Here is a 56,430-nt window from a genome sequence, read left to right as displayed (position 1 = left end):
CGAGGTCCTGCCCACCGGCGCCGACCACGTCTTCGAGTGCGTCGGGCACACGGGCCTCGTCCGTACCGCCGTCGACCTGCTCGACCGCCACGGCCAGGCCGTCCTCCTCGGCATGACCGCGCCCAGGGCGGAGGCGACGTTCCTGCCCGCCGCCATGTTCCTGGACAAGTCGATCCTGGGCTGCCGCTACGGCTCCTCCCGCCCCCAGAAGGACATCGCCCTCTACGCGGAGCTGTACCGGACGGGCGCCCTCCTCCTCGACGAGCTCGTGACCGCCACCTACCCCGTGGAGGACTTCGCGCGGGCGGTGGAGGACGCGGAGCGGGGCAAGGTGGCCCGGGGCGTGCTCACGTTCTGAGCCGCACGGAGCAGGGGACGGACGGGACGGCGGGCAGGGAAGGACGGGACGGCGGGCAGGAGGACGGACGGGACGGAGGGCGGGCCGCGGGGGCGGGCGAGCGCGCCGTATTTCCCTGGGGGGCAGGACCGTCGGCGGGTTACGGTCACGGCCATGTCCTACCGCGAACTCGCCACCCGACCCGTCCTGGCCTGGTCCGCCGTCACGGTGACCAGCCGGCTGCCCATCGCCATGGCGCCGATCGCGGTCGTGTTCCTGGTGAGGGAGCGACCCGGCGGGTACTCGCTCGGGGCCGTGCTCGCGGCGGTGTACGTGCTCGGCGAGATCGTCGGCGCGCCCGTCCTCGGGATGCGGATGAAAGCCGAGCGGGCCAGGCCGCAGCTGGCCGCGGGGCTCGCCGTCGGCGCCGCCGGGTTCGTCGGCCTCGCACTGGTGCCGGGCGCCCACCCGGTGGTGCTCGCCACCCTCGCGGTACTCGCCGGTTTCGGGCCCGCCTTCGTGCCCGGGGGGCTGCGGGTGCTGCTCACGAGCCTCGTACCGGAGCGGGCCGTCACGCAGGCGATGAGCATGGAGACGGTGCTGACCTTCGCCGTCTGGGCGGCCGCGCCCGCGTTGGCGACCGGGCTCGCGCTCGGCGTCGACCCGGCCGTGCCGCTGCTCCTCATGGGGGCGCTGCTGGCCGTGTCGGTGGCGGGGCTGTGGATGCTGCCGGCCGGGTGGGCGGCCGAGCCGCAGGAGGAGGGCGCGTCGATGCGGCGCACGCTGCTGCGGGCCTGGCCGGTGTACGTGCTGGGGGCCGCCGGCCTCACGCTGCTCGCGCTGGCCGAACTGGTGCTGCCCGCCCTGCTCGAACAGAGGGGGATCGGCATCGGGTGGGCGGGGCCGCTGCTCGCCGGGTTCTCCATCGGCTCGGCGGCGGGCGGGATCGTGTACGGCCTGCGGGGCCACTGGCCGGGGTCGCTGTCCGCCCAGGCGACGGTGCTCGTGTTCGCGGTGGCCTCGGGCGTCGCGCTGGTCGCCGTACTGCCGTGGGCGGCCGCCATCGCGGTGGCGCTGGTCGTCGCCGGGTTCCTCCAGGCGCCGTCGGGCCTGGCCCGGAACCTCGCCCTGCGGGAGATCCTGCCTCCGTCCGCGCTCGCCGCCGGGTACTCGGTGATGTACGCGGCGCTGGGAGCCGGTTACGCGGTCAGCGGCACCCTCGCGGGCGTGCTGCTCAAGGTGGTGGCGCCGTCGACGGCGATCCTGTGCGGAGTGGTCCTGACGGTGCTGCTCGCCGGGGTCGGCGCCGTGGGAGAGCAACGGCTGATCCGCCGCACCCCGGTGGCGGGCGGCGTTCAGACGGCGTCCGCGCCCGCGCGGAAGGTGCGGCGGTAGGCCGTCGGGGTCACGCCGATCGCGGTCATCAGGTGGACGCGCAGGGACTGCGCGGTGCCGAAGCCGGCGTCCCGGGCGACCCGGTCGACGGGGAGGCCGGTGGACTCCAGGAGGTGCCGGGCGCGTTCGACCCGCTGCTGGGTGAGCCACTGGCCGGGGCTGATGCCGACCTCGTCGCGGAAGCGCCGGGTGAACGTCCGCACGCTCATCGACTCCTTCCCGGCCAGGTCCCGCAACTGGATCGGCTCGTCCAGGTGGGCCAGCGCCCACGCCCGCGCGGTGGTCGTGGTGTGGGTGCCCGCCTCGGGCATCGGACGCTCGATGTACTGGGCCTGGCCGCCGTCGCGGTGCGGCGGTACGACGGTCCTGCGGGCGACGTCGTTGGCGACGGCCGTGCCGTGGTCGCGGCGCACGATGTGCAGGCACAGGTCGATCCCGGCGGCGACGCCCGCCGAGGTCAGGACGTCGCCGTCGTCGACGAAGAGGACGTCCGCGTCGACCCGTACGGAAGGGAAGAGCCGCTGGAAGTGCTCGGCCGAGGACCAGTGGGTGGTGGCCGGGCGCCCGTCGAGGAACCCGGCGGCGGCCAGCACGTACCCGCCGGTGCAGATGGAGACGAGCCGGGTGCCGGGCCGGATGTGCGCCAGCGCGGCGGCCAGCTCCTCGGTGAGCCTGCCCTCCTCGTGGACGGGCCCCAGCTCGTACGAGGCGGGGACGACGACCGTGTCGGCGGTGGCGAGGACCTCCGGCCCGTGCTCCACGTACACGGAGAAGTCGGCGTCGGTGGGCACGGCGCCCGCGGTCGGCGCGCAGGTGACGATCTCGTACAGGTGCCGTCCCGCGGCGTCCTTGGCGCGCCCGAAGATCCGGTGCGGGATGCCGAGCTCGAAGGGGAGGAGACCGGGCAGCGCGAGGACGGCGACGCGGTGGGGGGTGGGGCCGGACTGCGACGGCACGGGCGTGCTCCCTTCGGCGGGCGGCGGAGAAAAGGACTGGTGGTCCAGACCACTTTCCGGTAGTTCTGCTTGTCCGTGACGGACAACACCTACAAGTCTGAGGCCGCCGAGCGGATTCCCGCCCCGGTCGAGCCGCCCGCACTCTGGAACCGCAACTTCCGGCTCTTCTTCGTCGCCCGCGCGGTCGCCGTCTTCGGCGAGGGCATGGTCCCGGTCGCCTTCGCCGCCGGACTCCTCGGCGCCGGCCACCCCGGCTCCACCGTCGGCTACGCGCTCGGCGGCTGGACGGCCTCCTTCGCGCTCTTCGTGCTCTTCGGCGGCGTCCTCGCGGACCGGTTCACCGCCCGCCGCATGATGATCCTCGCGGACCTCCTGCGGCTGCCCGGCGCCGCCGTCCTCGCGGTCACCTTCGCCCTCGGCGGCCCGCCGCTCTGGGCGGTGTACGCCCTCTCCGCCGCCGCCGGCACGGGCGCCGCCCTCTTCCAGCCCGGCGTCGCCTCCACCATCCCCCGCATCGCCCCCGACGTGCAGCGCGCCAACGCCGTCCTGCGGGTCGTCGAGGCCCTCATGACCATGGCGGGACCGGCCGCCGCCGGCCTGCTCGTCGCCGTCTGGAACGCGGGCGCGGCCTTCGCCGTCAACGGCGTGACGTTCGCGGTCAGCGCCCTCTGCCTCGCCCTCCTGCGGATCGCCCCGCTCCCGTCCGACTCCGCACGCCGCGACTCCCTCGGCGCCGAACTCGCCGGCGGCTGGCGCGAGTTCCGGTCCCGGAGCTGGCTGTGGGGCGTCATATCCATCTGGACGGTGTACGGGCTGACCGTCGCCGGGCCCATGGTGCCGCTCACCGCGAGCCTGGTCACCGAGGACCACGGCTCGGCCGCGTACGGCGTGCTCATGGCCGTCAACGGCGCCGGCAGCGCCGTCGGCGGCCTGCTCGCCCTCCGGCTCCGCCCCCGCCTCCCCCTCGCCTCCGGCGCCGTCGCCCTCCTCGGCCTCCCCGTGAACCTCGCCCTCCTCGGCCTCGGCGCGCCCGTCGCCCTCCTCGGCGCCGGCCAGTTCGTCGCCGGCGCGGCCTTCGCCTTCTGGCTCGTCATGTGGTCCACCTCGGTCCAGACCCACGTCCCCCAGGAGGCCCTCAACCGCATGCACGCCTACGACGTGGCCGGCTCCCTCCTCATGATGGGCGTCGGCCGCACCCTGTCGGGCCCCGTCGCCGCCGCCGTCGGCACCCAGCATGTGCTGCTCACGGGCGCGGGCATCGCCGTCCTCGTGGTGGCCGCGCTGCTCGCCGTACGGCCGATCAGGACACTGCCGCGGGTGTAGGAGCGCGCGGGGGCGGAGGGGGCGTCCTGGACGCGGGCCCGGGACCGGGGCGTGTCGCTGTCCGGGGTCCGGGACGCCGGGCCGTGTCGCCGTCCGGGGTCCGGGGCGCGGAGGCGTGTCCCGATCTTTTGGAAAGCTGTCATTCGGGCCAATGGTCGGGGCGCGGCGCGGGCGGGATGCTCGGTGGCATGGCCCAGACAACCGAGCGCCCCGCCGGTCACGCACCCGACCGTCCCCCCGTCCGCACGCCCCTCCGCGCGCCCCGCGTCCACCGCGCCTGGTTCGTCGCGGCCGTCACCTTCGTCACGATCATCGGCGCCGCGGCGTTCGCCTCCCTGCCGGGCCTGCTGATCGAGCCGCTGCACGGCGAGTTCGACTGGTCACGCGGGACGATCGGCTTCGCCGTCTCGGTCAACCTCGCGCTCTACGGGCTCACCGCCCCCTTCGCCGCCGCGCTCATGGACCGGTTCGGCATCCGCCGGGTCGTCGCCGTCGCCCTGACGGTCATCGCCGCCGGGTCGCTCCTCACCGTGTGGATGACCGCCGCCTGGCAACTCGTCCTCTACTGGGGCGTCCTCGTCGGCCTCGGCAGCGGCTCCATGGCCCTCGCCTTCGCCGCGACCGTCACCAACCGCTGGTTCGTCGGCCGCCGCGGCCTGGTCACCGGCATCCTCACCGCCGCCGGCGCCTCCGGCCAGCTCGTCTTCCTGCCGCTGCTGTCCTGGCTGGTCGAACACCACGGCTGGCGCCCCGCCGCCGTGACCGTCGCCCTCGCCGCGCTCGCCGTCGTCCCCTTCGTGTGGCTGCTGCTCCGCGACCACCCCGCGGACGTCGGCCTGGCCCCGTACGGCGGCGAGTACGCCGAGAAGCCCGCGCCCGTCACCGGCGCCGCCCGCCGCGCCGTCACCGTCCTCCTCAAGGCGGCCCGCACCGGCCCCTTCTGGCTCCTCGCCGGCACCTTCGCGATCTGCGGCGCCTCCACGAACGGCCTGGTCAAGACACACTTCGTGCCCGCCGCCCACGACCACGGCATGCCCGTCACCGCCGCCGCCGGACTCCTCGCCGTCATCGGCGTCTTCGACGTCGTCGGCACCATCGCCTCCGGCTGGTTCACCGACCGCTTCGCGGCCCGCCGCCTCCTCGCCGTCTACTACGCGCTCCGCGGGATCTCCCTCCTCTTCCTGCCGATGCTCCTCGCCCCCGCCGTCCACCCGCCGATGCTGTTCTTCATCGTCTTCTACGGCCTCGACTGGGTCGCCACCGTCCCGCCGACGATCGCCCTCTGCCGCGAGCACTACGGCGAGGACTCCGCGATCGTCTTCGGCTGGGTCCTCGCCTCCCACCAGGTCGGCGCCGCCGCCGTCGCCTTCGCCGGCGGCGTCGCCCGCGACCTCTTCGGCAGCTACGACGTCGTCTGGTACGCCTCCGGCGCCCTGTGCGCCGCCGCCGCCCTCATGTCCCTCGTCATCCGCCGCCCCCAAACCCCCTGACCGCCTGAGCCCCTGAGCCCTCCGCCCCCGACGGCCCGCCACGTGGGCTGCGCCCGCACCCCCGCCACGTGGGCTGCGCCCCTGCCTCGTGCGGGCGGCACCCATGCGCCGACCCCGGCCCACCTCCGTGGGCCGCGCACCCGCCTCCCTGTCGGCCCGTACCCGACGCCCCCGCGCGCCGTACGCGACCGCCCCTCGCCCCACCGCCGTGTGGGTCCGCGCCCGCGCGCAGGCCACCGGCCCGCCGCCGTGTGGGTCCGCACGCCGGCCGCCGGGCCCACCCCCGTGTGGGCCGTGCCCGCCCCCTGGCCCACCCTCCGTGTGGGCAATCGTCCCGCTGGGGCGGGACGGGTGGGCACACGGGACGGCGCCCTCGGCGGCGCCTCCGCCCCCTGGGCCTGGACCCGCACCGATACGGCGCCGTACAGCGGGTGCGGGTGCGGGCGCGCAACCAGGCCCCGCCGAAGGGCGGGCCGATGGCCCCGGGGCGCGGCCCCGCCCGAGGGGCCGGGGGAGCGGCGCGGTCGACCGCCAGGCCCCGCCAAAGGAAGGGTCCGTGACCCGGGGCCCGCGGCGAGGGGGTGTCAGGGGGTGTTGAACCGCCCGAACCGCCCCCGGTGGAACAGCAGCGGATCCCCGTCCTCCGCCGCGCCCAGGGCGTCGACCCGCCCCACCACGATCAGATGGTCGCCGCCGGTGTGCACGGCGCTGATCGTGCAGTCCATCCACGCCGGCGCGCCGGGCAGCCGCGGTGAGCCGGTCACCGGTGCCGGCTCCCACTCCACCCCCGCGAACTTGTCGGCGCCGCTCACGGCGAACGACCTGCACAGGCCGCCCTGGTCGGCCCCCAGCACGTTGACGCAGAACGAGCCCGCGCCCGCGATCCGCGGCCACGTCGTCGACGTGCGGGCGACCATGAACGCGACCAGCGGCGGATCCAGCGACAGCGACGCGAACGACTGGCAGGCGAACCCTGCCGGTCCCTCCGCGTCCACGGCCGTCACGATCGTCACCCCGCTCGCGAAGTGCCCCAGCACCCGGCGGAACTCCGCCGGATCCACGGGGGGCCGCTCGTCCTCCCGTACCGCGCGCAGCACGGGCCTGGGCAGTGGTTCCACGGCCGTCGGCGAACCGGCCGCTCTCAGGTGTCGGACGGCGGTGGCCGCCATCCCCGCATGTCCCATCACACCGTCCATTGAAACTGACGATCCGTCAGATAGGAAGCCCTCGGGGCGACGGCCGAACCGTCGCCCCGAGGGCTTCCTCCACGCACGCGAGTCCGCGCACGCGAGTCCGCGCACGCGAGTCCGCGCACGCGAGTCCGCGCACGCGAGTCCGCGCGCACGCCGTGCCGTTCCCCGATCAGCCCGCGACGGCCACCGTCGCCCGGGTCCACGCGATCCCCGCCGTGTGACCCGTCCGGTACGCCGTCACCCGCACGGTGATCCGCGTCCCCCGCTGCGCCTTCGTCAGGGTGAACCACGACTTCGTCGCCCCGCTGATCGCCCGCCCGTTCGCGTACCACTGGTACGCGTACGAGCTCGGCGCCGGCGACCACGTGCCGACCACGGCCGTCACCCTGACGCCGCCCCGCGTGGCACCCGACATGGCCGGCACCTTGACCGGCTTGGGCGCGACGCCCTTCGCCGCCACCCCGGCACTCGTCGCCGTCACGACGGGATGCCCGGTCTTCCGCGCCGTCACCGCCACCGACAGCTGCTTGCCGAACAGCTCCGGCGGCAGCGTGTACGCGGCGGCCGTGGCACCGGGGATCGCGACGCCGTGGGCCCGCCACTCGTACGCGAGCGAGTCCGTCGGCAGCGGCCACGTTCCCGGGTTCGCCGTCACCTGCCCGCCGACGACCGCCGTGCCGGAGACGCCCGGCGCGGTGGTGCTGCGGAGGGGGGCGACGACCGTGAACGTGCCCCTGCGGTACTCCCGTCCCGAGTGCGTGAAGACGCTCAGGTCGCGTACGCCGACGCCCACGCCCGTCAGGTCGAGGGCCGCCGTCAGGCTGTGCCGGTCGGGGGCGACCGACACGGTCGTCGACCGGCGCCACAGGCCGTCCGTCCCGAGGACCGCCACCTGGTCGTTCTCGTGCAGCGCGGTTCCGGTGAGCGTGACGGTGATCCTCCCCGCGCCGCCGGTGGTGGGGCTCACGGTGCCGACGCCCGGCGCCTCGACGCCGCAGTACGTGTCGGCGCACCTGGCCGTGAGCTGTACGGCCGTGGGTTCCGGCGCGTGTTTCGCCGGGAGCCCGATGACGAGCGTCGACGGCCGGGACACCGGAGGCTCGGAGTACCCCGGCACGGAGCAGTAGTAGGTCTTGTCGGCCCGCGAGTACGGGCCGCTGCAGGTGCTCTGGGAGCTCGACGGGGAGTAGAGCAACGCGGTCGGAGGCGGCGCGACGGAGCCCGGCGGCGTGAACGCCAGGTCGAAGTCGTCGCCCGCGGCGGTCGGCAGCACCGCGCAGAGGGCGGTGTGCTCCTCGTTCAGGGTGTCGACGAGCGGCCCGAAACCGTAGCTGACGTTCGGGACCTCGACGCACTCGGGCGCCGGGCCCGCCGCCGTACCGATGCGCAGCGCGTCGAACCGGTAGGTGGGCGCGTACGACCAGTCCTTGTCGACGAGCACCTGGTAGGCGGTGGAGCCGGTGGCGGCGCAGCCCTTGGCGGTGGAGCCGCAGACGGTCGTGCCGTTGGTGTCGTACGCGCTGAACCGCGCCCGGCCCGCCTCGTCGCGGATGCCGAGGTGCAGGGTGTCCCTCGCGTCGGCCGTGGTCACCCGCAGGCACTGGGCGAAGCCCTCCGCGCCGATGGTGACCTGCGCCCGGGGCCCGTCGGCCGTGAAGTCGCCCGCCGGGAGCACCGGGCAGGCGCTCTCGCCGTCGGTCCGGTGGAAGGCGACGTGGTACGTGCCCGTCGTGACCGGGGAACCGCTCAGGGTGCCGTACATCGTGACCGGAGCACGGTACGGACCGGAGCCGGTCAGGACGCACTGGCCCGTCGTCACGCTGTGGTCCGAGCAGATCTCCTCGCCCGTCCCGTCGACGACCGCCAGTACGGGGGACGGCGTGGCGGAGTACCCGTACGACACGAGTCCGGCCACGTGCGCGCCCTCGGGCAGCGGCAGCGTCAGGCAGTCGACCTCACCGGGCACCGTGAACGTCCCGTTCGTGTTCCCGCCGACGTCGGCGGTGGTGCAGCCCGCGCCGGAGGAGCGGTCGTGGACCAGGACCGGGTTCTCCGTGATCACGGCGTAGCGGACCCCGGCGCGCAGCGGGCACGTGCGGCTCCACGCCTCGCAGGCCGTGCGGCCGTCGGGCTCGTACACGGCGAGCCGCCGGGCCGTGGAGGACGGGACCTCGTAGACGTCGTGCGGGGCGGTCGCGGTGGCGGTGAACGCCACGCACGACGTTCCCGGCGACGTGGTCGGGACCGACCCGAAGTCGTGGACCGTCAGGGCCGCGCACCCCGCCGGCTCGGAGAGCCGCCGGATCCTCTGGGTGTACGAGAGGGGGTAGGCCGAGGCGTCCGAACGGATCTCGCTCAGCACCCGGTAGGGGCCCTGACCGGGCAGCACGCACCCCTTGGTGCCGTCCTGGTCGATGCGGGGGCAGAGCCGTTCCCCGGTTCCGTCGGTGATCCAGGAGAACGGCGTCCAGCCGCCCTCGGGCGTGTTGTCGACGGTGATGCGCTCCCCCGGCAGGCCGGTGAAGTTCTGGCAGAGGAGGGTCACTCCGTTCGGCGCCGTTCCCGTGACGGGCTCCGCGTCGTAGCGGGTGCTCGCCTCCGTGCCGCAGGGGGCGGTGGCGGCGAGCGGTGTGACGGCGACCGCGGCCGTCGTCCGGATCGAACTGGTGTTGGTGGCCCGAAGGGTGAACGCACCCGCGTGACTCGGCCTGCACCAGCCGCTCGTGGAGGTCTCGGGGTCGAAGCAGTCGAGCTCCTTCCCGCCGTCGTAGAGCCTGGCCTGCAAGGCCGCGTCGCTGCGCAGCCGGTGCAGCCCCGGCTTCTCCACGGTGACCGTGGAGCAGGCGGTGCCGGCCGGGTCCAGCGTGACGTGCCCGATCGCGTCGCCCCGGTCGCCGAAAGCGGCGAGAGGCAGGGCGGGGCAGGGGACGGTGGGCGGCTCCGTCGGACCCGGGGTCGGCTCGACCGTCGGGGTCGGCGCGGGAGTCGGGTCCGACGTGGGATCCGGCGTGGGATCCGGCGTCGGGTCCGGAGGGGCGGCGTCCGCTAGCGCCCCTCGTATCGGGCCTCGCGCCGCTCGACGAAGCTGGCCACGCCCTCTTGGGCGTCCCTCGTCGTCATGTTGAGTTCCTGGGCGGTGGCCTCGGCGGCGAAGGCGGTGGTGCGGTCGGAGTCGAGGGAGGTGTTGACGAGGTGTTTGGTGAGGGCGAGGGCGCGGGTGGGGCCTTGGGCGAGGCGTTCGGCCCACTCCCGGGCCGTCTTCTCCAGCGCCTCGGGAGGGACCACCCGGTTCACGAGGCCCATGGCAAGGGCGTCCGCCGCCGGCACCGCGTCGCCGAAGAAGAGGAGTTCCTTGGCGCGCTGGGGGCCGATGAGGCGGGGGAGGAGGTAGGCGCCGCCGCCGTCGGGGACGAGGCCGCGGCGGGCGAAGACCTCGATGAAGCGGGCGGAGGAAGAGGCGAGGACGAGGTCGCAGGCGAAGGCGAGGTGGGCGCCGATGCCGGCGGCGGTGCCGTTGACGGCGGCGACGACGGGCTTCTCGCAGTCGAGTACGGCTCCGATGAAGCGTTGGGCGCCGAGGCGGATCATGCGGGCCACGTCCCCCGCGACCCGTTCGCCGGTGGCCGGGGCGCCGCGGAGGTCCGCGCCGGCGCAGAAGCCGCGGCCGGTGGCGGTCACCACGACCGCCCGGACGTCCGGGTCGGCGGACGCGTCGGCGAGGAGGGCGATGATCCGCTCGCGCTGGTCCCAGGTGACGGCGTTCATCGCCTCGGGGCGGTTGAGGGTGATCCACGAGACGCCGTTCTCGACGGTGTGGAGGACGTCGGACAACGGGGCGTCGGGCAACGGGGCGTCGGACAAAGGGGCGTCGGACAATGGGGCCTCGGGCAACGGGGCGTCGGGCAGAGGGGCCTCGGGCAGCGGGACCTCGGGCAACGGGGGCTCCTATCGGCAGACCGCGAGGGCGTCGAGGGCGACCGCGCCCTGGCCGCGCGGCAGCACCATCAGCGGGTTGATGTCCAGTTCGGCGAGGTCGCCGTCGAGTTCGAGGGCCATGCGCTGGACGCGGAGGACGACCTCGACGAGGGCGTCGACGTCGGCGGGCGGGGCGCCGCGCACGCCGTCGAGGAGGGCGCGGCCGCGCAGCTCGGCGAGCATGGAGCGGGCCTCGTGCTCGTCGAACGGCGGGACGCGCACGGCGGTGTCGTTCAGGACCTCGACGAGGACGCCGCCGAGGCCGACGGTGACGGTCGGGCCGAACAGGTCGTCGCGGGTCACGCCCACGACCATCTCGACGCCGCGTCCGACCATCTGGCAGACGAGGATGCCGTCGAGGTCGATCGACTCGAAGCGGGCGATGTCGGTGAGCTCGCGGTAGGCGTCCCGCACCTGGCTGGCGGAGGTGAGGCCGACCTTCACGAGGCCCAGTTCGGTCTTGTGGGCGAGCTGGGCGCCCGACGCCTTCATGACCACCGGGTAGCCGACGAGCCCGGCGGCCCGGACGGCCGCCGCGGCGCTGGTGACGAGCTGCTCGCGCGGCACCCGTATCCCGTACGCCCGGAGCAGTTGCTTCGCCGCGTGCTCGCTGAGCCGCCGGCCGGGCCGCATGAGTGCCTGGGCCTTGCGGAAGGACGGGGAGGGGGTGCGGGGGGCCTCGTCGAAGGGGGAGCGGTAGCCGGTGGTGAAGCGGTGGTGGTCGAGGTAGGCCTTGACGGCCCCGATGCAGTTCCCGAAGGTGCGGAAGGTGGCGACGCGGGAGGAGCCGAGGAGGGTCGTGCGGTACGCGTCCTCCGTGCCGACGGGCGATCCCCACACCACGCACACCAGCTTGTCCGTCGCCTCGGCCGCGTCGACGAGGTCCTGCGCGAGCTTGTCGCTCATGGGCGGGAAGGGTCCGGTGATGGGGCAGATCAGCACGCCGACCGACGGGTCCGCGAGGATCGCGTCGATGATCTTCCGGCCGCGCCAGTCGCCGACCGGGTGCCCGCCGTTGTCGACGGGGTTGGAGACGCTCAGGTACTCCGGTATCCACTGGTGCAGTTCGTCCTGCTTGGCCTGGGGGAGGGTGGGGAGTCCGAGTCCCGCGGCCGTGGCCAGGTCGGCGAAGTGGGCGCCGGTGCCGCCGGAGATCGAGTAGACGACGACGCCGTCCGCGACCGGCCGCCGCGCGCGGGCGAGGAGCGTCGCGGTGTCCTGGAGCTGGTCGAGTCCGTCGACCCGGATCACGCCGAACTGGCGCATGGCCGCGTCCACGACCCGGTCGGCGCCGGTCAGCTTCCCGGTGTGGGAGGCGGCCGTACGGGCCCCGGTCTCGGTCCGGCCCACCTTCACGGCGACCACGGGCACGCCCTGGCGCGCGGCCCGGTCGGCGGCGAGCAGGAAGGACCGGCCGTCCTTCAGCCCTTCCACGTAACAGGCGATGGCCCCGACCTCGGGCCGCCCCGCGAAGTAGGAGATGAAGTCCGCGGTCTCCAGGTCGGCCTCGTTGCCGGTCGGCGCCCAGTGCGAGAGCCGGACCCCGAGTTCCTGGAGGGTGAAGACGGGCCGCCCCTGGTGACCGGACTGGGTGATGAGCGCGACGGCGGGTCCGTCGAGGTCCTCGCGGAACCGCTCGAAGGCGTTGAGGTTGGTGTTGGGGCCGAGGAGGCGCAGCCCCGAGCGGCGCACGGCCGCGGCGAGGCGTTCCTGGGCCTCGGCGCCGGCCTCCCCGGTCTCGGCGAAGCCGGACGCGAACGCGACGGCGAACCGCACCTTCGCCTCGGCCAGCTCCTCGATCACGGGCAGCGGGTCGGCGACGAGCAGGACGGCGAGGTCGACGGGTTCGGCGAGCGCGCCGACGGAGGGCACGCAGTCGATCCCGAAGACGCTGGTACGGGTGGGGTGGACGGGCACGAGCCGGGCGCCGACCCGTTCGGACCAGGCGAGCAGCTGCCGGGTGATGCCGGTGTTGGGCCGGCCCTCGGTGTCGGAGGCGCCGATGACGGCGACGGACTCGGGCCGGAAGAACCGGTCGAGGTCGGGGACGAGGGCGTGCAGCGGGCGTCCGCTGACGTCGTGGTCGCCGGGGGCGGCGGCGACGCCGTGCACGGCGGTCCTGGGCGATTCGCCGCAGGCGACCACGCGGGCGCGGAGATCGGTGGTGAAGGTGCCGTGAGTCGATCCAAGCATGTGTTCCGCCCGCCCCTTCGCCCATCCGTATACAGCTGACGCTTAGTCAGATTACAGAACTGACGGCCAGTCAGGAATGGGTGTGCGGCGGTCGCGGCAGAACGGATTCTGCGACGGCGTACAACCCTTCGGCGGGGAGGGGGGTCTCACCACGTGGACGGCACGCCTGAAACAGGCGGTATGTCCGCCGACGTGCGAGGCGTCCGGGGCGTCCGAGGCGTCCAGCCGCCCGAACTGTCCGCCCCGCCCGAACTGTCCGAACCGTCCGACCACAACCGCAATGGGGACCACGTGACCCGCTCCACCCGCGTCCGCGGCCGCCGCCGCGCCCTCGGCGCCGCCCTGGCCGTCCTCGCCTCCTCCGCCGCACTCACCGCGGCCACGGAGGGCCGGGCCCAGGCCGCCACGGGCGTGCCGAAGCCCCGGGTCGTCTTCACCGAGTACACGTACGTCGACGGCGTCCGCACCGGCGACACCCTCGTCACGGTCAACGCCGACGGCACCGACCGCCGCGTGCTGGTGCCCACCGGCGGGGGCCTGACGGCCACGACCGCGATCTCGGGCGTCGCCTTCTCGCCCGACGGCCTGCGCATGGCCTTCCTCACCGGCGGCAACGCCCTCTGGGTCGCGGACGCCGACGGCAGGAACGCCCGCGTGGTCCGCAAGAACCTCATGGAACCCGATGTCCTGGCCGACAGCCTCGACTGGACCGCCGACGGCCGGCAGGTCGTCGTGAGCTACGCGCCCAGGGCCGGGGCCGACGACAGCGTCCACGAGCTTCTCTCCGTCTATCGCGTCGACATCGGGAGCGGCGACATCCACAGCGGCCTCCCCCTCTCCTTCGGCGGGGTCAGCCAGGCCGACGTGGCCTGGAACGGGAAGATCACCTTCGTGAAGGGGTGGAGGAGCGACTCCGAGGTCTACCTCTGGGACCCGCGCGTCGGAGGCGAGCCGAAGCTCATCGCCGAGGGCATGAACCCGAGGTTCTCGCCGGACGGCGAGCAGATCTCCTTCGCGGACAGCGCCCACAGGTGGGAAGCGCGCGCCCACGTCCTCGACACCGGCGGCGAGTACGAACTGACCCCGGGCGAAGGCGGGGGGTTCGGCGCCGAATGGTCCCCGGACGGCAGCGCGATCGCGTACCAGTCCGGCGGGCAGGCCGTCGTCAGGAGCGCTGCCGCGCCCGACGGCCCCCGCACGGTCCTCTCGGCGCCCGGCACCCTCACCGACGAGGTCTCCTGGGTCGCGCCGCGCGGCTGGAACCCCCACGGCAGCTTCCGTCGCGACTACAGCGGCGACGGCCGCGCCGACCTCCTCGCCCTGGACGCCACGGGCGTCCTCTGGCGCTACGACGGCACCGGCACCGGCGGCTTCCGGCCCCGGCAGAAGATCGGCTGGGGCTGGAAGGGCTACCGCTTCACCGCCGTCGGCGACCTCAACGCCGACGGCCGCCCCGACGCGCTCGCCCAGGACGCCACCGGCGGCCTCTGGCGGCTCGACGGGACCGCGGGCGGCGCCTTCGGCGCCAAGGTGAAGATCGGCACCGGCTGGAAGGACTTCAAGCTCACCGGCGTCGGCGACCTGACCGAGGACGGCTTCGCCGACGTCCTGGCCGTCGACGCCGTGGGCGCTGTCTGGCAGTACCCGGGCGACGGCCGCGGCGGCCTCCAGGCCCGCCAGAGGGTCGGCACCGGGTACACCGGCCAGCGCATGACGGGCGTCGGCGCGTTCACGAGCAGCGGCTACCAGAACCACCTCGGCCTCTTCCCCGCCGGCGACCTCTACCGCTACGAGCGGGGCGGCGCCGACAAGATCGGCTGGGGCTGGAAGGGCCTGACCCTCACCGGCGCGGGCGACCTCTCCGGCGACGGCGTCACCGACGTCCTCGCCCTCGACACCGCCGGTGTGCTGTGGCGGTACGACGGCGACGGCAAGGGCGGCATGAAGCCCAGGAGCAAGGCGGGCTGGGGCTGGAACGGCCTGAACCTGTTCTGATCCCTCCGTCGGGAGCAGCCCGGTGCCCCGCCCCTTCGAGGGGCGGGGCACCGGGCTACTTCGACTTCGCGATCCGCCGCGCGATCCGCTCCGCGTCGATCGCCAGCTCCCGGAACATGCCGCTGATCGGGTTCGTGAAGCCGGTGAAGTAGAGGCCGGGGGCCTCGCGCGGGCAGCGGGCCCCGTGGACCACCGGCCGTCCCCGCTCGTCGAGGACGTCCAGGTGGCCGAGGAGCGGTTCGAGGGCGCGGCGGTAGCCGGTCGCGGCGACGACCGCGTCCGGGGCGATCCGGGTGCCGTCGGCGAGGACGACCTCGCCGCCTTCGAAGGCCTCGACGGCGGCGACGACCTCGACCTTGCCCGCCCGCACGGCGTCGATGAGGCCGACGTCCTGGACGGGGACGGCGCCCTCGCGCTGGCGGGTGGCGAGGCCGGTCGTGGGGCGGGGCAGCCCGTACGCGGAGAGGTCGGGGACGGCGACCTTGGCCATCAGGCCGCCCATGCGGTCGACGAGCGGGGCGGGGAGCCGGCGGACCAGGATGCCGGTGCGCTGGGCGGGCCAGCCGGCGGTGGTGCGGCGGACGATGTGCGGGACGGTGCGGATCGCGAGGCGCACGCGGGCGGCGCCGCCCTCGGCGAGGTCGGCGGCGATCTCGGCACCGGTGTTGCCGGCGCCGACGACGAGGACGTCCTTGCCCTCGTACGGACCGGGGTTGCGGTAGTGGCGCGCGTGGTTCAGTTCGCCCTCGTACGCGTCGCGGCCGGGCCAGTCGGGGACGTACGGGGTGTGGTTGTAGCCGGTCGCCACGACCACCGCGCGGCCGGTGAGCCGCCGCCCGCCCGTGGCGTGCAGGATCCAGTCGGCGCCGGACCGCTCGACGCGGTGGACCTCGACCCCGGTCACGACCTCCAGCTCGTGCTGCTCCGCGTACTTCTCCAGGTAGCGCACGACGTCGGCGCGGGCCACCCAGCGGCCGAACGAGCGGGGCATCTTCAGGCCGGGGAGCGCGGAGAGCCGCCGGGTGGTGTGCAGTCGCAGCCGGTCGTAGTGGGCGCGCCAGGAGGCTCCGACGGCGTCGGACTTCTCCAGGACGACGGCCCGGACTCCCCGGGCGCCCAGGGCGGCGGCGACGGCGAGTCCGCCGGGTCCGCCGCCGATGACGTACACGGGGTGCGCGGGGGGTCTAGGAGGGGTGGTGATGGCCATGAATGCTGAGCGTAATGACGTGTACACGTAGTGGGTCTCGGTCAAGAGGGATTTCGGTTGCGAATCGGTCACGTCCGCGCGGTCCGTGCCCCTCCGTGCCCCGCCTCTTGCGCTCCGCGCCCACCCTGCGCTGAACTGACGTACCGTCAGATCAGGCTCTCCGAGGGGGCGCTCATGCAGACCGTCTGGCTCACCGGCGCCGAATGGCTCGCCGTCCTCCGCATCGGCCTCGGCCTGTGGTGGCTGGAGAGCTGGCGCCACAAGGACAAGAAGGGCTGGTTCGAGCGCGGCACCGGCATCGCCTGGGCCGCGGACGTCGCCGGCAAGCACCGCTGGCCGCAGGTCAAGAAGGGCTTCGAGACCGTCGTCGCCCCCCGCCCCAAGCTCATGGCGTACGTCGTCGTCTACGCCGAACTCGCCCTGGGCCTCGGCCTGGTCGTCGGCTTCCTCACCCCGGTCGCCCTCGTCGGCGGCCTCCTCCTCAACCTCCTCTACCTCGTCCTGATGATCCACGACTGGGCCGAGCAGGGGCAGAACGCGATGATGGCGCTCATCTCCCTCGTCGCCCTCTTCGCCGTGTCCTGGCAGACATGGTCCCTCGACCACGCGATCGGACTCTTCTGATGACGGCGAAACCCGCGACGCCCGCGAACTCCGCGACGGCCGCCACCCCCGACATCGACGCCTTCACCCGCCCCTACTGGGACGCCGCGGCCGAGGGCCGACTCCTGCTGCGGCACTGCGCCGCCTGCGACCGCGCCCACCACTACCCGCGCGAGTTCTGCCCCCACTGCTGGAGCGAGGACGTCCGCTGGGAGCAGGCGAGCGGCCGGGCCACCCTCTACACGTGGTCGGTCGTCCACCGGAACGACCTCCCGCCGTTCGGCGAGCGCGTCCCGTACGTCGCCGCCGTGGTGGACCTCGCCGAGGGCCCGCGCATGATGACCGAGGTCGTTGGCGTCCCTCACGGCGACCTCCGGATCGGGATGGACCTGGAGGTCGCCTTCCACCCGGAGGGCGACGTCGCGGTGGCGGTCTTCCGCCGCCCGTCGTCAGAGGGCTGAGATGTTCCGCCAGAGCTGGGTGGCGCCGGAGCCGCAGGTGTAGGTCATCGCGAACGGGCCGGCCGTCAGGCACCGCCCGTCGCTCATGTTCCTGAAGGTGCGGCCGGCGGAGGTGGAGGTGAGGACCTTCCAGGACTGGAGGCTCGCTCCGTTGCAGGTGGCCGTGGTGACGGTGGTGTTGCCGGCGGGCTGGAGGCAGCGGCCGGACTTCCGGCTGATCAGCAGGAAGGTGCCGTTCGCTCCGGGGGAGTAGGTCCAGGAGTACCAGTAGGTGGTGCCGCTGTTGCCGGGGGCGCCGCACTCGGCCGAGGTGACGACGACGCCGAAGGTCGCTTCGTACTCGGCCAGGCAGTTGCCGCTCGACCCGTTCTCCAGCGAGTACGTTCCCGAGGGCGCGGACCCGCCGGTCGGCGAGGGCGGCGGGGGCGCGGGCCTCGTGGTCGCCGGAGCGGGTGGCCGGGTGGTCGTCGAACCACCGGAGCCGGACCCTGAACCGGACCCCGACCCGGACCCCGACCCGGACCCCGACCCGGACCCCGACCCGGAGCCGCCGGGGACCGTGGTGCTTCCGCCGCCGCCGGGCAGCGTCCCGCCGCCCGCGCCGCCGCCCGCACCGCCGTCGGCGGGCGGGGGCGGAACGGGGGCGCCGGGGGAGGCGCCGGGCGGGGTGGAGGCCGGCGGCTTCGAGGACGGGGCCTTGGAGGAGGGCGAGCCGGGGGCGCTGGACGGCGGCACGGCGGCCGGCTGCGAGACGGTCGCGGAGGCGGAGGGCGAGGTGCTGGGGCCCGCGCCGAGGCGGCCGATCTCGTACGGGCCGAGGGCGACCGTGAGGGTGGTACCGGTGGCCACGACGACGGGGACGGCGAACATGACGAAGCGGTTGCGGCGCTTGCGCTGCCCGCCCGGGGCGCCCGGGCCGGCGGCGGCCAGCGGGTCGGGCGAGGCGGTCGCGGGCTCCTTCCCGAGCCGCGGGGTGAGCGAGGCGGTCGCGACGTCCTGGGAGGGCTCGGCCTCCTCCAGCTCCGTGAGGTGCTCGGCGGTCGGCGTCTCGGCGGCGAAGGCCGCGCGCTCACCGATCCGCTCGGCGACGGCCGCGGGCCAGGCGGCGCCCGCGGCCCGCTCCTCGGCGAGCCCGACGAGCTCCTCGGCCGTCGGCCGCTCCTCGGGGTCCTTCGCGAGGCATTTCCGTACGAGCTCCGCCAGTTCGGGCTCGTCGCCGGCGAGCCGGCCGAAGTCGGGCTCGCCGTGGACGACGCGGTAGAGGAGGTCGGGGCCGGAGCCGTCGCCGAACGGGGGCCGGCCGTTCGCCGCGTACAGGAGGAGGCTGCCGAGGGCGAAGACGTCGGCCGCGCCGGTGAGGCGGCGGTCGGCGACGGCCTGCTCGGGGGCCATGTAGGCGGGCGTGCCGATGACCATGCCGGTCTTGGTCAGCCGGCTCTGGTCGGCGGCCCGGGCCACGCCGAAGTCGATGAGGGAGAGGCCGTCGTCGGTGAGCATGATGTTGGACGGCTTGAGGTCGCGGTGCACCATGTCGGCGCCGTGGACGACCCGGAGTCCGGCCGCCGCGTCCCGGAGGAGCCGCCAGAGGGCGGCGCCGGTGAGCGGGCCGCCGTTGAGCCGGACGGCCTCGTTGAGGGTGATGCCGGGTATGAACTCGGTGGCGAACCACGGCGGTTTGGCCGTGCGGTCGCTGGCGAGGAGCTTGGTGTTCGCCCCGGCGGGCAGTCGGGCGAGGTTGTCCAGCTCGTGCCCGAAGTGGCTCAGGAAGTCGGGGTCCTCGGCGAGTACGGGAAGGACCCGCTTCACCGCCGCGAACTTGCCCGGCACGGCGCCGAGGTACACCCGGCCCATCCCCCCGGACCCGAGCACCCCGAGCAGCCTGAACGCCCCGATCCGTCGGGGATCCCCCGGTTCCAGCGGCATGGCCCCGCTGCCGGTCAGACCGTCAAAACTAGAGTCTTGTTCCAGTTCCCCCTGCATGGGGCACACAGTAGCCGAGCCCCCTTCCGATCTGAACATCAATCAGATGAAGGGGGCTCGACATCAACTACACCTCAAAAGAAGCGAGTTGGCGGGGTTGTCCGGAACTTCCTAGAACCAGTCCCGGTCGGTCATCGAGTTCTGGAAGTAGTTCTCCGCGCGCGGCTTGAACGGCGCCTGCCAGTCGCCCGTCCCCCCGTACCAGTACATGCGCGCCGTCGGGTCGGACTTGTCGAACGCCACGAGGTCGTTGCGGCCGTCGCGGTCGATGTCCCCGGTGCCGACGATCCGGGCGTACGTGTTCCAGCCGGTGCCGATCTTCGTGCGGGGCGCGAAGGTGCCGTCGCCCTTGCCGAGGTACTGCCAGAGGGCGCCGTCCTTGTCGCGGGCGACGAGGTCGCCGGCGGGGGCTCCGGCGATGTTCCCGGTGGCGGTGATCTGGTTGTAGACGCCCCAGCCGGTGCCGATCTGCTTGCGCGCGCCGAGGGGCGCGTTGTAGTTGCCGGTGGCGGGGTACAGCCACAGCCCGCCGGCCGTGTCCGTGGCGAGCACGTCGGGTCGGCCGTCGCCGGTCAGGTCGCTGCCGCCGACGATCTTGTCGTAGATCTGCCAGCCGGTCCCGATCTTCACCGGGGGAGCGAACGCGAGGCTCCCCGTACCCGGGTGCATCCACAGGCCGCCGCTCTTGTCACGGGTGATCAGCTCGGGTGCCCTGCTCATCCCGCCGAAGTCACCGGGCGTCACGAACCGGTCGTAGGCGCCTCCCCAGCCGGAGAGCGTGGCGCCCTTGAACCAGTTGAAGCCCTGCTGGAGCGGCAGGTAGGAGCCTTCGAAGACCGACACGTCCCCGGTGGTGGAGTCGACCGCGAACAGGTCCGGCGAACCGTTGTCGGAGAAGTCGTGCGACTTCGGTGCCCGGACGACCTTCATCGTGCCGTTCAGCCCCACGCCCTTGCCGACCCCGTCGAGGGGGAGGACGCTGATCTGCCAGACGTAGTCGCCGTTGGGGACGTCGCCCCACGGGGTGATTCCACCCTCCCAGACCGAGCGGTTCCCCTGCCACGTGAGGGTCATCTCCCCGGGGCCGGTCGGGCCCTCCGTGGGGCGGAGCTCGCTCGTCCACTCCGTGACCAGGGGCGTCGCCGCCTTCGAGATCATGACGGTCACCCGCACGTTGCGACGGCTCACGCCGATCGTGAACGGGACGACGCCCTGGTTCTTGTCGAGGTCGAGGACCGCCGGGATGTCAGGGCCGCTCGTCACGGAGACACCGGTCTTCTCCCCGGTCCCCGCGACCAGCTCCCGCGTGACCGAGGCGCCGCCCCGCACCCGGTACAGCCCCTCGCCCTCACCGTCGACCGCCGACCCGCCGCGCACGAGCAGCGAACCGTCCGGGGCGGCGGTCACACTGGTCACGTGGTCGATCCACGGCGTCCACCCGGACGTCCCGTTCAGCGGGACCGCCCTCGGACGCTGCCGCGCCTCGAACGGATCGGTCACGTCCTCCCCGTAGACCACCCACCCGTCGACGAGGCCCACCTTCATCGCGCCGCCGGTGTTCAGCGTCCGCGACGCACCGGACTGCCGCTCCACGACGATCAGCTGGTCGTCGAAGTAGCCGTCCGAACGCGGCTTGTGGTGCACCCACGCCACGTGCGTGGCGGACAGTGCGGCCGACTGCCCGTAGCCGACCGGACCCTGGTTGGCGTACGTCTCCGTCACCGCCCGCGTCGCCAGGTCCACCACTGCGAAGTGGCTCTTCCCCGCGGACTTGTAGCCGACGAGCGCGGTCCCGGGGATCCCGGCCGCGAAGGTCAGCGCACTCGCGTCCGCCGGCAGCCCCGTCACGGCGTGGTTCCCGGTGCTGCCGTCGGCCTCGTGGGTCACGAGGTGCAGCAGGGTCCCGCCGTCGGCGGGGGCCACGCTCGTCAGGACGGTGCCACCGACCGCGCCGATCGGCGTGTGGACGCCTCCGCCCAGCGTGTTGATCGCGATGTCCACCGGCGCGGCACCCGTCGCCATGTCCCGGAGCCGGACCGTGTTGATCCCGGGCCGCGTCACGACCACGTCGGACGCGGCGCCGAGCACCTCCTCCTGGCCCAGGTCGCTCGTCGTGCCGTCGGCGAGACGCGTCCAGCGGTACTCACCGGCGTCGCTCTTGCTCAGGAAGCCGGTCTCACCCGCGCTCACGACCTCGGACGCGAGCGGGAAGGCGACCGAGGCCTCGGCGCCGGTCACCGCCACCACGGCCGGGGTCCCGGCGACGGCCACGGGGGCCGCGACGAGGGTTCCGGCGGTGACGGCCAGGGACGCCGCGATGGCGGCGGTGAGGAGTCTCGACCGGGACGTGGTGCGGCGATCTGTGAGCGGCAAGGCTCGGTTCCTTCCGTGAGTGGGACGAGGGAATGCGTCGTGGCGGGGGAGCGGGGGCGCTAGAACACGAGGAGCGCGTCCCGCGCGGCCGCCGACTTGGCGATCCGGGGGCCGAAGGGCGCGCTCCAGCTGCCCGTGCCCTTGTAGACGTAGACGTTCTTGTTCGGGTCGGACGGGGTGCGGACGTAGGCCATCAGGTCGTTGTGGCCGTCGTTGTCGAGGTCGCCGATGGCGACGATCCGGCTGTACGCGTTCCAGCCGCCGCCGATCCTGGTGCGGGGCGCGAAGGTCCCGTCGCCCTTGCCGAGGTACTGCCAGAGGACGCCGTCCTTGTCGCGGGCGACGAGGTCGCCGGCGGGGGCTCCGGCGATGTTCCCGGTGGCGGTGATCTGGTTGTGGACGCCCCAGCCGGTGCCGACCTTCTTGCGGGCGCCGAAGGGGGTGTTGACGTTCCCGGTGCCGGGGTACAGCCACAGGACGCCCGACTTGTCGGTGGCGAGGAGATCCGCCTTGCCGTCGGCGTTCACGTCGCTGCCGCCGACGAGCTTGTCGTAGATCTGCCAGCCGGTGCCGATCCGGGTGCGGGCCGAGAGCCAGTTCCCGGACGTACCGACGCCCTGGTAGAGCCAGAGGTAGCCGCTCCTGTCCCGGGCGACGACGTCGGGCGCGGTGGTGCCGCCGAGGTCGCCGGGGACCGAGACGCGGTCGTAGATGCTCCAGCCGGTGCCCCAGCGGGAGTCCCAGCCGGTGACGTCCTCGTTGTGGATGAGCTCGCCCGCCGCGTTGATGCTGAGCAGGTCGGGGACGGCGTTCGCCGTCCAGTCGTGCGGGCGGGGAGCGCGGGTGACGGTGAACGTGCCCCTCAGCTCCACCACCTTCCCCACGCCGTCGGTCGGCCAGAGCTCCGCCTTCCACTCGTACAGCCCGTTCGACGCGGTCCCGCTGGACCTGTAGTCGCCGGTGCCGTAGTCGTAGCTGCCGTCCCATCGGACGCGAAGGGATCCGGGCGTGCTGGAGGAGCCGTTGCCCTGCCACATGTAGGAGTAGTGGTCGATCTGCCCGGGAGGCGAGATGATCATGTGCACCGCCACGTTGGGCTTGTCCACGTCGAACGTGAACACCGCGGGGCGGTTCTTGTCGAGGTCGACCACCTCCGGGACGTCGTACCCCGTCACCGAGAGCTGGGTGACCTCGCCGCTGCGGGCCACCAGCTGCCGGCCCACCTCGCCCTCGCCCGCCGTGACGCGGTACAGCCCCTCGGCCTCGCCCTCCACGAGCGAACCGCCCCGGACGAGCAGCGTGCCGTCGGGCGCGCCGGTGAGGCTGGTGGCGTGCTCCAGGAGCTCCTTGCCCGGGGCGCCGACCAGCGACCTGGCGACGAGCGGATGGCGGTCGGCGCCGGGGGCGACGTCCTCCCCGAACTCGAACACCACCCAGGAGCCGGTCAGACCGACCCTGACCTCGGAGGCGATCCCGGCGGAGAACCGCTGCGTGACGCCCGGCCGCCTCCGGTCGGCGACGACCACGACCGGCTGCGGGTACCCGTACCGGGGCGGCGTCTGCTCGACCCACGCCACATGGGTGGCGGAGAGCGCGGGGGACGGGGACGTCCGTGCCGGGCTCGGGTTCTCGTACGTCTCGACCACCGCGTACGTGGCCAGGTCGACCACGGCGTACCAGGTCCTGGTCTCGGACACGTACGAGACGAGCGCGGTGCCGGGGATGGCCGACCGCATGGTGATGCGCGTGGCGTCAGCGGGTATCCCGGTGACCACGCGGTTCAGGAGGGTGCCGTCCGCGTCATGGGAGAGGACGTGCAGCACCTCGGTGCCCGTGACGGTGTGGGCGGACGTGAGGACGGTCGATCCGACCGCGCCGATCGCGATGTTCACCCCGCCGCCGAGCCCCGCGAGGGGCACCTCGACGGGCGCCGCCCCGGTCGCCATGTCCCGGATCTGCACGACGTGGTCGCCGGTCTGCGTGACCACGACGTCGGAGGCGGCCCCCAGGGCCGGTCCTCCCGCACTCGCGAGGACCGTCGAGGTTCCGTCGACGTAGCGGGTCCACCGGTACTCACCGACGTCGCTCTTGCTCAGGAAGCCGGTCTCGCCCGAGCTGACGATCTGTGACGTCTTCGGGAAGGCGATCACCTCGTCGGCGGAGGCCGTGGAAGTGGCGGTGGCGGCGGATGCCCACACGGCGGCCGGGCTCGCGGCGACGGCGACAGGGGCCGACGCCAGCGTGCCCGCGGTCACGGCCAGGCTGACGGCGACGGCCGCCGTCAGCCGCCGGGACCGTGAAGTGACGCTCGATACGTGGGACAACGCTGGCTCCCTGCGAGTTCGTGAGGGCGCGAGGCGCGCCACACCCAAACAGACATGCGAGGACAGCCAGGGGTTGTACGGAGATCAACTACGGGTCCGCGCGGGGGCGGCGTGGCTCGGTTCGGCGGCCGTCGGGCCGGTGGGTGGGGCAAGGCGAGGCCGGGCATCGGTCGGGCGTGTGTGGCGCAGACGCTTCTCCGACGCCCCCGCCTGGATCTCGCCGCCACCGGCGTGGCCGGCCTCCTGCTCGGTTTCCTCGGCCTGCCGGTCTTCGTGCACTCGCCCACGGCCGCCCGAAGACGGCGCCGACGGTCACCACGACCACCCCCGCCGTCGGGACGACGACGCCGAGCGCACCCCCCACCACGACGGCGACCCCGACTCCCAGCACCACCCCACCGCCCACGGCGAACCCGGCCGACGTCTACAGGACCCAGACCGTGGACCTCACCGAGGACTACGGCTTCGCCCTCGACCAGCTGTGCCCCGTCAGCCGCGACGACCAGGGGAGATCTACTGGTACTCCAGCTGACTGAAGACCGACACGGCACAGTTCGTCGTCCTGGACCGCAAGGAACCCAGCAGCTACGAGACGTGCAGCACGGTCACCCGCTTCACGAGCCGCTCCAGCGTCTGGAGCAAGGTGGGCGACCGCTTCTGCCTCATCGCCCCGACAGGCCTCATCGCCCTCGCCGAACTGGTCGACGGCGGCCGTGACGCGGACTTCGCCCGCCTCAAGCTGACGATCCGGCACGGCACTTGCTGACGACCTGCCCACCTCGGAACGGCCGAGCGCCGCACACCCACGGGCCGGGGCCGACCTCAGCGATCCGGAAACCGCGACACGCCGACGAGGACGGTTCCGGCGAGGAAGAGCCCGCCGCCCACCGCCACGAGCGTGGCGAGGACGCTTCCCGACGGCGCGAAGGCGAGAACGCCGAGGAGACAGCAGAGGCCGCTCCCCACCAGCACCTGACCTATCCCGTGAGGCACGGGCCGCAGAACCCGTGCTCGCTCCCAGGGATGAATCCACCCGGTGACCAGCTCGACCACCCCGCTGATCGCCACCGCCAGGGACAACGCGAGGAGCGCCCCCGCCACCACGTACTGCATGCCGCCTCCCACGCGTTCGTTCCCGGTACGCGGAGTTGAGCGGGGTTGTTCGCGTCCCACCCCCACCGGGCACTCCCGCCCGGGAGACCTAGACGGCGCCGGCCCGCTCCAGGATGTGCGGTGCCGCCTCGGCCAGGGACGTGAAGTGCCGGTGGGCGCCCACGTCGGCGGTCCCGTTCACGGACCACACCGTCATCCCGGCGGCCAGCCCCGACCGCACCCCCGACGGCGCGTCCTCGATCACCAGACACTCCGCCGGATCCGCGCCCAGCTTCTCCGCCGCCATCAGATACGGCACCGGCGACGGCTTCCCCTCCGTCACCGACGCCGCATCCACGATCAGCCCCGGCAGCGGCAGCCCGGTCCTCCCGAACCGCCCCCGCACCCGGTGCTCGTAGTTCGACGTCACCAACGCCCACCGGCCCTCCGGCAGCCCGCCGAGCAGCTCGGCTGCCCCCTCGAAGGCCCCGTACGTCCCCGTACGGACGTCCTCGTCCTCCAGCTCGTGCAGCAGGGCCAGGCACTCCCCGGGGTCCGCGTCCGGCACCACCGCCGCGAACGTCTCCACCGGCCGCGTCCGCAACGCGACCGCGTACACCTCGTCCCCGTCGAGCCCGTACCGCGCGGCCCACTCGTGCCACATGCGCCGCTGGTTCTCGACGGCGTCCACCAGCGTGCCGTCGACGTCGAAGAGAACGAAGTTCTTGGAGATCACGCCCCGGATGCTACGTCCACGAACGCGGCCCAGGAGGAGGGGGATACGGCGAGCTGGGGGCCGTGGGGGTTCTTGGAGTCGCGGATGTGGATGAGGGTGGGGTGAGCGGCGATCTCGACGCACTCGCCGCCTTCAGCGCTGCTGTAGCTGGACTTCTGCCAGTCGTAGGCGACTTCGATGCAGTTGCCGCCCTCGGCGTCGCTGTAACTGCTCTTGAACCAGGCCAGTTCCGTGGTGTTCATCGTTCTCCCAGCAGTTTCTCGATCCAGGCCAGGGACTCGTGAGGCGAGAGTGCCCGCGCGCGGATGATCCCATAGCGCTCGGCGTAGGTGCGCGCCTGTTCTGGCGCGGTGATCAGCCGAGCGTGTCCGTAGATCTCCGTGTACGCGACCTCCCGCCGCCCCGGCGGTGTCAGCAGGGTGAAAGCGCCGCCCAGGTAAGGATGTTCCGCCTGGTCCTGAGGCATGATCTGAAGCTCGATCGTGCGGCGCCGGGCTACCGACAAGATGCGGCGCAGCTGCTCGCGGTGGACGTCGGGTCCACCGAACGGCCGGAGCAGGACGGCGGCCTCCAAGACGAAGCTGATCGTCGGCGACGGCCACTTGTCGAGGATCATCTGGCGGGAAATGCGGTCCGCAACCCGCTTCTCGACGGTCGCCTCGTCCAGCATGGGGCGGCGGTTCTCGAAGAGATACCGGGCGTACGCCTCCGTCTGAAGGATTCCCGGCACTGCCTGCACCTCGTAGTAGTGCAGCGCCACCGCCTTCGCCTCCGCGTCCGCGAAGTCCTGGAACCAGTCCGGATGTCGGGTCCGCGCCCGCGCCAGCGCCTCCCGCGCGTCATCCGCCGCCGCAGCGAGCACCCCACCCGCGTTCAGCACCGGGTCGACCAGGATCAGAAAGTCCGGCTGTGGAACCCGTACGCCCCTCTCGATCGACGAGATCAAGTCCTCGCTGCAATGCGTGACGGCGGCCAGCTCCGCCTGGCTCAGCCCCGCGTTCCGCCGCAGCACTTTGATCATCTTTCCGAGCGCACGGAAGAGGTGCGCCGTCCCGTCCACCTCGGAGGGCCGTTCCGGCCGCTCCTCCACGTTCCCCGACATCCGTACCGCCCTCGTGGCGCACCCGTACAGTTACCCAGCGTCGTCGCGTCGCTGCTGGTCAGGGTACGGCGGGGGCCCCAGGCTCGGGGGCATGAAATCCGAAACCTCCACCCCAACCGGCGAGTTCACGCTCCGGCTCTCGGCGACGCGCCGGGGCGCGCGATTGGCGCGGTTACTGGCAGTGCAGCAGCTCCAGGACTGGGGCGTCAGGGGAAGCGCCGCCGACTCCGCCGCCCTGGTCGTGGCCGAGCTGGCCAACAACGCGGTCCAGCACGGCAGGGTGCCGGGGCGGGACTTCGAGGTGCGGATGGAGCGGGCGGACGACCACGTGCACATCGAGCTGTCCGACGCGCGGGGCGCGCGGCGGCCGCAGCCGCGCCCGGAACCCGACGAGGGCGGCTACGGGCTGCTGCTCGTGGCCGCCCTCGCGACGGCGTGGGGCGTGAAGGGCCGGTGTGTCGGGAAGACGGTGTGGGCGGTCGTCAGAACCTGACGTCCGAAGCGTCGCCCAGTCTTTCGTCGAGCTCGCGGGCGGGGCCGAGCGGCCGGCGCCAGTCGCCGGTGCCCGGGTACCGGCGTACGACGTCGGCGTGGTCGACGGCGAGCAGGTCGTTGAGGCCGTCGCGGTTGGTGTCGCCGATGCCGATGACGTCGCGGTACGTGTTCCAGCCGGTGCCGATCTTCGTGCGGGGCGCGAAGGTGCCGTCGCCCTTGCCGAGGTACTGCCAGAGGGCGCCGTCCTTGTCGCGGGCGACGAGGTCGCCGGCGGGGGCTCCGGCGATGTTCCCGGTGGCGGTGATCTGGTTGTAGACGCCCCAGCCGGTGCCGATCTGCTTGCGCGCGCCGAGGGGCGCGTTGTAGTTGCCGGTGGCGGGGTACAGCCACAGCCCGCCGGCCGTGTCCGTGGCGAGCACGTCGGGTCGGCCGTCGCCGGTCAGGTCGCTGCCGCCGACGATCTTGTCGTAGACCTGCCAGCCGGTGCCGATCTTCACGCGGGCGCCGAGGGAGTGGCCGGTGCCCGGGTAGAGCCAGAGGAGTCCGCTGTAATCGCGGGCGATCACGTCGGCATGCGGTGTACCGCCGAGGTCGCCGGGCGCCACGAGCCGGTTGTAGATCTGCCAGCCGGTGCCGAGCTGTGAGATCTCTCGTGAGTAGACGGTGTTGGTGAGGAGTTGGCGGACGTCGTAGGACTTCAGCCGTCCCGTGTGGTCGCGGAAGAGGAGGTCGGGCGTGCCGCTGTCGGAGAAGTCGTGCGGTGCAGGCGGGTTCGTCAGCGTGAAGCGGCCAGTCTGTTCGGCTGCCGGTCCGATGCCGTTGCCGGGGGTGGCCGTGATGCGCCAGGCGTATTCACCGTTGAAGGCGGCGACGCCGTTCGTGAAGGTGCCGTTCCAGTCCACCCAGCGGTCGGCGGTGCCGACGCGGTACTCGCTGGACCACGTCCTTCCTGACGCCACATGGGTCAACGTGATGCCCGACTCGGGGGACCACCGGTTGAGGGACCACCGGAGGGCGGCGGTCCCGCCGCTCTTGCTCAGGTCGACGACAGTGGGGATGTCGGTGCCCACGATGCCGGTGGCGGTCGGCTCGCCGGTGGTCGCGAGGAGTGTCGTCTCCGGCTTGCCGCTCGCGCTGACGGCGACGCGGTAGAGGCCCTCGTTCTCGGTGAGCGAGCCTCCGCGTACGACCTGGGTGTCGTCCGGTCCGATCGTGGAGCTGACGACGTGGTCCAGGAGCGGGAACGTCTCGCCGGTCTTCAGGGAGCGGGCGGTCAGGGAGTAGAGGGGATTAGGTACGGCGTAGTCGATGCCGTTCGGCACCGCGTACGTCACCCAGTCGCCCACCAGGTCGATGACGAGCTTCGCCCCGCGCCCCACCGGAAGGTGCTCGGGCTCGGTGTCCGGGGCGTCGTCCCACCCCGCGACGGCGACCGACAGGTTCCTGTTCCCCATCCAGTCGGGCGCGGACGCCTCCACCCAGGCGAGGCGCGTGTCCGACACGGTGAGGTTGGTCAGGGCTCCGGGGGCGGGCGATTCGCGGTCCCGGGTGATCGTTCCGGAGGCGACGTCCACCAGCGCGACGCGGCGGTGCGGTGAGCCGTCGACGGTTCCCGAGTACTGGACGACCAGGGTGTCCGGGGCGGACAGGACGACGGAGTCGAGTACGGCGTCCGCCGGGAAGCCGGGGACCGTGCGGTCCCGGACGGTGCCGGCGGGGTTGTCCACGAGGTGGAGGTCGGCGCCGCCGGTGGCGTTGGGTGCCGTCATGGCGAGGGTGGTGCGTGAGGTGGCGCGGATCCGGTAGGACGCGAGCGGGCCGCCGACGTCGATGGAGACGGGGTCGGCGCCGGTCGACATGTCGTACAGCTTGTGGGTGGTCCCCTCCACGGTCTTGACCACGTCGGTCCCGGCGCCCACGCCGATGCGGGCGGGGAACACGGTCGTGGCACCGTCCGAGTAGCGCGTCCAGCGGTACGTCACCTGTGTCGGACCGGATTCGGCGGTGGCGAAGCCGGTGGGTCCGGCGCTGAACAGCGTGCCCCCCACGGGGAAGTGCGCGGGCACCCCGTCCGCCGCCGTGCCGGCAGCGACCGGGCCGCTGCCCGGCACCGCCGCCACCGCCGGTGCCGCCAGGGTCCCGGCCGTGACGAAGAGCACCACCGCGACGGTGGCGGCGAGGCGTCGGCGGGACGTACGCGTGTGGTTCAAGGGGTGTTCCTTGCCGGGAAGCGCTGGAAGCGTTGGGAGGAGTGGTGGAGGGAGGGGGCGCCGTCGATGACGAGGCGCCCCCGGACGTCGAGAGACCCTTGGGTCAGAAGACGATCGTGTTGACGCCGGTGTTGTTCAGGACGTCGGTGCCGGTGTTCGGTGCCAGGGGGGTGTTCAGGTTCCCCGTACCGGCGTAGAAGCCGGAGCGGAACGTGAAGAGGTCGTTGCGCCCGTCCTGGGTGGCGTCGCCGAGGGGGACCAGTTCGCCCTGCGACTGCCAGCCGGTGCCGATCTTCGCGCGGGGGGCGAAGGTGCCGTCGCCCTTGCCGGGGTACAGCCAGAGGGCGCCGGTGGTGTCCGTGGCGATGAGGTCGCCGGCTGCCGTGCCGCCGATGTTGCCGGTGGCGCCGATGTGGTTGTAGATGCCCCAGCCGGTGCCGATCTTCTTGCGGGCGCCGAGGGGGGTGTTGACGTTGCCGGTGCCGGGGTAGAGCCAGAGGCCGCCGGTGGTGTCGGTGGCGAGGATGTCCGACTTGCCGTCGTTGGTGAGGTCGGAGCCGCCGACGATGTGGCTGTAGACCTGCCAGCCGGTGCCGATCTTCGCCCGCGGGGCGAAGCCGCCGTCGCCCTTGCCCTGGTAGAGCCAGAGGTTGCCGTTCTTCTCCCGGGCGAGGACGTCGGGGGCGGACGTGCCCGCCACGTTCCCGACGGACTCGATGCGGTCGTAGATCTGCCAGCCGGTGCCGACGACGACCGGCTGACCCGCCGCGAGCAGGCGCTTGGTGCCGGGGTCGTAGGCGGTGTCGACGCGGCGCAGGATGCCGGAGCCGTCCCGGGTGAAGAGGTCGGGAGAGCCGTTGTCGTCGAAGTCGTGGGACTTGGCGGTGCGGACGACCTTGAAGGCGCCGGACCGGGAGACGTCGGGGCCGATGCCGTTCTGCGGCTTCGCGTGGAGGGACCAGGTGTAGTCGCCGTTGTGGGCGGACTTCGCGGCCTCCCCCACCGGTGCGTCGAAGACGCCCGCCCAGCGCATGCCGAAGGTTCCCTCGGTGCCGGGATCGACGATCAGCTTGCGGGTGTACGTCCGGCCGCTGCGCTGGTGGGTGAGGGTGATCGTGACGTCGGCGTTGGGCCGGGACAGCTGCCACTTCAGGTCGACCTGGCGCGTGAGGTCGAGGTCGACGGTGGCCGGGACCTGCGCGCCGAGGTAGGTGAGCGCGGTCGGCTGGTTCGTCGTGGCGACGAGCTCGGCGGCGGGCTCGCCGCCCGTGCCCATCGCGACCCGGTAGAGGCCCTCGCCCTTGTCGACCGTGCCGCCGCGCACCAGGAGGGTGCCGTCGGCCGCGGCCGCCGTGGAGGAGGCGTAGTCCGTCAGCAGGACGGGGTCGTTGACGGGAACCGGATCGGTGGCTTCCGTGGCCGCCAGGTTGAGGGCCATCAGCTGCGTGTCGGGGAACTTCCCGGGCTCGGTGAGCCTGCTGGGCACGCCGTACACCAGCCAGTTCTTCACCAGGCCGAGGTGGTACCCGTCGGCGGCGTTCGCGGCGATCCGGCTGACCTTCTTCGTCGCGCGGTTGACCGTGACGACGGCGGTCCCGTCCGGGCCGGAGTCCATCCAGGCGACATGGCTGGCCGACAGGGCGAGACCACTGCTGAGGTAGCCGGCCGTCGTGGCGGGGTACGTCTCCACGGCCGCGCCGGTCTCCAGGTCGATGACGGCCCGTGCGGCCGTCGGCTCCTCGAAGGTGCCGGCGGAGTACCCGACGATCACCTTGCCGTCGACGGCGGGCGCGTTGGTGAAGAAGCTGTGCGCGGTGCCGGGCAGCCCGGTGACGGTGCGCTGGTGCTTGGTCCCGTTCTCGTCGGTGACGATCAGCAGCCGCTCAGTGCCGAGCTCCGTCGGCCGCTTGGCGAGGACCGTCCTCGGCCCGACCGCCTTGACGTACGTGGCCCACAGCGAGCCCAGGTCGAACGAGACGGACTCGGCGGCCGGGTTCCCGAGGTCCCTCAGCGTCACCGAACGGAACTGCCGTGCCGGGGACATGTCCCCGCGCACGAAGATGTCCGTCCCCGTCGTGTCCCACCCGGCGTTCGCCGACGTGAAGTCGGTCGCCTCCGAGCCGTCGTACGGCGTCCAGCGGAGCTGCGCGTTGCCGTACTGGTCGTTGGGGCCCTGAGACAGGAAACCGGTGGTCCCGGCGCCCGAGATCTTCGCGTCGACCGGGAACGGGACCGGGGTGGCGGCCTCCGTCGCACCGGTGGTGACCACGGCGGGGGACGAGGTGGCGGCGAAGGCGGCCGGGGCGGCTGCCGGGACGCCGGCGGTGACCGCGAGGACGGCGGTCACGGCGACGGCGAGGCGGCGGGAGGGGAGTGCGGAGGGCAAGGCGTTCCCTTCAGCGGGCGGCGCGGTACGCACACCTGTGCGTACCGAGGTGTCAGACTCTTGATCAGGAGGGGTGGTTGTACGGAGAGGGCTGCGCAGTTGCAGCCGAAGGCTCACGCGAAGAGGTCGAAGGTGCGGTCGGGCCAGCTGGAGAGCACGCCGACGATTTCCGGCCTCGCGAACGGGGCCTTCCAGGAGCCGGTTCCCTTGTAGAGGACGGCGCTGTCGCGGCCGCCGGCTTCGGAGGCGTACAGGTCGGGGCGGCCGTCGCGGTTCGCGTCGCCGATGCCGAGCAGCTGCCCGTACCCGTTCCAGCCGGTGCCGATCTTCGTGCGGGGCGCGAAGGTGCCGTTGCCGAGGCCGAGGTACATCCAGAGGTCGCCGTTCCTGTCGCGGGCGACGAGGTCGCCGGCGGAGGCTCCGGCGAGGTTGCCGGTGGCGGTGATCTGGTTGTACGTGCCCCAGCCGGTGCCGATCTTCTTGCGGGCGGAGAAGGGGGTGTTGGCGTTGCCGGTGCCGGGGTAGAGCCACAGGCCGCCGGTCTTGTCGGTGGCGACCAGGTCCGGCCGGCCGTCGCCGGTGAGGTCGCTGCCGCCGGTGAACTGGGCGTAGACCTGCCAGCCGGTGCCGATCCGCACCCGGGAGGCGAGCGGGGTCTTGGCGTTGCCGGTGCCGGGGTAGAGCCACAGGCCACCGGACCTGTCCCGGGTCACGACGTCGGCGACCGCCGAGCCGCCGAGGTTCCCGGCGGCCTCGATCCGGTCGTAGATCTGCCAGCCGGTGCCGACCTGCCGCATCGGTGCCTGGCCGAGCTGGTTGAAGTCCGGCGGGTAGAAGGATTCGCCGATCAGCAGCCGACCGGCGGTGTCCCGCGCGAGGACGTCGGGCGAGCCGTCGGCGTCGTAGTCGTGCAGCCCGGGCTTCCGGGTGACGGTGAACGCACCGGAGGCCTTGAGGGTCGGGCCGATGCCGTTGAGCGGCTCGGCGGTGATCTGCCACGTGTACGGGCCGCTGGGCGAGCCGGTCCAGATGTCGGGCGTGTTGTTCCAGCCGAGTTCGCCGTGCCAGGTGAAGCGCATCGGCTGGGGGTAGTCCTCGCCGAGCGTGGAGGGCAGGACGCTGTCCGTGCGGGACTCCCCGGTGCGCGTGTTGCGGATCGTGACCGACATGGACACGTTGTTCCGGCTCAGCCGCCACGCCATGTCGAGGCGGCCGCCGTTGCGGTCGAGGTCCACCGTGCTCGGGACGTTGTGGCCGAGCAGCGCGACACCGGTCGGCTCGCCCGTCGCGGCGAGCCGGGTGGCGACCGGGGTCCCGTCGGCCCCGGGGGCGATCCGGTACAGGCCCTCCCCGCCCGAGGCGGTGCCGCCGCGCACGCCGAACGTGTCGCCGGGGCCTTCGATGGCCGACACCGTGTGGTCGAGGAGCTTGCGGGTCGTGCCGTCGGTCAGCCGGCGGGCCGTCAGGGCGTGCAGCGGGCTGGCGGGGAAGTCCCCCAGACCGCCGGGCCGCGAGTACGTGACCCAGTTGCCGACCAGGTTGACGACGAGCTTCCCCGGCTCGGGCATCGTGGTGCGCTGGACGGTCCTGCCGGTGGCCCGCTCCATGACGACCACGGTCGCGACGTCGTTCGCGCCGTACTCGGTCCAGGCGACGTGGGTGGCGGAGAGGGAGGACGGGGAGCTCTCGCCGGAGGGGTCGCGCAGCGGGGTGACGGCCGCCGTCCTCAGGTTCAGGATCGCCCAGTGGGCGCGGGCGGTCCCGCCCGAGCCGGTCGTGTAGGAGAGCAGGACGTCGTCGCCCGCGGCGCTGTGCGTCTGCAGCCCCGTGACGTCCTTCGGCAGCCCGGTCGCCGTCCGCTTCACCGGTGCGGCGTCGCCGGGCTCGTAGAGGTGGAGTTCCCTGACCCCGTCGGCGTTCACGCCGGACAGGAGGAGGGTCGAGCGGACGGCCCCGACGTACTGCGCGCCGGCGCCCACCTGGCTCGAACCGACCGAGAGGAGCGACGCGCCCCCGGCCGCCATGTCCAGGAGCGTGTAGCTGCTCTGGCGCCAGATGGACACGACGATGTCCGAGTCCCGCGAACCGAACAGGAGTGACCCGGTCGGGAACGTCGTCACCGCGCCGTCTTCGAAGCGGGTCCAGCGGGCGATGTTCGGATCGGCGGCGTCCCAGGTCAGGAAGCCCGTCGAGCCCAGGCTCCAGAGGCTGTCACCCGGCCCGTACGGCACGGTCGCCGCCGTGTTCGCCGGCGCGGCCTCCACCGTGCTCGCCGGCGCGGTCTCCGCCGCCGTGGCCGCCACGGCCGGTACGGCGGCCGGCAGGCCGGCCGTGACCGAGAGCGTGACGAGGACGGCGGCGCCGAGACGGCGTCCGGACAGGCGTGAGCGGTTCGTCGAGCGGTCCATCGAGCGGTCCCTCCCCAGGGGCGGCCGCGGCGTCGTGGACGCGCGGCCGTGATGCATGGAGGCGGCCGGTGGTACCCCCCGCCGGAACATCGCCTCGCATGAAGATCGACCGGAGGTTATCAGCCACCGCTGACACGCGTCACGGGATTACGCGGCTTGTCGGCTGCCACGAAACGCTGCGGCACGCCGGGCGTGTCGGGGGCGCGGGGTCGGCCCCGGCACGCCGGGTCAGCCCCGCCGCTCCACCACTCCCCGCACGTACGCGGCCTGCCCGGCGTGCTGGAGGTCGTCGGCGACGACGGAGACGAGGCGGACGCCGAGGGTGACCGGGGGGTCCCAGGAGGTGTCGACGACGCGGTCGAGGTCGGCGTCGGTGACGGTGGCGACCAGGGCGGCGGTGCGGGCGTGGACGGCGTCGTGGTAGCCGAGGAGGAGGGCGGCGGGGACGCGGACCTGGCCGACCTGGGCGGTGGTGTGGCCGTAGCCGGTGGCGAGAGGGGGAAAGGGCAGGTCGAAGCGGGTGGACCAGCCGTCGGAGGTCCAGAGCTGGTCGGTGGCGAAGGCGTCGGAGAGGTGGTCGTCCTGGATGCGGGTGAGGTGCCAGACGAGCCAGGCGATCGTGTTGGCGTCGGGGTCGACGCGGGCGGTGAGCTGCTCGTCCGTGAGGCCGTCCACGGCCTCGTGGACGGCCTCGCGGATCCGGCCGAAGGAGTCGACCAGCAGGGCGGCGCTGTTCATGGGGGCTCCTCTGGGGGGAGGCCGTCCGGGCGGGGGCCTCGGTGGCGGCCCCGCCGGGCCGGTTCCCTCCGTGGACCCGGCCCTTCCATGGAGCCCTAAGCCCGTTCCCGCCGCCACCGCTCGACCGCCGCGTCGACGTCGAAGAGTGTCAGGTTCAGGGGCGGGCCGGCCGGCGGGCGGCGCAGTGCTTCGGAGATCTTGGTGTTGATGTCGCCGAGGATGCGGCGGACCTGGCGTTCGGAGACGGCGGAGGCGACGGCGGCCTCCGCGTCCTCGGCCTCCTTGCGGAGGGTGAGGGAGGGCGGGAGGACGGAGGCGCCCTCGCGGTGCATCTTGCCCTTGATCCACCACAGCTCGTCGTAGGGGGCGGAGTCGTCGGGGAGGGGCTTGCCGAAGCCGGCCAGGTTCCTGAACTCGCCGCGCGCGGCGGCCTCGCGGATCTGCCGGTCCACGAACGACTCGAAGTCGACGCCGGGCGGTTTCCGTTCGGTCATGTGTCCAGCCTACGTAACCGAGGTGGTACGAGTGTGGGTTTCGCGGGCCGCTGCGACCCGCGATCTTCCGGCACGCCGTGGTGCGTTCAACGCGCGTCGACCCTTGTCCCGCCTCGCCCCACACCCCCCACCGGGGCGGGGAACGCGGCCGTGGTCGACCGCGGTGGCGGCTGGAAGGCGTACTGCTTCCCAGCGTGATCCCGAACTGCTGACCGGACCGGAAAGGCAGGAGCCCCGCTCGTGCCGTGAGACACGGAGCGGGGCTCCTTGGGTACTGCTCTAGTCGTGCGTGTTCGCCGACCCAGGCACCTTAGGCCGGGGAGACGTTCTCCGCCTGCGGGCCCTTCGGGCCCTGCGTGACGTCGAAGGTCACGAGCTGGTTCTCCTCGAGCGAACGGAAGCCGTTCGCGTTGATCGCGGAGTAGTGGACGAAGACATCCGGGCCGCCGCCGTCCTGGGCGATGAAGCCGAAGCCCTTTTCAGCGTTGAACCACTTCACGGTTCCGGTAGCCATGAGCCCTCCTATGGGCCAAAGGGTCGCCCTGCTCCAGAACCTGCAAACAAGTCTGAAAACTACAAAAGCCTGCGGGTCACATGCTCCGCAGGCTCTGTACTGCAAGGGAAACCAAACTGCAACTTGCGTCGAGCGTAGCACGCAGGACGCTCGGGGCGGTAGAGGGAAAGATCACTTCACCCACATGTTTGATCTTCTTCCGCGTGCTGACGCACGAGCCTCCGGGAGCGCCCCCGCGGACGCCTCCGGGAGTACCCCTCCGGAGCCCCGGCGATGCCCACGGTACGAGACGGGTCTAGCCTCACGATGTGGACAATGCAACCGACGACCACCAGCGCAGCCGGCCCCGCGTCGGACACATCCAGTTCCTGAACTGCCTCCCCCTGTACTGGGGGCTCGCGCGCACCGGCACGCTCCTCGACCTGGAGCTGACGAAGGACACGCCGGAGAAGCTCAGCGAGCGGCTGGTCCGGGGCGACCTCGACATCGGGCCCATCACCCTCGTCGAGTACCTCAGGAACGCGGAGGACCTCGTCGCCCTCCCGGACATCGCCGTCGGCTGCGACGGCCCGGTCATGTCCTGCGTGATCGTGTCCCAGCGCCCCCTCGAAGAGCTGGACGGCGCGCGCGTGGCGCTCGGCTCCACCTCGCGCACCTCCGTCCGCCTCGCCCAGCTGCTGCTCTCCGAGCGGTACGGGGTCGAGCCCGCCTACTACACCTGCCCGCCGGACCTCGGCCTGATGATGCAGGAGGCGGAGGCGGCCGTCCTGATCGGCGACGCGGCCCTCCGGGCCTCGCTCCACGACGCGCCCCGGCTCGGCCTCCAGGTCCACGACCTCGGGCAGATGTGGAAGGACTGGACGGGCCTGCCGTTCGTCTTCGCCGTGTGGGCGGCCCGCAAGGACTTCCTCGCGCGCGAGCCGGAGACCGTCCACGACGTGCACCGGGCCTTCCTGGCCTCCCGCGACCTCTCCCTCGAAGAGGTCGCCAAGGTCGCCGAGCAGGCCGCCCGCTGGGAGACCTTCGACGCCGAACTCCTGGAGCGGTACTTCCGCACGCTCGACTTCCGCTTCGGCCCCGAGCAGTTCGCCGGGGTCCGCGAGTTCGCCCGCAGGACCGGCGCCACCACCGGCTACCCCGCGGACGTCACCGTCGAACTGCTGTCGCCCGCCCACCACTAGGGGCGGGCCGCGGGGGCCGTCCACGCCGCGCCCGGGCCGGGGCCCGTCTACGCGGTGCCCCGCCCCACCGCGCCGCCGTCCGGCACCGGGGGCTGGAGGTGCCTGCTGATCCACTCGATCGAGCCGGCCTCGAGACCCCGCATGTAGGTACGGGCGTTGTGCCCGCCGCCCGGTATCACCTGGAGCCGGCTCTTCACCGGGCCCTTGGTGTACGTACGGATGAACCGCCTCACCTTCGGCCCGAGGCCGGTCTCCCCGGAGCCGAGCTGGAAGGCCAGGTACACGACGTTGCGGGGGAGGTCCGGGCGGCGGCCCAGGGCCGCCGCGAGGCGCCCGGGGTCGTTCGCCCGGCGCTCGCGCTCGTGCCCCCGCCACAGCGGCGAGTCCGGCACGGTGTCGGGCCCCGACGCGATGACGGCCTTGAAGCGGTCCGGGTGCTTGAGCACCGACTTGAGGCCCACGAAACCGCCCGACGACGACCCCATGAACGCCCAGCCGTCGCGCGACGCGAACGTCCGGAAATTCGCGCGGACGAAATCCGGTACGTCCTCCGCGATCCACGTCCCCATTCTCGGCCGGCCCGGAATATCGCTGCCGTCGTAGTAGTGGTCGAAGTCCGGATTGAGGACGGGCATCGCGACGATGAACGGAAGGCTCTTTCCCGCCCGGGACCACCGCGAGATGCCCGCCTGGAGCCCGAGGTCCGTCCCGCGCCAGTAATTCCCCGGATATCCGTGCCCGCCCGGGAGCGCCACGAGGACGGGGAAGCCGCTGTGCGCGTACCGGGGGTCGAAATACTGCGGCGGCGCCCACACCCACACCTTGCCCGTGAATCCGGACTTCCGGCCCGTGAGCGTCGTGACCCCGATGCGCGTGCCGTCGTCCACCGACCCGGCGACGGTGAACCGCGCCAGGGGGCCCGTCGGGTACACGGTGACCGGCTGCCCCGGCGCCGCCCTCGGGCCCGAGAGCGGACCGCCGAAGACGAGCGGCACGCCCCCGCCGCCGTCCCGCGCCCCGAGCAGGGCCAGCGGCGCGGCGAGCGCGAGGGCGACCGCGAGGGAGCGGAAGGCCCGCGACGCGCCGGGCCGCCCGCCGGGCGCGTCGTGCGGTCCGGGCGCGTCGTGCGATCCGGGCGGTCCGCCGGGCGCGTCGGGCGGTCCGGGCACGTCGTGCGGTCCGGGCGCGCCGGGCTCGCGACAGCGGGACCTCCGGGACGACGGGCGTGCCATGGTGCGACTCCGGTTCCTTCGGGGCGGATCGGGTGATTCCGAAGGAAGAGAGGGGGCCGGCGCCCGGGGGGTTGCCCCGGTGCGGAACCTCGCACGGCACCCTGCTGAAGCGGCGAAGAGCGCTGGCGTAGGCTGGTTCGGTCGATCAGAACCCCTCCGAAAGGGACACACCCGGTGACCGAGAAGGCCGAACTCCAGTCCGTTCTCGACCGCGCCGCCGCGGGTGGCCGGATCACCCCCGAGGAGGCGCTCGACCTCTACCGCTCCGCGCCGCTGCACGCGCTGGGCGCCGCCGCCGACGCCGTGCGCCGGCGCCGCTACGCGGGGACCGAGCACATCGCGACGTACATCATCGAGCGGAACATCAACTACACGAACGTCTGTGTGACGGCGTGCAAGTTCTGCGCCTTCTACGCCGCGCCGAAGGACACCAAGAAGGGCTGGACCCGCGACCTCGACGACATCCTGCGCCGCTGCGCGGAGACCGTGGAGCTCGGCGGCACCCAGATCATGTTCCAGGGCGGCCACCACCCGGACTACGGCGTCGAGTACTACGAGAAGCACTTCGCCGCCATCAAGAAGGACTTCCCGCAGCTGGTCATCCACTCCCTCGGCGCCTCCGAGGTCGAGCACATGGCCCGCATCTCCGGCGTCTCCGTGGAGGAGGCGATCACCCGCATCCACGCGGCCGGTCTCGACTCCTTCGCCGGCGCCGGCGCGGAGCTGCTCCCGGAGCGGCCGCGCAAGGCCATCGCCCCGCTGAAGGAGAGCGGCGAGCGCTGGCTGGAGATCATGGAGATCGCCCACGAGCTGGGCGTCGAGTCCACCTCCACCATGCTGATGGGCACCGGCGAGACCAACGCCGAGCGGATCGAGCACCTGCGGATGATCCGTGACGTGCAGGACCGGACGGGCGGCTTCCGGGCCTTCATCCCGTACACGTACCAGCCGGAGAACAACCACCTCAAGGGCCGTACGCAGGCCACGCTCTTCGAGTACCTGCGGATGATCTCGATCGCGCGCCTGTTCCTCGACAACGTCGCCCACATCCAGGGCTCGTGGCTCACCACGGGCAAGGAGATCGGTCAGCTGACGCTGCACTACGGCGCGGACGACCTCGGCTCGATCATGCTGGAGGAGAACGTGGTCTCCTCGGCGGGCGCCAAGCACCGCTCCAACCTGCGCGAGATGATCGACATGATCCGCACCGCGGACCGCGTCCCGGCGCAGCGCACCACGACGTACGAGCACATCGTCGTCCACGACGACCCGGCGAACGACCCGGTCGACGAGCGCGTCGCCTCGCACATCTCGTCCATCGCGATCGAGGGCGGCACGGCCCACCCCGAGCTGAAGCTCCTGGACGCGAACTGAGGCCGTCGTGCTGACCATCCACGTCGCCGAGGCGACGCCCGAGACCGCGGTCCTGGTCGACGGCGACCGCGTCGCCGCCGTCGGCCCCTTCGACGACCTGGTCGCCGTGCGGCCCGAGGCGCGGGTGCGGCGGTGGCCCGGCATCCTCACCCCGGGGCTGCTCAACCCGTTCGCGCCCGAACTCCTCGAAGGCATGTACCACCCGGACCCGCGGGAGGCCGAGGGGTTCGGCACCGAGCCGATCACGGGGGAGCGGGCCCAGCGCATCTTCCGCAGGGACGCCTCGCGGCGCGGCGCGTCCGCGCGCCGGGGCGTGCAGCGGCTGCTCGCCCACGGGACGGTCGCCGTCGCCGGCGAACTGCGCGACCGGGCCGCCGTCGACGCCGTGCGCCGGGCCGGTCTGGCCGTCGGCCGGCGCCCGGAGAAGGTCCCGGGCCTCCCGTCGTTCTCGCCGGTGCCGCTGATCCTGCTGCCCGGCCTGATCCCGGGCGCCCCGGCCCGCTTCGCCGTCTTCGACGTGCCCGACCGGGCGGCGCTGGTCCGCCTCGGCGCGTCGACGTGCGTCGCCACCGTCCTCGGCGGCCGGCTCGTCCACCGGGCCCGCTGAGCGGTTTCCGGCACCCCCGCTGCGACAATGAACCCGCCCGCCCGTCACTCCCGATTCTGCGAGGCCGAACGCCCGTGACCCGCGCCACCCTGGACAAGCAGCCGCACGAAGTCGCCACCATGTTCGACGACGTGGCGGCGAACTACGACCTCACGAACGACGTGCTCTCCCTCGGGCAGGACCGCCGCTGGCGCAAGGAGGTCGCGAAGGCGGTCGACGCGCGCCCGGCGCAGCGGATCCTCGACCTGGCGGCCGGTACGGCCACCTCCTCGCAGCCGTTCGCCCGCGCCGGCGCGTACGTCGTGCCGTGCGACTTCTCCCTCGGCATGCTCCGGGTCGGCAAGAAGAACCACCCGTGGATGCCGTTCACGGCGGGCGACGGCACGAAGCTGCCCTTCCGCGACGACGTCTTCGACGCGGTGACGATCTCCTTCGGGCTGCGCAACATCCAGGACACCGACCGGGCGCTGCGCGAGATGTACCGCGTGACGAAGCCCGGCGGCCGCGTCGTCATCAGCGAGTTCTCGCACGCCACCTGGGCGCCGTTCCGCACGGTCTACGAGGAGTACCTGATGCGCGCGCTGCCGCCGGTGGCCCGCGCGATCTCCTCGAACCCCGACGCGTACGTGTACCTCGCCGAGTCGATCCGCTCGTGGCCCGACCAGCCGACGCTGGCGGCCATGCTCCAGGAGGCCGGCTGGTCGAAGGTGGCCTGGCGGAACCTGTCCGGCGGGATCGTCGCGCTCCACCGGGGCTTCAAGCCCGCCTGACGGAGCGCCGTCCGCCGACGGCCGCGGGGCCCGTCCGCGGACGGGCCCCGGGACGCGCACCGGGTCGGCGGGCGGGCGGCCGACCCTCCGTTTCGGCCGCGTCCGCCCGCCATAGACTGCGGTACGTCCTCATCGTCGAATCTTCGGGAGACCCCGCCGTGACCGAGCAGCCCCTCTCCGAGCACAGCGCAGATGTGATCGTCGTCGGGGCGGGCCCGGCCGGCTCCACCACCGCGTACTACCTGGCCAAGGCGGGACTCGACGTCCTGCTCCTGGAGAAGACCGCCTTCCCCCGCGAGAAGGTCTGCGGCGACGGGCTCACCCCGCGCGCCACCAAGCAGCTCGTCGCGATGGGCATCGACATCTCCGAAGAGGCCGGCTGGCTGCGCAACAAGGGCCTGCGGATCATCGGCGGCGGCGTCCGCCTCGAACTCGACTGGCCGGACCTCGCCTCGTACCCGGACTACGGACTCGTGCGCAAGCGCGACGACTTCGACGAGCAGCTCGCCCGGCAGGCGCAGAAGGCCGGCGCGCGGCTGTACGAGCGCTGCAACGTCGGCGCCCCGATCATCGACGACCGCACGGGCCGGATCACCGGCGTGCACGCCAAGCTCGGCGAGGAGAAGCGCGAGGTCACCTTCCACGCGCCGCTCGTCGTCGCCGCCGACGGCAACTCCACCCGGCTCTCGGTGGCGATGGGCCTGCACCGGCGGGAGGACCGCCCGATGGGCGTCGCCGTGCGGACGTACTTCACCAGCCCCCGCCACGACGACGACTACCTGGAGTCGTGGCTGGAGCTGTGGGACCGGCGCGGCCCGCAGGACCGGCTGCTGCCGGGCTACGGCTGGATCTTCCCGATGGGCGACGGCACGTCGAACGTCGGCCTCGGCATCCTCAACTCCTCCTCCGCGTTCAAGGAGCTGGACTGGCGCGAGGTCCTCAAGGCCTGGTGCGCGTCCATGCCGGAGGAGTGGGGCTACACCCCGGAGAACATGACGACGCCGATCCGCGGCGCCGCGCTGCCGATGGCCTTCAACCGCCAGCCGCACTACACCAAGGGCCTGCTGCTCGTCGGCGACGCGGGCGGCCTCGTCAACCCGTTCAACGGCGAGGGCATCGCGTACGCCATGGAGTCCGGCCAGATCGCCGCCGACGTCATCGTCCAGGCGCACGCCCGTGCCACCCCGGCCCAGCGAGAACTGGCCCTGCGCAACTACCCGCAGGTCCTCAAGGACACCTACGGCGGCTACTACACGCTCGGCCGCGCCTTCGTGAAGCTCATCGGCAACCCGAAGATCATGAAGATCGCGACCCAGCACGGCCTCACGCACCCGCTCCTCATGAAGTTCACGCTCAAGATGCTCGCGAACCTCACGGACCCGACGGGCGGCGACGCCATGGACCGCATCATTAACGGCCTGTCGAAGGTCGCGCCGAAGGCCTGAGTCCGGGGGACGTGTCCGGGAGCCCGGGCCCGGGGGTCCGAGCCCGGGCCCCCGGGGCCTGCGCCCCGGCCCCGGCCGCGGTCAGTCCTTCCGGGACGCCGCCAGCCTGATCCGGGCGTCGAGTTCGGACCTCGTCCGGGTCAGGGTCTCGGCGTTCCGCTCGACGGCCTGTTTCTGGAACCCGACCTCGGCGGCGTACCAGACGGCGACGAGGCCGGTGCGCTTTTTGCAGGCCACGTCCCGCACGGCGGCGGCGACGGCGCGGGGGCCGCCGGTCGTGTCCTGGGACAGCCCGAGGTCCTCCTGGGGGCTGATCGGGTCGTCGGTCCGGTAGCCCTGCTCCGCCATGCAGCGCGACCAGTCGGCGACGACCCGGGCGACCCGCGGGTCCTGCCGGGCCTTCGCGAAGGCCTCCGCCTCCAGCCGGAAGACGAACAGGGCGTCGACGGCGCCGTCCCGGGGCGCGTACATGCGCAGGAAGCCCTCGCGGCCGCAGCCGCCGACGGGTACCTTCCGCCCGTTGACCTTCCTGCCGCTGTCGGTGCGTTCCGACTCCGCGAGGCTCATCGGGAGCCGCCCCTTGACCGGCGGCCCGCTCAGGGCGAGTTCGCCCGTGGGGCCGAGATCGGCCTCGGGGGCCTTCCCGGGCGGCGCGGCGCCGCCGCGCGGGGCGTAGCCGTACCGGGAGGCGTTCGCGGCGTCGGTGAGCCCGTAGCGGGATCCGGTGCCGGCGCGGGCGGGCCGGGGCTGCTCCGGCGGCCGGTAGGCGAAGCCGAACCGCTTCATGCAGTCGGCGGTCAGCAGTGCCTGTGCCCGCTCGATGCCGCGGCTCTCCTCGTCCGTCGGCTTGTAGCCGTCCAGCGGGTACGTGAGCCGTGCGGCGTCCGTCGCCCCGGACGGCGCGGCGGGGGCGGGCGGGCCGCCGGGGACGGTGGCGCCGGAGCCGGAGCCGGAGCCGCAGGCGGTGAGGAGCGCCGCGCCCAGCAGGAGGGCGGCGGCCGCGGGGCGCGGGGTGCGGGTGCGCATGGGGTCAGCGGGCCTTGTAGTGGTACGCCGAGGAGACCTGGTTCTTGAACGTCGTGGAGGCGTTCCCGTAGTAGTTCGCCGGGAGGCTGCCCTCGATGCCGCCGGCGAACGACCCGGTGTAGACGTACCAGACGACGCGGTCGCGGTTGAAGTACGAGGCGGCGTTGTTGTCCACGACCTCTCCCTGGCCGGAGCCGTAGCCGGGGAAGCGGTCGTCGGCGAGGTTGGAGTCCGCCAGGTACAGGTCGAAGACCGATCCCATCAGGGAGGAGTTGTAGAACAGGCCGAACTCGCGGTACTCCAGCTCGCCGTCCTTGGTCGCGGCGGCGGCGGTTCCGCCGCCGGCCACGACGCCGGCGCCGAGGGCGGTGAGGGCGACCGCCGTGCCGATGGCGCGCCGGATGACCGTGCTCTGCATGCCGTTGCCTTTCAGGGCCGAGGACCGAGATTGAGAAGTACACGTCATGAAGAGATTTCGGTCTACGGCTCTTTGGGACAGAGAACTCAAACCATCAACCCTGCAACTGGCCTGAATTAAATGCCAGTTGGGCTAGACCAGGCGGTGTCCACCGGTGGCCCCGAGCACCCCCGGCGTTCCCGGTGGTCCCCGGGCACGACGAAGGGCCGTCCCTCCCCCGAGGAGTGACGGCCCTTCGTCGTGCGGTCGCGGGTGCGATCAGAAGAGGCGGACGGCGCCCGAGGGCATGTCCCAGTCCAGCGAGCGCTCGACGACACCGGTCGCGGAGTTCTGCGCGCCGACGTACTTGCCGCCGCCGACGTAGATGGCGACGTGGTACGAGCCGCTGCGGCTGCCCCAGTAGAGGATGTCGCCCGGCTGGAGGTTGCTCAGGGAGACGGACGTGCCCATGCTCGACTGCTGGTACGAGATGCGGGGCAGGTCGATGTTGGCCTGGCGGTACGCGGCCTGGACGAGGCCGGAGCAGTCCCACGAGTTGGGGCCGGTGCCGCCGGTGACGTAGGCGTCGCCGACCTGGGCGCGGGCGAAGGCCACGATCGCGGCGGCGGCGCCGGAGGGGGCCTGCGTCGGGGCGTCGTTCGTCGACGAGCCGGTGCCGGAGTCGTTGCTCGTGCTGGTGAGCTGGGTGCGCGCGCTGTCGCGGGACGCGCGGGCGGCGGCGTCCTTGCGCTCCTGCTCGGCCTTGGCGCGGGCCTTCTCGGCGCGCTCGGCCTCGGCCTTGCGGTCCGCCTCGGCCTTCGCCTTCTTGGCGTCCTTGGCGGCCTTCTGCAGGGCCTGGTCCTCCTGCGACTGGAGGCTCTGGTCGAGGGCCTCCTGCTGCGACGCCTCGGCGGAGGCGGCGACGGCGCTCGCGAGGCCGGAGCCGGCGTCGAGCGAGCCCAGGGTGGGCATCTCGATGGTCTCGGTCACCGGCTCGGCATTGGCCGGCCCGGCAGCACCGGCCACCGCGATGGTGCCGAGGACGCCACCGGCAACTCCTGCCCGCAGGGCGAGCTTCGAGGCGCTGCGGCGGGGCTTCCGGTGGCTGGGTATGTGAGCGGTGTGGGACATGGGAACAACCGCTATCAGGGGTTCGTGGTTCCCATCAAGAAACGTGGGTTGCGCCACAGTTACGTTCGGAACCACCCAATCCGCTTCCCTGCCGCCCTTATTGACGCCGTAACGGGCAAATCGGGCATGGCTCATCCGGCCCTTGATCAAGGGTTTTCATTGAAACGTCCGAATTGCCCGACGCTTACCACCTCTTGACGCGGATGGCCAAGCCCCGCTTTTTCGAGACCTTCGGGGTGTGGTGCAGGTCACACTCCCGTCTCATGAGCGCTCGTGAACGCGTGCACGCGTCCATCTCCGTACGCCGGACCCCCCGACCGGGCGATGGCCGGTTCCTTTATCACCCGGATGCGTCCACCACCAATTTGCTTGCATCGGCCAACGCTTGATAGTGCGCACCCCCTCCGAGCAGCGACTTCCGGTCCGGATGTCACATCTGGTGATCACCTGGGCGCTTCGCGCGACAAGATCACCGCTCATCCGACTTCATGATCCTTCGTCAGGTGGTGGAGATCACAAAGTCCTTGGCGTACCCCGTGTCGCAGATCACAGAGGGGCAGGCATAAGATGCGGGGCAGCCGGGCTTGTGAACTGCCTCACATGGGGGCGATCTTTCACGCCGGCGGTGCGGTCCAACGGTCAAGGACGACTGGAAGGAGCGAGGAGCGTGAATGCGTACGCGCCCATCCTCGTGCTCGGTGCCCTGGGTGCGGGGTTTGCGATCTTCTCCGTGGTCATGGCCACGCTTATCGGGCCAAAGCGGTACAACAGGGCAAAGCTTGAGGCGTACGAGTGCGGCATCGAACCGACGCCCACTCCCGCCGGAGGCGGTCGCTTCCCGATCAAGTACTACCTGACGGCGATGCTCTTCATCGTCTTCGACATCGAGATCGTCTTCCTCTACCCCTGGGCCGTCACCTTCGACGCCCTGGGGCTTTTCGGGCTCGTGGAGATGCTGCTCTTCGTGCTCACCGTCTTCGTCGCCTACGCGTACGTGTGGCGGCGCGGCGGCCTGGAATGGGACTGAGGGGCTGAGGGGCACCTATGGGACTCGAAGAGAAACTCCCGAGCGGCTTTCTGCTGACGACGGTCGAACAGGCCGCGGGCTGGGTGCGCAAGGCGTCCGTGTTCCCCGCGACGTTCGGCCTCGCCTGCTGCGCCATCGAGATGATGACCACCGGAGCCGGCCGGTACGACCTGGCCCGCTTCGGCATGGAGGTCTTCCGCGGCTCACCGCGCCAGGCCGACCTGATGATCGTCGCCGGCCGGGTCAGCCAGAAGATGGCGCCCGTCCTGAGGCAGGTCTACGACCAGATGCCCAACCCCAAGTGGGTCATCTCCATGGGCGTCTGCGCCTCCTCGGGCGGCATGTTCAACAACTACGCGATCGTCCAGGGCGTCGACCACATCGTGCCGGTCGACATCTACCTCCCCGGCTGCCCGCCGCGCCCGGAGATGCTGCTCGACGCGATCCTCAAGCTCCACCAGAAGATCCAGGGCTCCAAGCTCGGCGTGAACGCCGAGGAGGCGGCGCGCGAGGCGGAGGAAGCGGCGCTCAAGGCGCTGCCGACCATTGAATTGAAGGGTCTGCTCCGGTGAGTGACGAGACACCCAACCCCGAGAAGGAGCTGAGCGCGCAGAACCTGCCGGGCCAGCGCGGGGACCATGGCGAGGAGGTACGCCTCCAGCGTGGCATGTTCGGCGCGAACAACGGCGGCGACACCACCGGATACGGCGGCCTCGTCCGCTCGATCCGGCTCCCCGGCCCCGCCGTCCGCCCCTACGGCGGCTGGTTCGACGAGGTCGCGGACGAACTCGAAGGCGCCCTGGAGGAGCAGGGACTGCTCCCCGAGAACGCCATCGAGAGGACGGTCGTCGACCGCGACGAGCTCACCTTCCACATCGAGCGCGAGCACCTCGTCCGCGTGGCCCGCACCCTGCGCGACGACCCGGCACTCCGCTTCGAGCTCTGCACCGGCGTCTCCGGCGTCCACTACCCGGGCGACAAGGGCCGCGAGCTGCACGCCGTCTACCACCTGCGCTCGCTGACCCACGGCCGGCTGATCCGCCTGGAGGTCTCGGCCCCCGACAGCGATCCGCGCATCCCGTCGCTCGTCGCCGTCTACCCGACGAACGACTGGCACGAGCGCGAGACGTACGACTTCTTCGGCATCGTCTTCGACGGCCACCCCGCCCTCACCCGGATCATGATGCCGGACGACTGGCAGGGCCACCCGCAGCGCAAGGACTATCCCCTCGGCGGCATCGCGGTCGAGTACAAGGGCGCCCAGATCCCGGCTCCGGACCAGCGGAGGTCGTACAGCTGATGTCCACCTCAGAAGCGTCTCCCCGCGAGACGACCGAAGGCACCGTCTACACGGTGACCGGCGGCGACTGGGACGAGGTCGTCCAGTCCGCGGCCAAGGCCGACGACGAGCGGATCGTCGTCAACATGGGCCCCCAGCACCCGTCCACCCACGGCGTGCTCCGCCTCATCCTGGAGATCGACGGCGAGACCGTCACCGAGGCCCGCTGCGGCATCGGCTACCTCCACACCGGCATCGAGAAGAACCTCGAGTACCGGACCTGGACGCAGGGCACCACCTTCGTCACGCGCATGGACTACCTCACCTCGTTCTACAACGAGACGGCGTACTGCCTGGGCGTGGAGAAGCTCCTCGGCATCACCGAGCAGATCCCGGACCGCGCCAGCGTCATCCGCGTCCTGCTGATGGAGCTCAACCGGCTCTCCTCGCACCTGGTGTGCATCGCCACCGGCGGCATGGAGCTCGGCGCCACCACGATCATGATCTACGGCTTCCGGGACCGCGAGATGATCCTGGACCTGTACGAGCTGATCACCGGCCTGCGCATGAACCACGCGTTCATCCGCCCCGGCGGCCTCGCCCAGGACCTGCCGCCCGGCGCCGTCGACGCCGTCCGCGAGTTCGTGAAGACCATGAAGAAGAACCTGCCGGAGTACGACAAGCTCGCCACCGGCAACCCCATCTTCAAGGCCCGCATGCAGGACGTCGGCTACCTCGACCTCACCGGCTGCATGGCCCTCGGCGCCACCGGACCGATCCTCCGGTCGGCGGGCCTCCCGCACGACCTGCGCAAGACCGACCCGTACTGCGGCTACGAGGACTACGACTTCGAGGTCCCGACCACCGACACCTGCGACTCCTACGGACGCTTCCTCGTCCGCCTGGAGGAGATGCGCCAGTCGCTCCGGATCGTCGAGCAGTGCCTCGACCGCCTGGAGCCAGGCCCCGTCATGGTCGGCGACAAGAAGATCGCCTGGCCCGCGCAGCTCGCGCTCGGCCCCGACGGCCTCGGCAACTCCCTCGACCACATCAAGAAGATCATGGGCACCTCCATGGAGGCCCTGATCCACCACTTCAAGCTGGTCACCGAGGGCTTCCGGGTCCCCGCCGGACAGGCCTACGCGGCCGTCGAGTCCCCCAAGGGCGAGCTCGGCGTGCACGTCGTCTCCGACGGCGGCACCCGCCCCTTCCGGGTCCACTTCCGCGACCCGTCCTTCACCAACCTCCAGGCCATGGCCGCGATGTGCGAGGGCGGCCAGGTCGCCGACGTCATCGTCGCCGTCGCCTCCATCGACCCCGTGATGGGAGGCGTCGACCGATGACGGAGAACGTCAGCCTGGGGATGCCCCAGCTCCCCGCCCCCGAGTACCCGGCCGAGGTCCGCGCCCGCCTGACGGACGACGCGCGCGCGATCATCGCCCGCTACCCGGACTCCCGCTCCGCGCTCCTGCCGATGCTGCACCTCGTGCAGTCGGAGGAGGGCCACGTGACCCGTACCGGCATGCGGTTCTGCGCCGACCTCCTCGGCCTGACCACCGCCGAGGTCACCGCCGTCGCCACCTTCTACACGATGTACCGGCGCAAGCCCTCCGGCGACTACCAGGTCGGCGTCTGCACCAACACGCTCTGCGCGGTCATGGGCGGCGACGCCATCTTCGAGGAGCTCAAGGAGCACCTCGCCGTCGGCAACAACGAGACCACCGACGACGGCAAGATCACCCTTGAGCACATCGAGTGCAACGCGGCCTGCGACTTCGCGCCCGTCGTGATGGTCAACTGGGAGTTCTTCGACAACCAGACCCCCGCCTCCGCCAAGCAGCTGGTGGACGACCTGCGGGCCGGCCGGACCGTCGAACCCACCCGCGGCGCCCCGCTCTGCACCTTCAAGGAGACCGCCCGCATCCTCGCCGGCTTCCCCGACGAGCGCCCCGGCGCCGTCGAGGCCACCGGCGGAGCCGGCCCGGCCTCGCTCGTGGGACTCCGCCTCGCCAAGGGCGAGCAGCCGCACCACCGAATCGTCCACCCGCGTGGTGAGACCTCCGGTCAGGAGGGGGAGTGATGACCTTGGCCGCCGAGATCGACAACAGCAGCCCCGAGAAGCTCCTCGCACCCGTGCTCTCCGCCTTCTGGGACCAGCCGGACTCCTGGACCCTGGCGACCTACGAGCGGCACGAGGGCTACCAGGGCCTCAAGCGGGCCCTCGCGATGAGCCCCGACGACCTCATCGCGTACGTCAAGGAATCCGGCCTCCGCGGACGCGGCGGCGCCGGCTTCCCCACCGGCATGAAGTGGCAGTTCATCCCGCAGGGCGACGGCAAGCCGCACTACCTCGTCGTCAACGCCGACGAGTCCGAGCCCGGCACCTGCAAGGACATCCCGCTCCTCTTCGCCAACCCGCACTCCCTCATCGAGGGAATGATCATCGCCTGCTACGCGATCCGCTCCGAGCACGCGTTCATCTACCTGCGGGGCGAGGTCGTCCCCGTCCTGCGCCGCCTCCACGAGGCCGTCCGCGAGGCCTACGCCGCCGGCTACCTCGGCCGGAACATCCTCGGCAGCGGACTGAACCTCGAACTCACCGTGCACGCCGGCGCCGGCGCGTACATCTGCGGCGAGGAGACCGCCCTCCTCGACTCGCTCGAAGGACGCCGCGGCCAGCCCCGGCTGCGCCCCCCCTTCCCCGCGGTCGCCGGCCTGTACGCCTGCCCCACCGTGGTGAACAACGTCGAGTCCATCGCGTCCGTTCCCGCGATCCTCAACCGGGGCAAGGAATGGTTCACGTCGATGGGCAGCGAGAAGTCCCCGGGCTTCACGCTGTACTCGCTGAGCGGGCACGTCGCCTCGCCCGGCCAGTACGAGGCCCCGCTCGGCATCACCCTGCGCCAGCTCCTCGACATGAGCGGCGGCATGCGACCCGGCCACCGCCTCAAGTTCTGGACCCCCGGCGGCTCCTCCACCCCGATGTTCACCGACGAGCACCTCGACGTGCCCCTCGACTACGAGGGCGTCGGCGCCGCCGGCTCCATGCTCGGCACCAAGGCGCTCCAGTGCTTCGACGAGACCACCTGCGTCGTCCGCGCCGTCACCCGCTGGACCGAGTTCTACGCCCACGAGTCCTGCGGCAAGTGCACCCCCTGCCGCGAGGGCACCTACTGGCTCGTCCAGTTGCTCCGCGACATCGAGGCCGGCAAGGGCGAGCTCTCCGACCTCGACAAGCTCAACGACATCGCCGACAACATCAACGGCAAGTCGTTCTGCGCCCTCGGCGACGGCGCCGCCTCGCCGATCTTCTCCTCGCTGAAGTACTTCCGTGCGGAGTACGAGCAGCACATCACGGGCAAGGGCTGCCCCTTCGACCCGGCCAAGTCGACCGCCTGGGCGGACAACCACAAGGAGGTGACCGCATGACCGTCACCACGTCCAACCCGGCAGGCGGCGGCAGCCCGGCCGTACCGCCCGAGGACCTCGTGACGCTGACCATCGACGGCGCCGAGATCTCCGTCCCCAAGGGGACGCTCGTCATCCGCGCCGCCGAACAGCTCGGCATCGAGATCCCGCGCTTCTGCGACCACCCGCTCCTCGACCCCGCCGGCGCCTGCCGCCAGTGCATCGTCGAGGTCGAGGGCCAGCGCAAGCCGATGGCCTCCTGCACCATCACCTGCACCGACGGCATGGTGGTGAAGTCGCAGCTGACCAGCCCCGTCGCCGAGAAGGCCCAGCACGGCGTGATGGAGCTGCTGCTCGTCAACCACCCGCTGGACTGCCCCGTCTGCGACAAGGGCGGCGAATGCCCCCTGCAGAACCAGGCCATGTCCCACGGGCAGGCCGAGTCCCGCTTCGAGGGCGTCAAGCGGACCTACGAGAAGCCGGTCCCGATCTCCACCCAGGTGCTGCTCGACCGCGAGCGGTGCGTGCTCTGCGCCCGCTGCACCCGCTTCTCCAACCAGATCGCCGGCGACCCGATGATCGAACTCGTCGAGCGCGGCGCCCTCCAGCAGGTCGGCACCGGCGAGGGCGACCCCTTCGAGTCGTACTTCTCCGGCAACACCATCCAGATCTGCCCCGTCGGCGCCCTCACCTCGGCCGCCTACCGCTTCCGGTCCCGCCCCTTCGACCTGGTCTCCTCGCCGTCGGTCTGCGAGCAGTGCGCCGGCGGCTGCGCCACCCGCACCGACCACCGGCGCGGCAAGGTCATGCGGCGGCTCGCCGCCGAGGACCCGGAGGTCAACGAGGAGTGGATCTGCGACAAGGGCCGCTTCGGCTTCCGGTACGCCCAGCAGCGCGACCGGCTCACCACCCCGCTCGTCCGCAACCCCCAGACCGGTGAGCTGGAGGCCGCGTCCTGGCCCGAGGCCCTGGAGGCCGCCGCCCGCGGCCTCGTCCGCGGCCGCACCGGCGTCCTCACCGGCGGCCGGCTGACCGTCGAGGACTCCTACGCGTACGCCAAGTTCGCCCGGGTCGCCCTCGACACCAACGACATCGACTTCCGGGCCCGGATCCACTCCGGCGAGGAGGCCGACTTCCTGGCCTCCGCCGTCGCCGGCCGCGGCCGCGACCTCGACGGCAGCGGCGTCACGTACACCTCGCTCGAAGCAGCTCCGGCCGTGCTCCTCGTCGGCCTGGAGTCCGAGGAGGAGGCCCCCGGCGTCTTCCTCCGGCTCCGCAAGGCCTGGCGCAAGCACGGCCAGAGGACGTACGCGGTCGCCGCCTTCGCGACCCGGGGCCTGGAGAAGTCAGGCGGCACCCTGCTGCCGGCCGCACCCGGCACCGAGACCGAGTGGCTGGACGCGCTGACCTCCCGGGTCGGCCTGGCCGGCGACGGACTCGCCGCCGCCGAGGCCCTCCGCCAGGAGGGCGCCGTCATCGCCGTCGGCGAGCGCCTCGCGGGCGTGCCCGGCGCGCTGACCGCCGCCCTGCGCGCCGCGACCGCCACCGGCGCGAAGCTCGTCTGGATCCCGCGCCGCTCCGGCGAACGCGGAGCCGTCGAGGCGGGCGCCCTCCCGGCGCTGCTGCCCGGCGGCCGGCCCGCGACCGACCCCCGCGCGCGGGAGGAGGTCGCCGCCGCCTGGGGCGTCCGCGAACTCCCGCACCGCTACGGCCGCGACACCGGCCAGATCCTGGAGGCCGCCGCCACCGGCGAACTCGGCGCGCTGCTCGTCGCCGGCGTCGAGGTGGCCGACCTGCCGGACCCGGCCCGCGCGCGCGAGGCCCTCGACGCCGCCTTCGTGGTCTCCCTGGAGCTGCGGCCCTCCGAGGTCACCGAGCGGGCCGACGTCGTCCTCCCGGTCGCCGCCGTCGCCGAGAAGCCCGGCACCTTCCTCAACTGGGAGGGCAGGGCGCGGCTCTTCGAGGCGGCGCTCAAGCCCGAGCAGATGACCCGGCCCCTCGCGCCGTCCGACGCGCGCGTGCTCCACATGCTCGCCGACGCCCTCGACGCCCACCTGGCGCTGCCCGACCTGCGGTCCGTGCGGCGCGAGCTCGACCGGCTCGGCGGCTGGACCGAGGAGCGGGCCACCGAGCCGAGCGAGCCCGGCCAGCCGGCGCCCCGGCCCGGCGACGGCGAGGCCGTCCTCGCCGGCCACCGCCTGCTGCTCGACCTCGGCAGGCTCCAGGAGGGCGACACCGCGCTCGCCGGCACCCGGCACGCGGCCGTCGCCCGGCTGTCCGCCGCCACCGCCGCCGACACCGGCGTCAAGGACGGCGACGTGCTGGAGGTGACCGGCCCCGCCGGTTCCGTGACGCTCCCGCTCCAGGTCACCGAGATGCCCGACCGCGTGGTCTGGCTGCCGCTCAACTCGACCGGCCGCGGCGTCCTCTCCGACACCGGCGCCCGCCCCGGCGCCCTGGTCCGCATCGGCCCGGCGACCCCGCAGGAGGCGCAGGCATGACCGCGAACGTCCTGGCGGCCGAAGACCTGTCCATGTTCGGCACGGACCCCTGGTGGCTCGTCCTGATCAAGGCCGTCTTCTGCTTCGCCTTCCTGATGATCACCGTGCTCTTCTCCATCGTGTGGGAGCGCAAGGTCGTCGCCTGGATGCAGCTGCGCATCGGCCCCAACCGGCACGGCCCCTGGGGCATGCTCCAGTCCCTCGCGGACGGCATCAAGCTGATGCTCAAGGAGGACGTGATCGTCCGGCGGGCCGACAAGGTCGTGTACGTCCTCGCCCCGATCATCGCCGCGATCCCCGCGTTCATGGCGATCGCCGTGATCCCCTTCGGCCCGGCCGGCAACGAGGTCTCGATCTTCGGCCAGCGGACCGCGATGCAGCTCACCGACCTGCCGATCGCGATGCTGTACGTCCTCGCGGTCGCCTCCGTCGGCATCTACGGCATCGTCCTCGCGGGCTGGTCCTCCGGCTCCACGTACCCGCTGCTCGGCGGACTCCGGTCCTGCGCGCAGATGATCTCGTACGAGATCGCCATGGGCGCGGCCTTCGCCTCGGTCTTCCTCTACTCCGGGTCGATGTCGACGTCGGCGATCGTCGAGGCGCAGGCGGACCGCTGGTTCGTGATCCTGCTGCCGGTCTCGTTCATCATCTACATCGTCACGATGGTCGGCGAGACGAACCGCGCCCCGTTCGACATGCCGGAGTCCGAGGGCGACCTCGTCGGCGGCTTCAACACCGAGTACTCGTCCATCAAGTTCGCGATGTTCATGCTCGCCGAGTACGTGAACATGGTGACGGTCTCGGCCGTGTCGGTGACCCTCTTCCTGGGCGGCTGGCGGGCCCCGTACCCGGTCTCCACCTTCTGGGAGGGCGCGAACCACGGCTGGTGGCCGATGCTCTGGTTCGTCCTCAAGGTGCAGCTGCTGCTGTTCTTCTTCATCTGGCTCCGCGGCACCCTGCCCCGCGTCCGCTACGACCAGCTGATGAAGCTCGGCTGGAAGGTCCTCATCCCGGTCTCCGTGGTCTGGCTGATGCTGGTCGCCACCGTCCGGGCGATGCGGAACGAGAACATCGCCTTCTCGAACATCGTCCTGTACGTGGCCGGCGCCGTCCTCGGACTGCTGCTGCTCTCCTTCCTCGTGGACCTGTTCCGCGACCGGAAGGAGAAGGCCGCGACGGCCGCCCCCGAGGCCGCGCCCGCCTTCGACGCGATGGCCGGCGGCTTCCCCGTACCGCCGAAGCCCGGGCAGACGCTGCCGCCCGTGCCCCGGCGCAGGCCCCGGCGCGACCGGGACCTCGTCGCCAGCGGCGCCCCCGATACCGCTACTGCGAACGACGGAAAGGAGACGGACGGTGTCTGACTTCCAGAATCCGGTGGCCGGTTTCGGCGTGACCTTCAAGGCCATGTTCAAGAAGCGGCTGACCGAGCAGTACCCGGAGCAGCAGAAGACGACGGCGCCCCGCTTCCACGGCCGGCACCAGCTCAACCGTCACCCCGACGGCCTGGAGAAGTGCGTCGGCTGCGAACTGTGCGCCTGGGCCTGTCCCGCCGACGCCATCTACGTGGAGGGCGCGGACAACACCGACGAGGAGCGCTACTCGCCCGGCGAGCGGTACGGCCGCGTCTACCAGATCAACTACGCCCGCTGCATCCTGTGCGGGCTGTGCATCGAGGCGTGCCCCACGCGCGCGCTGACGATGACCAACGAGTTCGAACTGGCCGACTCCTCCCGCGAGAACCTGATCTACACCAAGGAGCAGCTGCTCGCGGGCCTGGAGGAGACCATGGTCGACTCCCCGCACGCGATCTTCCCCGGCATGACCGAGCAGGACTACTACCGGGGCCTGGTCACCGAGGCCGCCCCCGGCACCGTCCGGCAGGTCGCCGTCTCCCAGGGCGAGAAGGGCGAGCAGGAGGGGGCGGACGCATGAACGCCACCCTCGCGGCCTACACGACCTCCAGCGGTGAGGCCTTCCAGTTCTGGGTCCTCGGCACCGTCGCCGTCATCGGCGCGCTCGCCACGATCCTGATGAAGAAGGCCATGCACAGCGCCCTGTCGCTGGCCGGCACGATGATCGTCCTCGCGGTCTTCTACCTCGCCAACGGCGCGTACTTCCTCGGCATCGTCCAGATCGTCGTCTACACCGGCGCGATCATGATGCTCTTCCTCTTCATCGTCATGCTGGTCGGCGTCACGGCCGCGGACTCGCTGAAGGAGACCATCAAGGGGCAGCGCTGGTGGGCCGCGGCCTGCGGCCTCGGCTTCGGCATCCTGCTGATCGCCGGCATCGGCCAGGCCTCGCTCACCGAGTTCGCCGGCCTCGGCGCGGCGAACAGCGCGTACGGCGGGAACGTCGAGGGCCTCGCCGCCCTCATCTTCACCAAGTACGTCTTCGCCTTCGAGATCACCGGCGCGCTCCTCATCACCGCCGCCGTCGGCGCGATGGTGCTCACCCACCGCGAGCGCACCGAGCGGGCCCGCACCCAGCGCGAGCTCTCCGAGCAGCGCGTGCGGGAAGGCAAGCACGTGCCGCCGCTGCCCGCGCCCGGCGTCTACGCCCGGCACAACGCCGTGGACATCGCCGGTCTGCTGCCCGACGGCACCCCGTCGGAGCTCACCGTCATCTCGACCCTGCGCAAGCGGGGCCAGGTCCGGGACGTGTCCACCGAGGCGATGGCCGACCTCAAGGCCCTGGAGCAGCGCTCCCAGGAGCGGCTCGGCCGGGACCGGGACGAAGAGGAGGCCACCCGGTGAATCCCGTCAACTACCTGTACCTCGCCGCCCTGCTGTTCACCATCGGTGCGGTCGGGGTGCTGATCCGGCGCAACGCGATCGTGGTCTTCATGTGCGTCGAGCTGATGCTCAACGCCTGCAACCTCGCGTTCGTCACCTTCTCCCGCATGCACGGCAACCTCGACGGCCAGATCATCGCGTTCTTCACGATGGTCGTCGCCGCCGCGGAGGTCGTCGTCGGGCTCGCGATCATCGTGTCCGTCTTCCGTGCCCGCCACTCGGCCTCGGTCGACGACGCCAGCCTGATGAAGCTGTGAGGGGCTGACCGTGGAAAATC

The 56,430-nt window shown here is 72.4% G+C and carries 49 protein-coding genes (2 of these 49 running past the window's edge); 26 read left to right on the top strand and 23 right to left on the bottom strand.

Translation table 11 applies throughout. The features are described from left to right. Together ACIQFX_RS06475 and ACIQFX_RS06470 are read left to right on the top strand one after the other, a co-directional pair. Positions 1 to 358 carry the 3' portion of an alcohol dehydrogenase catalytic domain-containing protein gene (locus tag ACIQFX_RS06475; RefSeq protein WP_402459401.1) on the top strand. 692 nt of this gene lie to the left of the window's left edge, so 358 of the gene's 1,050 nt are visible here — the last part of the coding sequence; its start codon lies beyond the left edge, outside the window; its stop codon occupies positions 356 to 358. A 153-nt stretch (positions 359 to 511) separates the two neighbouring features. After that, positions 512 to 1,732 (top strand): MFS transporter, encoded by a 1,221-nt coding sequence (locus ACIQFX_RS06470; protein WP_402459399.1) that lies wholly within the window; start codon positions 512 to 514, stop codon positions 1,730 to 1,732. Here ACIQFX_RS06470 and ACIQFX_RS06465 read toward each other — a convergent pair. Further along, positions 1,693 to 2,688 (bottom strand): GlxA family transcriptional regulator, encoded by a 996-nt coding sequence (locus ACIQFX_RS06465; RefSeq protein ID WP_402459397.1) that lies wholly within the window; start codon positions 2,686 to 2,688, stop codon positions 1,693 to 1,695. The genes ACIQFX_RS06470 and ACIQFX_RS06465 overlap by 40 nt on opposite strands. 69 nt (positions 2,689 to 2,757) lie before the next feature. Between ACIQFX_RS06465 and ACIQFX_RS06460 the strand changes: the two genes are divergently transcribed. Both ACIQFX_RS06460 and ACIQFX_RS06455 read left to right on the top strand, forming a co-directional pair. Further along, positions 2,758 to 4,011: an MFS transporter gene (locus tag ACIQFX_RS06460; protein WP_402459395.1), complete on the top strand. Its 1,254-nt coding sequence runs from the start codon at positions 2,758 to 2,760 to the stop codon at positions 4,009 to 4,011. A 188-nt stretch (positions 4,012 to 4,199) separates the two neighbouring features. Further along, positions 4,200 to 5,501 carry an MFS transporter gene (locus tag ACIQFX_RS06455; RefSeq protein ID WP_402459393.1) on the top strand — a complete coding sequence of 434 codons (1,302 nt, stop codon included), beginning with the start codon at positions 4,200 to 4,202 and terminating at the stop codon, positions 5,499 to 5,501. Between the two features lie 584 nt (positions 5,502 to 6,085). Here the strand turns inward: ACIQFX_RS06455 and ACIQFX_RS06450 are convergent. The 4 genes from ACIQFX_RS06450 to ACIQFX_RS06435 form a co-directional block, all read right to left on the bottom strand. Continuing rightward, positions 6,086 to 6,685 carry a flavin reductase family protein gene (locus ACIQFX_RS06450; protein WP_402459392.1) on the bottom strand — a complete coding sequence of 200 codons (600 nt, stop codon included), beginning with the start codon at positions 6,683 to 6,685 and terminating at the stop codon, positions 6,086 to 6,088. A 178-nt stretch (positions 6,686 to 6,863) separates the two neighbouring features. Continuing rightward, the gene (locus ACIQFX_RS06445; protein WP_402459391.1) at positions 6,864 to 9,521 is read right to left on the bottom strand and encodes a hypothetical protein; all 2,658 of its coding nucleotides are present in this window, start codon (positions 9,519 to 9,521) and stop codon (positions 6,864 to 6,866) included. Positions 9,522 to 9,739: 218 nt separating this feature from the next. Then, positions 9,740 to 10,459 (bottom strand): enoyl-CoA hydratase/isomerase family protein, encoded by a 720-nt coding sequence (locus tag ACIQFX_RS06440; RefSeq protein ID WP_402459593.1) that lies wholly within the window; start codon positions 10,457 to 10,459, stop codon positions 9,740 to 9,742. Between the two features lie 180 nt (positions 10,460 to 10,639). Beyond that, entirely contained in the window at positions 10,640 to 12,862 is a 2,223-nt protein-coding gene (locus tag ACIQFX_RS06435; protein ID WP_402459389.1) for an acetate--CoA ligase family protein, read from the bottom strand. 180 nt (positions 12,863 to 13,042) lie between these two features. Here ACIQFX_RS06435 and ACIQFX_RS06430 point away from each other — a divergent pair, with 180 nt between their 5' ends. Next, positions 13,043 to 14,857: an FG-GAP-like repeat-containing protein gene (locus ACIQFX_RS06430; protein WP_402459387.1), complete on the top strand. Its 1,815-nt coding sequence runs from the start codon at positions 13,043 to 13,045 to the stop codon at positions 14,855 to 14,857. A gap of 55 nt (positions 14,858 to 14,912) precedes the next feature. Here the strand turns inward: ACIQFX_RS06430 and ACIQFX_RS06425 are convergent, their stop codons facing one another. Further along, positions 14,913 to 16,064 carry a flavin-containing monooxygenase gene (locus ACIQFX_RS06425; RefSeq protein WP_402459385.1) on the bottom strand — a complete coding sequence of 384 codons (1,152 nt, stop codon included), beginning with the start codon at positions 16,062 to 16,064 and terminating at the stop codon, positions 14,913 to 14,915. Between the two features lie 174 nt (positions 16,065 to 16,238). On the opposite strand from ACIQFX_RS06425, the gene ACIQFX_RS06420 reads away from it, so the two are divergent. Together ACIQFX_RS06420 and ACIQFX_RS06415 are read left to right on the top strand one after the other, a co-directional pair. Then, positions 16,239 to 16,688: a DoxX family membrane protein gene (locus ACIQFX_RS06420; RefSeq protein WP_402459384.1), complete on the top strand. Its 450-nt coding sequence runs from the start codon at positions 16,239 to 16,241 to the stop codon at positions 16,686 to 16,688. Continuing rightward, entirely contained in the window at positions 16,688 to 17,128 is a 441-nt protein-coding gene (locus ACIQFX_RS06415) for a Zn-ribbon domain-containing OB-fold protein (protein ID WP_402459382.1), read from the top strand. The genes ACIQFX_RS06420 and ACIQFX_RS06415 overlap by 1 nt, the downstream gene beginning before the upstream one ends. Here ACIQFX_RS06415 and ACIQFX_RS06410 read toward each other — a convergent pair. From ACIQFX_RS06410 to ACIQFX_RS06400, 3 genes are all read right to left on the bottom strand, one after another. Continuing rightward, a complete protein-coding gene (locus tag ACIQFX_RS06410) occupies positions 17,117 to 19,108 on the bottom strand; it encodes a protein kinase (protein WP_402459381.1) in 1,992 nt (663 codons plus the stop codon). The genes ACIQFX_RS06415 and ACIQFX_RS06410 overlap by 12 nt on opposite strands. Positions 19,109 to 19,219: 111 nt before the next feature. Further along, positions 19,220 to 21,481 (bottom strand): FG-GAP repeat domain-containing protein, encoded by a 2,262-nt coding sequence (locus ACIQFX_RS06405; RefSeq protein ID WP_402459379.1) that lies wholly within the window; start codon positions 21,479 to 21,481, stop codon positions 19,220 to 19,222. A 59-nt stretch (positions 21,482 to 21,540) separates the two neighbouring features. Further along, positions 21,541 to 23,805 (bottom strand): FG-GAP repeat domain-containing protein, encoded by a 2,265-nt coding sequence (locus ACIQFX_RS06400; protein WP_402459377.1) that lies wholly within the window; start codon positions 23,803 to 23,805, stop codon positions 21,541 to 21,543. A gap of 643 nt (positions 23,806 to 24,448) precedes the next feature. Between ACIQFX_RS06400 and ACIQFX_RS06395 the strand changes: the two genes are divergently transcribed. Further along, a complete protein-coding gene (locus ACIQFX_RS06395; RefSeq protein ID WP_402459375.1) occupies positions 24,449 to 24,571 on the top strand; it encodes a hypothetical protein in 123 nt (40 codons plus the stop codon). A 56-nt stretch (positions 24,572 to 24,627) separates the two neighbouring features. Here ACIQFX_RS06395 and ACIQFX_RS06390 read toward each other — a convergent pair whose 3' ends face one another. The 4 genes from ACIQFX_RS06390 to ACIQFX_RS06375 all read right to left on the bottom strand — a co-directional run bounded on the left by ACIQFX_RS06390 (position 24,628) and on the right by ACIQFX_RS06375 (position 26,735). After that, the gene (locus ACIQFX_RS06390) at positions 24,628 to 24,918 is read right to left on the bottom strand and encodes a hypothetical protein (RefSeq protein WP_402459373.1); all 291 of its coding nucleotides are present in this window, start codon (positions 24,916 to 24,918) and stop codon (positions 24,628 to 24,630) included. A gap of 88 nt (positions 24,919 to 25,006) precedes the next feature. Next, on the bottom strand, positions 25,007 to 25,633 hold the full coding sequence (locus tag ACIQFX_RS06385; protein ID WP_402459371.1) for an HAD family hydrolase: 627 nt from the start codon (positions 25,631 to 25,633) through the stop codon (positions 25,007 to 25,009). Continuing rightward, positions 25,630 to 25,875 carry a DUF397 domain-containing protein gene (locus ACIQFX_RS06380; protein WP_402459369.1) on the bottom strand — a complete coding sequence of 82 codons (246 nt, stop codon included), beginning with the start codon at positions 25,873 to 25,875 and terminating at the stop codon, positions 25,630 to 25,632. The genes ACIQFX_RS06385 and ACIQFX_RS06380 overlap by 4 nt, the downstream gene beginning before the upstream one ends. Further along, positions 25,872 to 26,735, bottom strand: coding sequence for a helix-turn-helix domain-containing protein (locus tag ACIQFX_RS06375; RefSeq protein ID WP_402459368.1), 864 nt, complete (start codon positions 26,733 to 26,735; stop codon positions 25,872 to 25,874). Before ACIQFX_RS06375 ends, ACIQFX_RS06380 begins: the two co-directional genes overlap by 4 nt. A gap of 91 nt (positions 26,736 to 26,826) precedes the next feature. On the opposite strand from ACIQFX_RS06375, the gene ACIQFX_RS06370 reads away from it, so the two are divergent. Beyond that, positions 26,827 to 27,228, top strand: a complete 402-nt coding sequence (locus tag ACIQFX_RS06370; protein ID WP_402459366.1) for an ATP-binding protein — start codon at positions 26,827 to 26,829, stop codon at positions 27,226 to 27,228. Here ACIQFX_RS06370 and ACIQFX_RS06365 read toward each other — a convergent pair. From ACIQFX_RS06365 to ACIQFX_RS06340, 6 genes are all read right to left on the bottom strand, one after another. Further along, complete coding sequence (locus ACIQFX_RS06365; protein ID WP_402459365.1) at positions 27,218 to 29,440, bottom strand: FG-GAP repeat domain-containing protein; 2,223 nt, start codon at positions 29,438 to 29,440, stop codon at positions 27,218 to 27,220. The two genes, ACIQFX_RS06370 and ACIQFX_RS06365, sit on opposite strands and share 11 nt — an antisense overlap. A gap of 103 nt (positions 29,441 to 29,543) precedes the next feature. Beyond that, the gene (locus tag ACIQFX_RS06360) at positions 29,544 to 31,826 is read right to left on the bottom strand and encodes an FG-GAP repeat domain-containing protein (RefSeq protein ID WP_402459363.1); all 2,283 of its coding nucleotides are present in this window, start codon (positions 31,824 to 31,826) and stop codon (positions 29,544 to 29,546) included. Between the two features lie 113 nt (positions 31,827 to 31,939). Next, positions 31,940 to 34,234: an FG-GAP repeat domain-containing protein gene (locus tag ACIQFX_RS06355; RefSeq protein ID WP_402459361.1), complete on the bottom strand. Its 2,295-nt coding sequence runs from the start codon at positions 34,232 to 34,234 to the stop codon at positions 31,940 to 31,942. A 228-nt stretch (positions 34,235 to 34,462) separates the two neighbouring features. Continuing rightward, entirely contained in the window at positions 34,463 to 34,972 is a 510-nt protein-coding gene (locus tag ACIQFX_RS06350; protein ID WP_402459359.1) for a DUF664 domain-containing protein, read from the bottom strand. 95 nt (positions 34,973 to 35,067) lie between these two features. Next, positions 35,068 to 35,466 (bottom strand): DUF1992 domain-containing protein, encoded by a 399-nt coding sequence (locus tag ACIQFX_RS06345; protein WP_402459357.1) that lies wholly within the window; start codon positions 35,464 to 35,466, stop codon positions 35,068 to 35,070. A 310-nt stretch (positions 35,467 to 35,776) separates the two neighbouring features. Continuing rightward, entirely contained in the window at positions 35,777 to 35,980 is a 204-nt protein-coding gene (locus tag ACIQFX_RS06340; RefSeq protein WP_015035453.1) for a cold-shock protein, read from the bottom strand. A gap of 308 nt (positions 35,981 to 36,288) precedes the next feature. On the opposite strand from ACIQFX_RS06340, the gene ACIQFX_RS06335 reads away from it, so the two are divergent. Next, on the top strand, positions 36,289 to 37,161 hold the full coding sequence (locus ACIQFX_RS06335; RefSeq protein ID WP_402459355.1) for a menaquinone biosynthetic enzyme MqnA/MqnD family protein: 873 nt from the start codon (positions 36,289 to 36,291) through the stop codon (positions 37,159 to 37,161). A 47-nt stretch (positions 37,162 to 37,208) separates the two neighbouring features. Here ACIQFX_RS06335 and ACIQFX_RS06330 read toward each other — a convergent pair whose 3' ends face one another. Further along, complete coding sequence (locus ACIQFX_RS06330) at positions 37,209 to 38,393, bottom strand: alpha/beta hydrolase (RefSeq protein ID WP_402459353.1); 1,185 nt, start codon at positions 38,391 to 38,393, stop codon at positions 37,209 to 37,211. A gap of 174 nt (positions 38,394 to 38,567) precedes the next feature. On the opposite strand from ACIQFX_RS06330, the gene mqnC reads away from it, so the two are divergent. The 4 genes from mqnC to ACIQFX_RS06310 all read left to right on the top strand — a co-directional run bounded on the left by mqnC (position 38,568) and on the right by ACIQFX_RS06310 (position 42,589). Further along, positions 38,568 to 39,767 (top strand): cyclic dehypoxanthinyl futalosine synthase, encoded by a 1,200-nt coding sequence (mqnC, locus tag ACIQFX_RS06325; protein WP_402459351.1) that lies wholly within the window; start codon positions 38,568 to 38,570, stop codon positions 39,765 to 39,767. 7 nt (positions 39,768 to 39,774) lie between these two features. Beyond that, the gene (locus tag ACIQFX_RS06320) at positions 39,775 to 40,374 is read left to right on the top strand and encodes an imidazolonepropionase-like domain-containing protein (RefSeq protein ID WP_402459349.1); all 600 of its coding nucleotides are present in this window, start codon (positions 39,775 to 39,777) and stop codon (positions 40,372 to 40,374) included. A gap of 74 nt (positions 40,375 to 40,448) precedes the next feature. Beyond that, the gene (locus ACIQFX_RS06315) at positions 40,449 to 41,144 is read left to right on the top strand and encodes a demethylmenaquinone methyltransferase (protein WP_402459348.1); all 696 of its coding nucleotides are present in this window, start codon (positions 40,449 to 40,451) and stop codon (positions 41,142 to 41,144) included. 158 nt (positions 41,145 to 41,302) lie between these two features. Next, positions 41,303 to 42,589, top strand: a complete 1,287-nt coding sequence (locus tag ACIQFX_RS06310) for a geranylgeranyl reductase family protein (protein ID WP_376482075.1) — start codon at positions 41,303 to 41,305, stop codon at positions 42,587 to 42,589. Between the two features lie 81 nt (positions 42,590 to 42,670). Here ACIQFX_RS06310 and ACIQFX_RS06305 read toward each other — a convergent pair whose 3' ends face one another. The 3 genes from ACIQFX_RS06305 to ACIQFX_RS06295 form a co-directional block, all read right to left on the bottom strand. Next, positions 42,671 to 43,615: a hypothetical protein gene (locus ACIQFX_RS06305; protein ID WP_402459346.1), complete on the bottom strand. Its 945-nt coding sequence runs from the start codon at positions 43,613 to 43,615 to the stop codon at positions 42,671 to 42,673. Positions 43,616 to 43,619: 4 nt separating this feature from the next. Continuing rightward, positions 43,620 to 44,033 carry a hypothetical protein gene (locus tag ACIQFX_RS06300; RefSeq protein WP_402459344.1) on the bottom strand — a complete coding sequence of 138 codons (414 nt, stop codon included), beginning with the start codon at positions 44,031 to 44,033 and terminating at the stop codon, positions 43,620 to 43,622. A gap of 258 nt (positions 44,034 to 44,291) precedes the next feature. Continuing rightward, positions 44,292 to 45,143 (bottom strand): C40 family peptidase, encoded by an 852-nt coding sequence (locus tag ACIQFX_RS06295; protein WP_402459342.1) that lies wholly within the window; start codon positions 45,141 to 45,143, stop codon positions 44,292 to 44,294. Positions 45,144 to 45,810: 667 nt separating this feature from the next. Here ACIQFX_RS06295 and ACIQFX_RS06290 point away from each other — a divergent pair. The 12 genes in view from ACIQFX_RS06290 to nuoL are tightly spaced (at most 17 nt apart) and all read left to right on the top strand, a layout consistent with a single transcriptional unit that may run on beyond the window. Continuing rightward, on the top strand, positions 45,811 to 46,170 hold the full coding sequence (locus ACIQFX_RS06290; protein ID WP_030494815.1) for an NADH-quinone oxidoreductase subunit A: 360 nt from the start codon (positions 45,811 to 45,813) through the stop codon (positions 46,168 to 46,170). A gap of 17 nt (positions 46,171 to 46,187) precedes the next feature. Beyond that, entirely contained in the window at positions 46,188 to 46,742 is a 555-nt protein-coding gene (locus ACIQFX_RS06285) for an NADH-quinone oxidoreductase subunit B family protein (protein WP_319310819.1), read from the top strand. After that, positions 46,739 to 47,470, top strand: coding sequence for an NADH-quinone oxidoreductase subunit C (locus ACIQFX_RS06280; protein ID WP_402459340.1), 732 nt, complete (start codon positions 46,739 to 46,741; stop codon positions 47,468 to 47,470). Before ACIQFX_RS06285 ends, ACIQFX_RS06280 begins: the two co-directional genes overlap by 4 nt. Beyond that, entirely contained in the window at positions 47,470 to 48,792 is a 1,323-nt protein-coding gene (locus tag ACIQFX_RS06275) for an NADH-quinone oxidoreductase subunit D (protein WP_376482085.1), read from the top strand. The genes ACIQFX_RS06280 and ACIQFX_RS06275 overlap by 1 nt, the downstream gene beginning before the upstream one ends. Beyond that, positions 48,789 to 49,529 (top strand): NADH-quinone oxidoreductase subunit NuoE, encoded by a 741-nt coding sequence (nuoE, locus tag ACIQFX_RS06270; protein ID WP_402459339.1) that lies wholly within the window; start codon positions 48,789 to 48,791, stop codon positions 49,527 to 49,529. The genes ACIQFX_RS06275 and nuoE overlap by 4 nt, the downstream gene beginning before the upstream one ends. Next, on the top strand, positions 49,529 to 50,878 hold the full coding sequence (gene nuoF, locus ACIQFX_RS06265; RefSeq protein ID WP_402459337.1) for an NADH-quinone oxidoreductase subunit NuoF: 1,350 nt from the start codon (positions 49,529 to 49,531) through the stop codon (positions 50,876 to 50,878). The genes nuoE and nuoF overlap by 1 nt, the downstream gene beginning before the upstream one ends. Next, the gene (locus ACIQFX_RS06260) at positions 50,875 to 53,358 is read left to right on the top strand and encodes an NADH-quinone oxidoreductase subunit G (RefSeq protein ID WP_402459335.1); all 2,484 of its coding nucleotides are present in this window, start codon (positions 50,875 to 50,877) and stop codon (positions 53,356 to 53,358) included. The genes nuoF and ACIQFX_RS06260 overlap by 4 nt, the downstream gene beginning before the upstream one ends. Next, positions 53,355 to 54,719, top strand: a complete 1,365-nt coding sequence (nuoH, locus tag ACIQFX_RS06255) for an NADH-quinone oxidoreductase subunit NuoH (RefSeq protein ID WP_402459333.1) — start codon at positions 53,355 to 53,357, stop codon at positions 54,717 to 54,719. Before ACIQFX_RS06260 ends, nuoH begins: the two co-directional genes overlap by 4 nt. Continuing rightward, positions 54,712 to 55,290: an NADH-quinone oxidoreductase subunit NuoI gene (nuoI, locus tag ACIQFX_RS06250; RefSeq protein ID WP_402459331.1), complete on the top strand. Its 579-nt coding sequence runs from the start codon at positions 54,712 to 54,714 to the stop codon at positions 55,288 to 55,290. Before nuoH ends, nuoI begins: the two co-directional genes overlap by 8 nt. Continuing rightward, positions 55,287 to 56,114, top strand: a complete 828-nt coding sequence (locus ACIQFX_RS06245; protein WP_402459329.1) for an NADH-quinone oxidoreductase subunit J — start codon at positions 55,287 to 55,289, stop codon at positions 56,112 to 56,114. The genes nuoI and ACIQFX_RS06245 overlap by 4 nt, the downstream gene beginning before the upstream one ends. Continuing rightward, positions 56,111 to 56,410, top strand: coding sequence for an NADH-quinone oxidoreductase subunit NuoK (gene nuoK, locus ACIQFX_RS06240; RefSeq protein ID WP_189800457.1), 300 nt, complete (start codon positions 56,111 to 56,113; stop codon positions 56,408 to 56,410). Before ACIQFX_RS06245 ends, nuoK begins: the two co-directional genes overlap by 4 nt. Before the next feature lie 10 nt (positions 56,411 to 56,420). Continuing rightward, a protein-coding gene (nuoL, locus tag ACIQFX_RS06235; protein WP_402459327.1) for an NADH-quinone oxidoreductase subunit L crosses the window boundary here: on the top strand, positions 56,421 to 56,430 show its start. It continues 1,886 nt past the right edge of the window; 10 of the gene's 1,896 nt are visible here — the first part of the coding sequence; it begins with the start codon at positions 56,421 to 56,423; the stop codon falls past the right edge of the window.

The sequence above is a fragment of the Streptomyces sp. NPDC093089 genome, assembly GCF_044754405.1.
Lineage (GTDB): Bacteria > Actinomycetota > Actinomycetes > Streptomycetales > Streptomycetaceae > Streptomyces.
This window is presented reverse-complemented; position numbering and strand designations above follow the sequence as displayed.

What these genes read in the sequence shown, in the direction of transcription:
- ACIQFX_RS06420 (WP_402459384.1), top strand. Translation starts at nt 16,239, where the DNA reads ATGCAGACCGTCTGGCTCACCGGCGCCGAATGGCTCGCCGTCCTCCGC.
- ACIQFX_RS06375 (WP_402459368.1), bottom strand. Translation starts at nt 26,735, where the DNA reads ATGTCGGGGAACGTGGAGGAGCGGCCGGAACGGCCCTCCGAGGTGGAC.
- ACIQFX_RS06245 (WP_402459329.1), top strand. Translation starts at nt 55,287, where the DNA reads ATGAACGCCACCCTCGCGGCCTACACGACCTCCAGCGGTGAGGCCTTC.
- ACIQFX_RS06425 (WP_402459385.1), bottom strand. Translation starts at nt 16,064, where the DNA reads ATGGCCATCACCACCCCTCCTAGACCCCCCGCGCACCCCGTGTACGTC.
- ACIQFX_RS06370 (WP_402459366.1), top strand. Translation starts at nt 26,827, where the DNA reads ATGAAATCCGAAACCTCCACCCCAACCGGCGAGTTCACGCTCCGGCTC.
- ACIQFX_RS06340 (WP_015035453.1), bottom strand. Translation starts at nt 35,980, where the DNA reads ATGGCTACCGGAACCGTGAAGTGGTTCAACGCTGAAAAGGGCTTCGGC.
- ACIQFX_RS06300 (WP_402459344.1), bottom strand. Translation starts at nt 44,033, where the DNA reads ATGCAGAGCACGGTCATCCGGCGCGCCATCGGCACGGCGGTCGCCCTC.
- ACIQFX_RS06410 (WP_402459381.1), bottom strand. Translation starts at nt 19,108, where the DNA reads ATGCAGGGGGAACTGGAACAAGACTCTAGTTTTGACGGTCTGACCGGC.
- nuoF (WP_402459337.1), top strand. Translation starts at nt 49,529, where the DNA reads ATGACCTTGGCCGCCGAGATCGACAACAGCAGCCCCGAGAAGCTCCTC.
- ACIQFX_RS06380 (WP_402459369.1), bottom strand. Translation starts at nt 25,875, where the DNA reads ATGAACACCACGGAACTGGCCTGGTTCAAGAGCAGTTACAGCGACGCC.
- ACIQFX_RS06390 (WP_402459373.1), bottom strand. Translation starts at nt 24,918, where the DNA reads ATGCAGTACGTGGTGGCGGGGGCGCTCCTCGCGTTGTCCCTGGCGGTG.
- nuoE (WP_402459339.1), top strand. Translation starts at nt 48,789, where the DNA reads ATGACGGAGAACGTCAGCCTGGGGATGCCCCAGCTCCCCGCCCCCGAG.
- ACIQFX_RS06440 (WP_402459593.1), bottom strand. Translation starts at nt 10,459, where the DNA reads ATGAACGCCGTCACCTGGGACCAGCGCGAGCGGATCATCGCCCTCCTC.
- ACIQFX_RS06260 (WP_402459335.1), top strand. Translation starts at nt 50,875, where the DNA reads ATGACCGTCACCACGTCCAACCCGGCAGGCGGCGGCAGCCCGGCCGTA.
- ACIQFX_RS06455 (WP_402459393.1), top strand. Translation starts at nt 4,200, where the DNA reads ATGGCCCAGACAACCGAGCGCCCCGCCGGTCACGCACCCGACCGTCCC.
- ACIQFX_RS06355 (WP_402459361.1), bottom strand. Translation starts at nt 34,234, where the DNA reads ATGGACCGCTCGACGAACCGCTCACGCCTGTCCGGACGCCGTCTCGGC.
- ACIQFX_RS06345 (WP_402459357.1), bottom strand. Translation starts at nt 35,466, where the DNA reads ATGACCGAACGGAAACCGCCCGGCGTCGACTTCGAGTCGTTCGTGGAC.
- ACIQFX_RS06435 (WP_402459389.1), bottom strand. Translation starts at nt 12,862, where the DNA reads ATGCTTGGATCGACTCACGGCACCTTCACCACCGATCTCCGCGCCCGC.
- ACIQFX_RS06285 (WP_319310819.1), top strand. Translation starts at nt 46,188, where the DNA reads ATGGGACTCGAAGAGAAACTCCCGAGCGGCTTTCTGCTGACGACGGTC.
- ACIQFX_RS06470 (WP_402459399.1), top strand. Translation starts at nt 512, where the DNA reads ATGTCCTACCGCGAACTCGCCACCCGACCCGTCCTGGCCTGGTCCGCC.
- ACIQFX_RS06450 (WP_402459392.1), bottom strand. Translation starts at nt 6,685, where the DNA reads ATGGGACATGCGGGGATGGCGGCCACCGCCGTCCGACACCTGAGAGCG.
- nuoH (WP_402459333.1), top strand. Translation starts at nt 53,355, where the DNA reads ATGACCGCGAACGTCCTGGCGGCCGAAGACCTGTCCATGTTCGGCACG.
- ACIQFX_RS06415 (WP_402459382.1), top strand. Translation starts at nt 16,688, where the DNA reads ATGACGGCGAAACCCGCGACGCCCGCGAACTCCGCGACGGCCGCCACC.
- ACIQFX_RS06295 (WP_402459342.1), bottom strand. Translation starts at nt 45,143, where the DNA reads ATGTCCCACACCGCTCACATACCCAGCCACCGGAAGCCCCGCCGCAGC.
- ACIQFX_RS06275 (WP_376482085.1), top strand. Translation starts at nt 47,470, where the DNA reads ATGTCCACCTCAGAAGCGTCTCCCCGCGAGACGACCGAAGGCACCGTC.
- ACIQFX_RS06330 (WP_402459353.1), bottom strand. Translation starts at nt 38,393, where the DNA reads ATGGCACGCCCGTCGTCCCGGAGGTCCCGCTGTCGCGAGCCCGGCGCG.
- ACIQFX_RS06350 (WP_402459359.1), bottom strand. Translation starts at nt 34,972, where the DNA reads ATGAACAGCGCCGCCCTGCTGGTCGACTCCTTCGGCCGGATCCGCGAG.
- ACIQFX_RS06430 (WP_402459387.1), top strand. Translation starts at nt 13,043, where the DNA reads ATGTCCGCCGACGTGCGAGGCGTCCGGGGCGTCCGAGGCGTCCAGCCG.
- ACIQFX_RS06305 (WP_402459346.1), bottom strand. Translation starts at nt 43,615, where the DNA reads ATGCGCACCCGCACCCCGCGCCCCGCGGCCGCCGCCCTCCTGCTGGGC.